We start from the raw sequence: 41,836 nt of genomic DNA on the forward strand, positions 1-41,836 counted from the left end.
CGAAAGTAGTTGGGGGCTTCCCCCTGTGAGGATAGGACGTTGCCAGGCAATTGAAAAGGACCGATCTGCATCTTGCAGGTCGGTCTTTTGTATTTTAAAAACAAGAGGTGTATTTCATGAAAAGTCAGCTTCCAATCATTGAGGCACTTAAGCGACATGTCGAACGTAAGGCAACATCTTGGCACGTTCCTGGTCATAAAAATGGATCAATCGTATTAGGTCTACCTAGTTTTTTGGAATGGGATAAAACAGAACTAGCTGGCTTAGATGATTTTCACCATCCGACAGAAGCGATTCTAGAAGCAAAAGTATTGTTGCGTGAAGTCTATGATTCGGAAGATAGTCATTTTTTAATCAATGGTTCAACAAGTGGTAACTGGGCAATGCTTGCGGCTGTGACTAAACGAGGAGATCGCGTCTACGTTCAGAGAAATTCACATAAGTCGATTTTTAATGCACTCGAATGGTTAGGATTGTCTCCAATCTTCATGAGCCCTGAGTATGATGAAGAAACACAAATCGCCGGCAATGTTTCACGTGAAACATTAAAGGAAGCGTTAACATCTTATCCGGGTGGAGTCGCGGTATTTTTAACTTCACCGAGTTACTATGGAGAAACAGCAGCTATCGAAGAAATCGTAGCAGTGACAGCACGTTATAAAATACCATTATTAGTTGATGAGGCACATGGTGCACATTTTGGAGAAGCAGTTGGAATCCGTTCAGCCTTTGAACAGGGTGCTACAGCTGTCGTCCAATCTGCTCATAAGACGTTACCGGCATTAACGATGGGGGCTTGGATTCATGAGCGATTAACGGACGTACAACGTCGTAAGCTCCACCATGCACTCCAGTCGTTTCAAACATCAAGCCCTTCGTATCTCATCATGGCTTCGCTCGATTATGCTCGATACTATCGACAGCAGTGGACGATTGATGAAATGGAAGAGGTCCGGAACAGTCATCAACTGTTCAAAGACGAACTCGACGGACTAGATGGAATGCATGCTTTTACTTTTGATGATTGGTCACGCGTGATTCTTTCCTATGAGGACTATTCCGGAGAACAGTTACTCGATGCATTAGCCAATGAAAAAATAGATGCAGAGTTTGCTTTAGCTTCATTTGTCGTCTGCATTTTACCTCTTCACAAATTATCGGAAACTGTCCGAACTCAGTGGTTAAGACAGGTAAAAGATGCGATTGAAAAGTTGAAAATGAAAGGAATTCCCTCAAAAAGGTATATCGAGCAATCAATTATGGGTAAAATAAAAGTATCTTCACTCGCTTGCCCACTGGATCAGTTAGAGGAGAGGGAATATCGGATTCTTCCGCTTCGTGAAACGATTGGTCAGATTGCACTTGAAACGATTATTCCATATCCGCCAGGTATTCCAGTCTTGTTGCGAGGAGAGCGTGTGACAAAAGAACAGATAGTATGTATTGAGCATCATATAGCCGCATCCGTCCATCTTCAGGGTGGAGAGTCTTTGCAAGAAGGTACGTTGCGTGTCATAGAGGAAGGGTTTGTTGAATGAAGGGAACGTTTATTACAGTCGAAGGACCAGATGGCGCAGGAAAAACGACACAGCTTCAATTGATGGCAGAAGCATTAAAAAAAGAGGGTTATCAGGTCATCATGACACGAGAGCCAGGCGGCACACGCGTTGGGAATGAAATCCGTTCGTTGATTCTGAATCCAGATTTCACGGAGATGGATGAAATGACAGAAATTTTATTGTATGCGGCGTCACGGGCGCAGCACGTCAATGAATTGATTCGTCCGTCACTTACAGCTGGGACTGTCGTTTTATGTGATCGTTTCGTTGATGCCTCGATTGCGTATCAAGGATATGGACTCGGGTATTCAATTGAACAGATCCGTAACGTCAATCAGCAAGCAACAGGAGGATTAACCCCTGATCGAACGTACTTGTTTGACTTGACGGTCATGGACTCGAAAAGACGAATGATTGAACGAGGGGCGCTTGACCGGATCGAGCAACGTGATGATGCATTCAGAGAGCGTGTCTATCATGGCTTTTTATCATTAGCCGCGTCAGAACCGGAACGCATTCGATTGATTGACGCCAATCAATCGATTGAAGCGGTCCAGTCGCTATTGTTAGAAGATGTGTTAGCCTATTTGAAGAAAAGGGAGAGATTATCATGAAAATGGTCATTACGATTGTTCAAGATAAAGATAGCTTACGTTTAGCAGAAGCGCTTGTTGAAAATGATTTTCGGGCAACCAAACTTGCGACGACGGGCGGCTTTTTAAAAGAAGGTAACACGACATTCATGATTGGGGTTCAAAGTGAACGTGTTGACGATTTGATGCGTTTGATCAAGAAAAATTGTTCGAGCCGCGATCAAATGGTCTCGCCGATCTCACCAATGGGAGGACACGCCGACTCGTATATTCCCTATCCGGTTGAAGTTCAAGTCGGAGGCGCGACAGTCTTTGTCTTGCCGATTGAAGGGTTTCATCAGTTCTGATGCGGACATTTCATGAGCTCGAACAAACACAATCTGTCATCTCGACGATTCTTCAAAATTCTTTACGAGCAAATCGAATCAATCATGCTTATATCTTTACGGGAGACTATGAGCCGCTTCTTTTGGAAGCGGCTCAATTGTTCGCCAAGAGTTTATTTTGTGAGCGGAAAGATCAAGTAGAGCCGTGTAATGAATGCCGAAGCTGTCGACGGATGGATAGCGGAAACCTTGTCGATTACTACCAGATTGAGCCAGATGGGGCAACCATCAAAAAAGAACAAATCCAGCAATTGATGCATGACTTGTCACTTCGGGGGTTAGAAGGGGATCGGCAAATCTATGTCGTGACGCAAGCGCACCGGATGACTCCGCAAGCAGCGAATAGTTTATTGAAGTTCTTCGAAGAACCGGGCGAAGGAAAAGTAGCGATTCTACTAACGAATCAACCGCAACTGTTATTACCGACGATTCGTTCTCGTGGACAACTGTTAAGTTTTCGACCGGCCGATCGTGTGATGATTGGACAAGTTTTATCGGATAAAACGTCCCGAGATGCGGAGTTAACCCAACTTGCAGCTCGCGTCTACTCAAAAATTGATGATGCGGAGCAAGCCTTAATCGAAGACTGGTTTGTAAATGCGCGAGCGTCAGTGTTACAATTGATGGAGGAATTAGCGAATCGTCCGGCAGATTTGCCTTTGTTCGTTCAAGAGAAGTGGATTAATCAATTTAAGAATCGGCAAGACGTCCGGATTGGTCTAGAACTCGTGACATGTTTCTTCGAAGATGCCTTGCATCTGAAGTTGAATCCATCATGGGAGATCATTACGTATACGAATAGCCGACCATTACTTGAGCAGATGGGTGGAAAGAGTCAGGCGACGATCACCCGCTGGTTGCAGGCAGTACTTGCAGCCGTCAAACGGGTCGAAGCGAATGTTAATCCTCAATTAACAGTTGAGCGTCTCATGTTTGACTTACAGAAAGGGTAGAGCGATATGCTAGAAGTAGTAGGCGTTCGCTTTAAAGAAGCGGGCAAAATTTATTATTTTGCACCTGGACAAGAGTCATTATCACGAGGACAAGCCGTCATCGTGGAGACAGTACGGGGCATTGAATATGGCGAAGTGGTAATCGCCGATAAACAAATGGACGAGGAAGATGTGGTCTTACCATTAAAATCAATTCTTCGGATTGCTGATGATAAAGATGCAATGATCGTCCGTGAAAATAAAGTAGCAGCACTTGATGCACATGCAGTGTGTGTCGAAAAGATTCGCGAACATAAGCTCGATATGAAACTCGTGGACGTCGAATATACGTTTGATCGTAATAAAGTCATCTTTTACTTCACAGCGGAAGGTCGCGTCGACTTCCGGGAACTCGTTAAAGATTTAGCAGCAGTCTTCCGGACACGGATTGAGTTGCGCCAAATCGGAGTTCGTGATGAAGCGAAATTGCTCGGTGGAATCGGTCCGTGCGGCCGTGTCCTTTGTTGTTCATCGTTCTTAGGTGAATTTGAGCCGGTCTCAATCAAGATGGCGAAAGATCAAAACTTATCACTGAACCCAACGAAGATTTCCGGGGTCTGTGGCCGTTTAATGTGCTGTTTGAAATACGAGAACGATACGTATGAAGAAATGCGACGTGATCTACCGGATTACGGAAAACGTCTGACTGTACCAGAAGGCGAAGGTCGTGTCGTCGGATTGAACATCCTCGATCAAGTAGTTCAAATTGAACTGAAAGACCGTTCCCGCGTTCTGACTTATTCGATGGAAGAATTGTTATCCGTCGGTGCCGTAAAACAAAAACGACCAAAAGAATGACGGGGTGCATACGCGTGGAGAGAGTCGATAAAAAAGAAATCATTACGCGTGTCGATGCGATCGAGCAACAGATTCATTTGCTGACTGAGCATCTGAGCGTATTAAAAGATCAGCTTGCTTACATGATGGAGGAAAATCAACACCTCTACCTCGAAAATCATCACCTGCGTGAGAAGGTGGAGCGAGACGAACAACAACCGATTACAGAAGAAGCGGAAGCCGAAGCGTTAGTAGGTGCCGGATACGATAACCTCGGTCGCCTCTATCAAGAAGGATTCCACATTTGTAACTTGCACTACGGTCAAGTCCGTAAAGACGGGGATTGCCTGTTCTGCTTGTCCATGTTAACGAAACATTGAGAGGCTGACTTCCTAGGAGTCAGTCTTTTTTTCAGAAAGGAAGACACCTATGCTTGAATTATTACCAGATGAGCGACTCGATCATCTCCTCGGAAGAGACGGTCGCATCATTCAAAGTCCGACCGTCTTTTCGTATTCACTGGATGCCGCGTTACTCGCGCAATTCGTCTGGGTCCCGATCCGCCAAGGTAAGTTGGTCGATTTGTGTGCCGGAAACGGTGCGATTCCGCTCTTTTTATCGTACCGGACGAACGGAACGATCGCGGGACTCGAAATTCAACCGCGCCTCGTCGAGATGGCACGCCGTAGTATCGAGTTGAACGAAAAAGCGGGACAGCTCCAGATGATTGAGGGGGATGTCAAAACGGCCGGGAAACAACTCGGATACGGTGCCTATGATGTCGTGACCTGCAATCCGCCGTATTTTTTAGCACATGAATCATCGAACCGAAATGAGAGTGAACACTATACGATTGCCCGGCATGAAGTGTTATGTACACTTGAAGATTGCATTCGTTCAGCCGCCGACTTACTTAAACAAGGCGGGAAAACGGCATTCGTCCATCGTCCGGAACGTTTACTCGACATCGTGACGCTGATGCGTCAGTACCGGATTGAGCCGAAGCGGATGCAATTGATTTATCCGAAGGCAGGGAAAGAAGCGAATATGCTGTTGATTGAAGGCATCAAGGATGCAAAACCGGGCTTGAAGGTGTTACCCCCGTTCATCGTCTACGAGCAAGATGACACGTATACCTTACAAATGCGGGAACATCTGAATGTCTAAGCATGCGGTGTATATCGTGCGTTGCCGTGATGGGAGTCTGTATACGGGATATGCCGTCGATGTCGAAAAGCGTGTTGCGACGCACAACACGGGGCAGGGTGCTAAGTACACACGGGCACGGCTACCGGTCGTCCTTGCGTACACAGAGACGTTTGAGACAAAATCGGACGCACTGAAACGCGAGTATGCGATCAAGCAATTGACACGTGCGAAAAAAGAACAGCTTATTCAAGGAGGGACGTCATGAAGGCGACCAGCAGTTTTAAGGATCAGACGAACGGCTTATATATCGTACCGACACCAATCGGGAACTTAGAGGATATGACGTATCGAGCCGTCCGCATCTTACAAGAGGCCGATATCATCGCGGCAGAAGACACACGCCAGACGATGAAATTGTGCAATCACTTTGAAATCGACACGAAACTCGTCAGTTATCACGAACACAACAAGCAAGTTAGCGGTGAACGGCTGCTCGAAGACTTATTGTCGGGGAAACAGGTCGCCCTCGTCTCCGACGCTGGAATGCCCGGGATTTCCGATCCGGGGAGCGACTTAATCCGACTCGCGATTGCAGCAGACATTCCGGTCGTCGTCTTACCGGGTGCGAATGCGGCATTGACGGCCCTCGTCGCGTCAGGTCTACCGACGGAACATTTTTTGTATTACGGCTTTTTACCACGCAAGAAAAAAGAGCGGCGTGAAGCACTCGAGACGTTACGTTATGAGCAAGGAACATTGATATTTTATGAAGCACCCCATCGGCTAAAGGAAATGCTTGGAGGTGTCCTCGAAATACTCGGTGATCGCCAACTCACGCTCGCCCGTGAATTGACGAAACGTTATGAAGAATACATTCGTGGATCGGTGACGGAAGCGTTAGACTGGGCGTCAGAAGAGGTCCGGGGCGAATTTGTCGTCATCGTCGAAGGAACGACGGAAGAACGTCCGAGTGAAATCCAGCAAGAGGCAAATCCACTCGATCAAATCGAACGGTATATCGCAGGCGGTGAAAAACCGAATGCGGCGTTAAAGCGTGTTGCGAAGGAACGGGGACTTGACCGACAAGCCTTATACCTGTCTTATCACGAATCGAAATGAAAAAAGGAAGCGTACCGAATCGGCGCGCTTCCTTCTTGGTTTTATTCGTTTCCTGCGTAATGACGATCGAGGAAATCTTTTAACTCAACGAGGACACGTTGTGCGCCGTCTGGAGAGAGAATTAATTTTCCGTCTGCCAATTTGAAGTTATCTTCTGATACTTCACCAGTAACTTGGCAAGTCATGTTTGGTTTGTATTTTTTAAGAATGATTTGCTCGTTATCGACGTAGATTTCGAGTGCATCTTTCTCTGCGATTTGGAGTGTGCGGCGAAGTTCAATTGGAATGACTACCCGGCCGAGCTCGTCTACTTTACGTACAATACCTGTTGATTTCATTTTGTTGTTCCTCCTCTGGATGTCTAAGTCTCTGTATTTTTTTAAAAATCGTCAAAATTCGACATCACTTCTATAGAATGTAGAATACTAAACTTTCCAAAAGTAGTCAACCAATCCGAATAGCTTGAAATCAAAATGTCATTTATTTCTCAAAAAAGCCATAATTGAAACGATTTATTAATAGATTTTCCCTTTTTAAAGGAATTCAAACTATTGAGTGTGTTTTTTTGTAATTTGATGTCTGATGTCAAAAAATGTTTTGATTCGACAAAAAACGAGTTTCGACAGCGGCGATAGAACAGCGTATAATAATGGAATGAACAATAGAACGGAGGAATAACATGTCAAAAACATTTTATATCACGACACCGATTTATTATCCTAGCGCGAAGCTACATATCGGTCATGCGTACACGACGGTCGCAGGAGACGCGATGGCGCGTTATAAACGTCTTCAAGGATTCGATGTACGTTACTTAACAGGAACGGATGAACACGGACAAAAAATTCAGGAAAAAGCAGCTGAAGCAGGTATTTCTGAACAAGCATTCGTCGACGGTGTCGTCGAGCAGATTAAAGTCCTGTGGGATCGTCTCGACATCTCGTATGACGATTACATTCGAACGACAGAACCACGCCACAAGAAAGTCGTCGAACACGTTTTTGAGACATTACTCGAAAAAGGTGATATCTATCTTGGTGAATATGAAGGCTGGTATTCGATTCCGGACGAGACGTATTACACGGAATCGCAGTTAGTGGATGGAAAAAGCCCAGATAGCGGCCATCCCGTCGAACTTGTTCGTGAGGAATGTTATTTCTTCCGAATTAGTAAGTATGCCGATCGTTTAGTCGAATACTTTGAAGCGAACCCATCATTCATCTTACCGGAATCACGGAAGAATGAAATGATCAACAACTTCATTAAACCAGGTCTCCAAGATCTCGCCGTCTCACGGACGACATTTGACTGGGGCGTTAAAGTCCCGTCGAATCCGAAACACGTCGTCTACGTTTGGGTTGATGCCTTGACGAACTACATCTCGTCACTCGGTTACGGAACGGATGATCAAGGGAACTTCGACAAGTACTGGCCAGCAGACGTTCATCTCGTCGGAAAAGAAATCGTTCGTTTCCATACGATCGTTTGGCCGGCACTCTTGATGGCACTCGATCTCCCATTGCCGAAACAAGTTTTCGCGCACGGCTGGTTGTTGATGAAAGATGGGAAGATGTCGAAATCAAAAGGGAATGTTGTTGACCCGATTCCGATGATTGACCGTTATGGTCTTGATGCTCTTCGTTATTATCTCTTACGCGAAGTTCCTTTCGGCTCAGATGGGATGTTCACACCGGAAGCATTCGTTGAGCGGATGAACTTCGATCTCGCGAATGATCTCGGGAACTTACTCAACCGGACGATTGCGATGGTCACGAAATACTTTGATGGGGTCATCCCGACCTATGCGGGAAATGTCACGCCGTTCGATGCGACATTGTCGACGCTTGCGAAAGAAACAGTCGAGAAGGTCGAGGCTTCGATGGAGCATATGGAATTCTCGGTTGCCTTAGCGCACGTCTGGCAATTAATCAGTCGCGCGAATAAATATATCGACGAGACACAACCGTGGGTACTCGCGAAAGACGAAACGAAGACGGATGAACTCGGCTCGGTCATGGTCCACCTCGTCGGAACGCTGCGTCACGTCGCGATCATGTTGCAACCGTTCATGACACAATCTCCGACCGAGATGTTCCGTCAGCTTGGTCTTGCTGGTCAGCCGATGAACTGGGAAGCACTCGCACAGTTCGCGTCGATTGAAGAAGGAACAAAAGTCGGGATTGCTGAACCGATTTTCCCGCGCCGCGACATGAAAGAGGAAGTTGAAGCAATCGTCGAAATGATGCAACAGGCATCTGCTGCCCGAGTTGAGGAAGAAGAAGTCGAAGAAACAGATGAGGATGTTCGTCCGGAAACGACAATTGATGTCTTTGATCAAATTGAGCTGCGTGTCGGCGAAGTCGTCACAGCAGAAAAAATCAAAAAAGCAAAAAAACTGTTAAAGTTAACGGTCGACATGGGGAAAGAAACACGCCAGATCGTTTCAGGCATCGCTGAATGGTACGAGCCGGAAGACCTGGTCGGTCGGAAGGTCATCGTCGTCGCGAACTTGAAGCCGGTCACTCTCCGTGGCGAATTATCGCAAGGTATGGTGCTTGCGGCTGAAAAATCAGGTAAACTTGAACTAGCGACCGTCCCGTCAACGATGGCGAACGGTGCCAGTGTAAAATAATTCGGATGCCTGTGGACTTCACGTCACAGGCATTTTTTTGAAAAAGGAGTTGAGGATATTGTTAATCGATACACACACACATTTAAATTCCGATCAGTTCGACGGAGACGTCGAAGAAACGATTGAACGCGCACGCGCGAACGGAGTCTCACCAATGATCGTCGTCGGATTCGATCATAAGACAATCGACCGGGCGATGGAACTTGTTGAACAGTATGATGATCTGTATGCCGTCATCGGTTGGCATCCCGTCGATTCAATCGATTTCGATGATGCAGCGTACGCGAAAGTCGAGCGCCTCATGGACCATGAGAAAGTCGTCGCCCTCGGTGAGATCGGTCTTGATTATCACTGGGATACGTCACCAAAAGATGTTCAGGAAGCTGCGTTTCGTAAACAGATTCAACTCGCGAAGAAAAAGAATAAGCCAATCGTCATTCACAACCGGGAAGCAACGGAAGATACGTTACGTATTCTCGAAGAAGAAGACGCGAAAGAAGTCGGTGGGATTCTCCATAGCTACAGCATGAGTGCCGAGCTCTTACCCCGTTGCCTAGCGATGAACTTTTATATTTCGCTCGGTGGACCGGTAACGTTTAAAAATGCGAAGATGCCAAAACGTGTCGCTCAAGAAGTTCCGCTTGATCGGTTACTCGTCGAGACAGATTGTCCTTACCTGACACCGACACCATACCGCGGCAAACGGAATGAACCGGCGTACGTCCGGTTCGTGGCGGAAGCAATCGCGCAACTGCGTGGCATGATGTATGCCGATATCGAACAAGCGACAACAGAAAACGCGAAGCGGGTCTTCCGTTTACCATGATGCGTTCGTTCTCTTATATCGCGACAGGGTGTGCCTTATTGTTAATTGCGATTCTAATCTACTTGGCGATGGATCATCCGCGTGACGTCACTATCATGATTGACGGACAAGAACAACACGTCAAGACGATAGAAACATCAGTCTATGGTGTCTTACGTGAAAATGGAATCGAAGTGCGAGCGGAGGATAACATCGAACCTTCGCGCAGTGCGGATTTACCAAAGAATGGTTTGATTGTCATCCAACGTGCAAAAGAAATTACGATGATTGTCGGATACGGGCAAGCACAGACGGTTCGGACACATGCTCGTCTTGTATCGGATTTATTGAAGGAACGTGGCATCGTCCAAGCCGATACCGATGATGTATACCCTTCGATTCATGCCGTCTTGACGACCGGGATGACAGTCCGATTCCGTGAAGCATTTCCGGTTGACATCGTCATCGGAGGACGAGCCAGTCAAGTCTATACGTACCAAACGACCGTCCGTGAGCTCCTTGCGAAACAAGGAGTGACGTTACAAGCAACAGACCGTGTTGCGCCGAGCCTTGATACCGTTGTCTCGGAAGATACGCTCGTCACCGTCAATACGACGCGACGGGCGACCTTAACGGAAGAACAGTTGCTTCCGTTCGATGTCGAGCAAGTAGAAGATCCGACATTACCGAAAGGACAACAACTTGTAACGACGACGGGGCGTCCTGGAATCCGGACCCAAAAGTACGAATTGACGCTCGCTGACGGGCTCAGTAAAGAGAAGAAGTTACTGACCGATGAAGTAACGAGTGAACCGGTGAAACAAATCATTAAAGTCGGAACAAAACCGATTGAACGAGTAGAAACACCGGCACCTGTCTTCAATGAAGAGGAGGCAACGACGCCATTGACGGTCGCACCGGAAGTCACGGCAGACTTGGACTTCAAGAATGCGAAGACGCTGATGGTCGAGGCGACGGCCTATACGAATGACCCGGCATCGAACGGGAGTCAATTGTATGATGGGCGCGCATTGACAGCGACGGGGTACGATGTCACGGATACAATCACCTATCAAGGGTTACCGATCGTCGCCGTCGACCCGAAAATAATTCCGCTCGGGACGAAAGTGTATGTCGAGGGGGTCGGACTGGCGGTCGCGCTCGATACGGGCGGTGCCATTAAAGGCAATAAAATTGATGTCCTCGTCAGTGACGAACAGACGGCGAAGACGTTCGGGCGGAAGACCGTCAAGCTTTGGGTCATTCCGAATGAGTCGGGCACGGAAGCGGGCAGTTGACGCTTCCTTGTTTTTTTCGTGGAAACAGGTACAATTACGGAAGTGTTTGAAGAAGGTGGAGAAGAATTGATGCAAAAACGCTTAAAAGAAGTCATCGTCGTCGAAGGACGTGACGATACGACACGACTACAGGAAGTATTTGATGTCGATACAATTGAAACGAACGGCTCTGCCGTCAATGAGCAAACGTTACAACGAATTGAAAAAGCACTCGAACGCCGAGGCGTCATCGTCTTCACGGATCCAGACTTTCCGGGTGACCGGATTCGCGCACGTATCAATGAACGTGTTCCGGGATGCAAACAAGCCTATCTGCCACGTGCGGACGCAAAAGATAAACGCGGTAAAATCGGTGTCGAGCATGCTTCGCCGCAGGCAATCGAACGTGCACTCGCAGCCGTTTATGAAACAGAAGAAGTCCATGTCGCAGAAGTGACACGGGATATGATACTTGCAGCAGACTTAATCGGTGGTCCATCAGCATCGTCACGCAGACGTCGGCTCGGACAGTTGCTCGCAATCGGTGAACCGAATGCGAAACAACTCGTCAAACGCGTCGCTTCGATTCGGATCACAAAAGAGGAATGGGAAGCTGCACTGAGACAGTTAGAGGAGGAACAAGATTGAAAGACATCGCAACACTACACCGGACGAAGGAAATCCTCGCGCGACACGGATTTTCATTTAAGAAGTCCTTAGGACAAAACTTTTTAATCGATTTGAACGTACTCGCGAACATTGTCGGCGCTGCTTCGTTAACAAAGGAGAGCGGTGTTCTTGAGATCGGACCGGGAATCGGGTCGTTGACGGAACAGTCCGCGAAACAGGCGAAAAAAGTCGTCGCCCTTGAAATCGACCAACGGCTGTTACCGATTTTAGATGATTCGCTCTCACCTTATCCGAACGTCAAAATCATCCATGGAGATGCACTTGAACTGGATCTCGAAACGATTGTCAACGAGGAGTTCACACAAGAAGGAATTACGGATCTTGCGGTCGTCGCAAACTTACCGTACTATGTCACAACACCTATCATCATGCGGATATTAGAGGCGAAAGCACCATTCCGGACACTCATCATGATGATTCAAAAGGAAGTCGCGGAACGGATCGGTGCGAAACCAGGTACAAAAGCGTATGGTTCATTATCGATTGCGATTCAATACTATGCGGAAGCGGAAGTCTGTTTCACGGTGCCGAAGCAAGTCTTCATTCCCGCTCCGAACGTCGATTCGGCTGTCATCCGCTTGAACATCCGAAAAGAACCGGCCGTCCAAACGAAAGATGAAAAATTATTCTTCGAAGTTGCGCGTGCGAGTTTTGCCCAGCGCCGGAAAACGATTTTAAATAATTTGTCGAGCCACTTCGGAAAAGCAGAAAAAGAAGCTGTCGAAGCCGCGTTGCATGAAGCAGGTATCGACCCAAGACGTCGTGGTGAAACGCTCAGCTTGCAGGAATTCGCACAGCTCGCGGACGCACTTTTGCCGATTAAAAAACGTTGACGGTAGCGGGAAGAAAAGATATAATATTTGCCCTTTCTAATATTTAATTAATATGCTATAATAAATATTAGTGAGGTGAAGCGTATGCCAAAGACGTTGAACGAAATCAGACATGTTTTCGAAACACATGTTGGTGAAAGACTGACGCTAAAAGCAAGCGGCGGTCGTAAAAAGGTCGTAACCCGAATCGGAACGCTCGTTGAGACGTATCCTTCGGTGTTTGTAGTCAAGCTAGACGCAGAGCGCCACAATGTCGAGCGAGTTTCTTATAGCTACGCTGACGTGTTAACCGACTCCGTACAAATCGAATTTGCGAATTCGTAAACTTACCTTCCGAAGCGGACAGAAATGTTCGCTTCTTTTTTTGTGGAAAGGTTGATACAATTCGTACAGGATACGTACTAGAGGAGGAACGGCACGATGACGATTATTGTAAAGGCACCAGCGAAAATCAATTTAGTGTTGGATGCGACGGCGAAGCGGACAGATGGTTACCATGATGTACATATGGTGATGACGACAGTGGACTTGGCAGACCGCTTAGAGTTGACGGAACTTCCGTCAGGCGAGATTCGAATGAATGCACAGCACGCCTATGTTCCGAACGATGAGCGGAACTTGGCTTACAAGGCGGCAGCCGTCTTGAAGAAAAAATTTAACATCCAGGCTGGAGTAGAGATTTACCTTGAGAAACAAATTCCGGTCGCAGCGGGTCTCGCGGGTGGATCGAGTGACGCTGCCGCGACATTACGCGGTTTGAATGATTTATGGCAGCTCGGATTGACGCTCGAACAACTCGCAGAAATCGGCGCGGAAGTCGGTTCGGATGTCCCGTTTTGTGTCATGGGTGGGACGGCGATCGCGACAGGACGTGGTGAAAAGCTTGAAAAATTGATTGCTCCGCCTCCGTGCTGGGTCGTGCTTGCGAAACCAACGATTGGTGTGTCGACGGCAGACGTTTATGGCGCACTCGATTTGACGACGGCCAAACGACCGGATGTCGAAGCGATGATTACAGCTGTTAAAGAGCAGGATTTTACGGCGATTTGTCAATCACTCGGAAATGTTCTTGAGTCGGTCACGTTACCGATGCACCCGGAAGTCGAGCAAATCAAGGATTTCATGACGAGTTGCGGGGCGGAAGGTGTCTTGATGAGCGGGAGTGGTCCGACGGTCTTCGCGTTGACGGAACACGAAAACCGGGCCCAACGTCTCTATAATGGCTTAAGAGGTTTTTGTAACGAAGTCTACGTCGTTCGTCTTTTAGGCGAAAACCATTGATAATATCCGTATGAAAATGATATATTCACTAGTGAATATTCGGAATTACGGAGAGGTGGAACAATTTAGATGAAAATTCGGAGAAGTGGTCGGTTAGTCGATATGACACGTTATCTACTCGACCATCCGCATCATCTGATCTCATTGACAATTTTCGCAGAACGCTATAAATCTGCAAAATCGTCAATCAGTGAAGATTTAGATATCGTGAGTGAAATGTTAGAGCATGAAGGAACAGGACGACTCGTCACAGTCCCGGGGGCTGCGGGCGGTGTCATGTTCATTCCGACATGGAGTAGCGAAAAAGCATTACCGTTCATCGATGATTTATGTGAACGCGTCGCACGGCCAGATCGTCTGTTGCCGGGTGGGTATTTGTATCTGACAGATTTACTTGGCAATCCACGGATGGTCAAGCAGATGGGACAAGTTTTTGCATCTGTCTTCAGTCAGAAAAAAGTGGATGTCGTCATGACGATTGCGACAAAAGGAATCCCGCTTGCTTACGCCGTTGCTGAACAACTCGGTGTACCGTTCGTGATCGTTCGTTCGGACAGTCGTGTTACGGAAGGGTCGACCGTCAGCATCAACTACGTATCAGGCTCATCAAAAGCGATTCGGACGATGGCACTGGCGCGACGAAGTCTTCCGCGCGGAGCGAACGTCTTGTTGATTGATGACTTCATGAAAGCTGGGGGAACGATTCGTGGGATGATGAGTTTACTGAGCGAGTTCGAAGCGAAAGTAGCCGGTGTCGGGGTCTTGATTGAAGCAGAAGGTGCCGAGAAGAAGATGGTCAGTGAATACGTCAGCTTAATGAAACTTGCCGACGTCGATGTCGATCTCGGACAGATTCAAGTGAAGCGTGGGAACGTCGACCAGTATTTCACAAGTGATGGGAATACCTGAATTTGACACGTGATTTCTTTGAAACTATACTGTGATTATCAAACTTTTGGAAATTATGCCTAAAAAGATTGGAAAAAGCTAAACCTTTATTTGTTTTGAACCGTAAGTAGAAGTAGACAACGAAGAGTTGTGACATCGGTTACTAAAAGGGGTGCGGACAAAATGAACGTTACGGACGTTAAAATTCGTCGCGTCGTGGCAGAGGGGCGCATGAAAGCACTCGCCTCGATTACGCTCGATCACGAATTCGTAGTACACGATTTACGTGTGATTGAAGGGAACAGTGGTCTCTTCGTCGCGATGCCGAGCAAACGGACGCAAGAAGGCATCTTTCGTGATGTCGCTCATCCAATCAATGCATTAATGCGAAAAAAGGTCGAAGATTCAGTACTAGAAGCATATGTGTTGCGTGAAGAAAATGAAGAGGCGCTCGATTTAGAGCTGACATCAGTCGAATTGACAGATCGCCCTTAATAGAGAAGACCGGTTTCCCGTATTGCGGCGGACCGGTCTTTTTTTTGCTGTTAAAAAGGTTTGCTGCAATCTTCTTACAAAACAACAACGGGTTGCGCCTCTTTCGATGAAAGCAATGAAAAGAAAAGCCCGTCCATCACAAAGGTTGATTTTAAAACGACTTATGAGTCAGCCTCCTCACGTTGTCTACAGTCTGTTTTTAATGGATGTTTCATCAATTTGACTCGGTCCTGTGATTGAATAGTGGCCTCATTTTCGTTATAGTTGGTACGAGTGTACTATTTCTGAACGAAATCAACACTAATTTACGTGGAGGAGCGACAAGGATGAATCATTTCGCGGTAATTCTAGCAGCTGGTAAAGGAACACGCATGAAATCAAAACTCTACAAAGTACTCCACCCAGTAGCTGGGAAACCTATGGTACAACACGTCGTGGACCAACTCGCGACACTTGGCGTCAAGCGTCAAGTCGTAATCGTTGGGCATGGTGCGGAGTCTGTAAAAGAAGTGCTTGGCACATCGGTGGAATATGCGCTTCAAAGTGAGCAGCTTGGCACGGGTCATGCTGTTCAAATGGCAGAACCGGTACTTGGAAACGAAAAAGGATCGACGCTTGTCGTCTGTGGGGATACACCACTCTTAACGAGTGAGACGTTAGCCGCGTTACTCGACCACCATGCAGAAACGGGTGCAAAAGTGACCGTCTTGACGGCTCATGCGGATGATGCGACTGGATATGGTCGGATTATTCGTGGTAAAGAGGGCCATGTTTCAAAAATCGTTGAACATAAAGATGCGACAGAACAAGAACTCGCGATTAAAGAAATCAACACAGGAACGTACGTGTTTGATAATGAGTTGTTGTTCGCTGCGTTAAAACAAGTCAAGAACGATAATGTCCAAGGAGAGTATTACTTGCCGGATGTCATCGAAATCGCGAAAGCCGATGGCGAAACGATTGCTGCCTATGCGGCGCCGACGTTTGAAGAGACAATCGGTGTCAATGACCGTGTCGCACTCGCGCAAGCTGAGACGTCGATGCGTAAGCGGACGAACGAGCATTGGATGCGTCAAGGTGTCACATTCATCGACCCGGCATCGACCTATATCGGACCAGATGTTACGATTGGTTCGGATACCACGCTCTACCCAGGGACACAATTGCTTGGGAAGACGATCATCGGGTCTGAATGTATCATCGGACCGAATAGTGACATCCGTAACAGTGAAGTGGCAGATGCTGCCGTCGTCCGTCAGTCGGTCGTAACCGATAGCCGGATCGGGCAAGCGGCACAAGTCGGTCCATTCGCGCACTTGCGTCAGCAAGCGGTGCTCGGAGCGAACACGCGTGTCGGTAACTTCGTTGAAGTCAAGAAATCGACGTTCGGTGAAGGAAGTAAATCGGCACACTTGAGTTACGTCGGAGACGCAACGATTGGTAAAAACGTCAATTTAGGATGTGGATCAATCACCGTCAACTATGATGGAACAAACAAGTTCGAAACGGTCATCGAGGATGATGCGTTCATCGGTTGTAACGTCAACTTGATTGCCCCCGTCACAGTCGGTAAAAATGCACTCGTCGCAGCAGGTTCGACAGTGACAGATGATGTTCCGGAAAACGGTCTTGCGATCGCCCGTGAGCGTCAAACGACAAAACCTGATTATCGTTAATTCAGCTATACCTTATTCATTACTTGTCGCTCTACTCGTCTAAACCAAACAAATGGAGGCCACCTAAACATGTCTACTGTCTTAGAACATGAAATTCGTATTTTCGCACTCAACTCGAACAAACCACTGGCAGAGGAAATCGCTAAGGTCATCGGAATTCCCGTTAGCGAAAGTTCAGTCAAACACTTCAGTGATGGCGAAATCTCGATGAACATCGAAGAAAGCGTTCGCGGAGATGATATCTACATCATCCAATCGACAAGTCAGCCGGTCAACGAGAACTTGATGGAGCTCCTCATCATGATTGACGCATTAAAACGTGCTTCTGCACGGACGATCAACGTCGTCATGCCGTATTATGGTTATGCACGTCAAGACCGTAAAGCACGTTCGCGTGAGCCGATCACAGCAAAACTTGTTGCGAACTTACTTGAAGTCGCAGGAGCGACACGTGTCGTCACGATGGATCTCCATGCCGCTCAAATCCAAGGTTTCTTCGATATTCCAGTAGATCAGTTAATGGGTGTTCCACTTCTTGCTACTTACTTCGAGAAGAAAAACATCGACCCAAATGAACTCGTCATCGTTTCTCCAGACCATGGCGGTGTTACACGGGCACGTAAATTAGCAGAACAATTAAAAGCACCGATCGCAATCATCGATAAGCGTCGTCCGAAACCGAACGTCGCGGAAGTCATGAACATCGTCGGTCAAGTCGATGGCAAAATCGCCATCATCATCGATGACATCATCGATACGGCAGGAACGATTACACTTGCTGCGAACGCTTTAATCGAAAATGGGGCGAAACAAGTTTATGCTTGTTGTACGCACCCTGTTCTTTCTGGTCCAGCGATGGAACGGATTGAGAACTCAGCGATTGAAGAGCTCGTCGTCTTGAACACGATCGACTTGACGCAACGTGAATGCGCAAGCAAAATCAAACAAATTTCTGTCGCGCGGTTACTTGCAGAAGCAATCATCCGTGTCCATGAACAAAAATCAATCAGCCCGCTCTTTAGCTGATCAACAAACAGATACGAACGATGAGGTCCGGTTTTTTGAAATCGGACCCTTGTTCGTGCTTTTTTTTCATCAAAGGAAATGAACAAAAGGAGGTAGCGATATGAAATGTATCGTCGGTCTAGGGAACCCTGGAGCTAAATATACGAACACACGTCACAACATCGGTTTCCTCGCGATTGATGCGTTGGCGGAGGAACACGGAATAAAATTATCCGAGTCGAAGTTTAAAGCAGTCTTCGGAACGGGAATGATAAATGGGGAACGTGTTGTGCTCGTCAAACCATTGACTTACATGAATCTATCCGGGGAAGCAGTTCGTCCGCTCCTGGATTTTTATAAAATCGCGGTCGAAGACGTCCTCGTCATCTATGATGATCTCGATTTGCCGCTTGAAAAGATGCGTCTTCGCTCAAAAGGAAGCGCCGGTGGGCATAATGGTGTCAAGTCGCTTATTCAGCATTTAGGCACACAAGAAATTAAACGCTTAAAACTCGGTGTCGGTCGTCCGCCTGCTCCGATTCAAGTCATCGATTGGGTCTTGATGCCGTTCTCAAAAGCAGAACAACCTGTCTTGCGGGAAGTATTGGCAGACGCTGTGAAAATCGCGACAGACTTTACCGATACACCATTTTTGGCTTTGATGAATCGCTATAACTGAACGAAACGCTTTGGAATTCCAAAGCGTTTTTGCTGTCGTCTTAGGAGGGGAAACTATGAAACAACTACAAAATCTGTTGCTCGGAATACCAGAAATAAAAACGGTCCGTGAGCGTTTTCGACAAGGGGTCGATGCCCAACTCATCACAGGCTTGATGAATAGCGGGAAAGCGTTGTTCGTCGCAGGCATTTATCAAGAAACAAAAAAAAGGTTCGTCATCGTCACCCACAATATGTTTCAAGCGCAAAAACTGTATGATGATTTGATTGAACTGGTGCCTGAACAGGAAGTGATGCTCTACCCGGTCGACGAGACATTAGCTGCTGAATTATCGTACGGGGCGAGCCCGGAATTACGGGCGACACGGATTGAAACGCGGCACCGGCTCCTGACGACCGATGATGGTATTTTAATCATCCCACTCGTCGGTCTCAGACGGTATGCTCCACCTGCAAGTGATTTCTTAGCACATACGAAACGGATTAAGCCGGGCGATATCTTGGCAATTCCGGACTTCATTCAAGAATTAGTCGACGCTGGATATGAGCGAACGGCGACCGTGACAACACCGGGAGAATTTTCAGTTCGCGGGAGTATCATCGATATTTATCCGTTGACGGTCGACCGTCCCTATCGATTGGATTTATTTGATGAAGAAGTCGACTCGATTTATACATTCGATGCAGAAACGCAACGATCACTCGGTGTGGTCGCAGAAGCGTTGCTTCCACCGGCAGCTGAACACTTTGCGACGACGGAAAATCTCCGTGCCGCGGGTGAACGGTTGCGTGCACTCTATGAAGCGACGAAAGAACGTGTCCAAAGTACGGAAGTCCTTGCAGCACTTGAAGAAGGGATCGCCTATGACGTCGAATTGCTCGAAAGTGGGGAGCGACCGAAACAACTCGCGAAATACGCGCCGTTACTGTATCAGAAGACATTACTGGCTGATATCACAGATGCCGTCTTGATCGTCGATGAAATCGCACGGATCGAAGAAGCGGCGGAAGTTCAGGATGCGGAAGAAGCGGAATGGATGGCTTCGTTGATTGAACGGGGGCAAAGCGTTAGTGATTACATTCTCTCGGTTCCGATGCTCAAAGTCTTCGAACAACGTCAGCTACTCTACTTGTCGCTCCTTCCGACACGCAGAAGCGGCGTCCCTGAAAGTGCAGCGATTCACTTCAACATCAAACCGATCGCTCCGTTTCATGGCCAAATGGAACGTCTGAAACAGGAAATCGATCGGTATGCCCGGGCAGACATGTGGATGGTCTTTCTTGCGAGTAACAAAGAGCGGGCGGAGCGGATGCGGCAGACACTTTCCGACTACGGTGTCGAAGCGTCCTTGCATACGGCAGAAGAAGATATGCGTCGGGGACATCCGTCGATTTTAATCGGTGGCATTCATGGTGGTTTCGAAATGACGAATGCACGACTCGTCGTCGTGACGGAAGAAGAAGTCTTTAAGCAACCGACCCGTCGCCGGAAACAGACGACGAAATTGACGAACGCGGAACGGATCAAAAGTTACCAAGAGTTGAAGACGGGTGATTATATCGTCCATATCCACCATGGAATTGGTCGTTACCACGGCATCAAAACGATTGATGTCGCAGGGAACCATAAAGATTACTTGCACCTTGTCTATGCCGGTGACGACTCCTTGTATGTTCCGGTTGACCAAATCGACTTGATTCAAAAATACGTCGGGGCAGAAGGAAAAGAACCGAAAATCTATAAACTCGGCGGAACGGACTGGAAGAAAGTCAAAGCGAAAGTCCAAAAATCAGTTGAGGAGATCGCAGATGAACTAATCAAATTGTATGCGACACGAGAAGCGGCAGTTGGATTTGCTTTCCCGGAAGATGATGACAGCATGCAGGCATTCGAAGCCTCGTTCCCGTACGAGGAAACGGTCGATCAAGTCCGGTCGATTGAAGAGATTAAGAAAGATATGGAACGGCCGCGTCCGATGGATCGTCTGTTATGTGGAGACGTCGGATACGGGAAAACGGAAGTCGCGATTCGGGCGGCATTTAAAGCAGTTATGGCAGGGAAACAAGTCGCTCTCCTTGTACCGACGACTGTTCTTGCCCAACAACACTATGAAACGATGCTCGAGCGATTCAGCGAATGGCCAATCAATGTTTCAGTCATGAGTCGGTTCCGATCGGCGTCAGAACTGAAAGCAACAAAAAAAGGCTTGAAAGAAGGAACGATCGACGTCGTTGTCGGAACACACCGTGTCTTATCAAAAGATGTTCAGTTCGCTGACATTGGTCTGTTGATCATCGATGAAGAGCAACGCTTCGGTGTTAAACATAAAGAACGATTGAAACAACTCAAAACGAATGTCGATGTCTTGACGTTGACGGCGACACCGATTCCACGGACCTTACACATGTCGATGATCGGGATTCGTGATTTGTCGGTCCTCGAGACACCGCCTGAAAACCGCTATCCTGTCCAAACGTACGTGATGGAGTACGACGGAATCATCATGCGTGAAGCACTTGAACGTGAACTTGGTCGAGGGGGGCAAGCCTTTTTCCTCTACAATCGCGTTGAAGGGATTGAACGGAAGGCGGAGGAAATCCGGGCGCTCGTTCCGGAAGCACGTGTCGTCACGGCACATGGTCGGATGACGGAGACGGAACTTGAAAGTCAATTGATTGCCTTCTTCGAGGGGGATGCCGATGTTCTTGTCAGTACGACAATCATTGAAACGGGGATCGATATTCCGAACGTCAATACATTGATCGTCAATGATGCCGATCAAATGGGTCTATCACAGCTCTACCAACTGCGTGGTCGTGTCGGACGTTCAAGTCGTGTCGCGTATTCCTACTTTACGTACCGTCCGCAAAAACGGTTGACCGAAGTCGCCGAGAGTCGTCTTCAGGCGATCAAGGAATTTACGGAGCTTGGAAGTGGCTTCAAGATTGCCATGCGTGACTTGTCGATTCGCGGTGCCGGGAATCTGCTCGGATCCCAACAATCCGGTTTTATCGATTCAGTCGGGTTCGATTTGTATTCACAAATGTTATCGGAAGCCGTCGAAGAACGGAAGGAACGGATGAAAGGGAAACAACGTGTCCAAAAATTCGTACCAGACTTTACGTTCAGTCTCGATGCGTATATTCCGAGTCATTATATGTCGGATTCTGAACTGAAAATTGAGTTCTATAAACGCTTGAAGTATGTTGATACGACAGAAAGTCTTGATGCACTCGAAGGAGAGATGCTGGAGCGCTTCGGTGAATTCCCGAATGAAGTCGCACGATTGATTCAGTTGACGCGGATGCGGATTTTTGCTGAACGGGCTCGGATTGAGCGGGTCAAACAAACGGACCCGAAAATCGAGATCGTCTTATCCGAACAAACGACTCAGACGCTCGATGTTGCGGATTTCGTCAAGTGGACGGTACCGATTGGTCGCGGACTCGGCATGGGACAACAAGAAGGAAAACTTGTTTTGACGTTGAACCGTGGCAAACAAACCGTTCAACAAACAACGGAACAAGCAGAGCGGTTGCTCGCTGAACTTGACCGCCGGATCTCGATGCGATGAGTCAACGGCGAACGATTGCGCAAGGGGCAGCGCTCCTGGCGATCTCGAGTTACGTCTCAAAGCTGCTGAGCTTTTTTTATAGGATTCCGTATCAAAACATGGCAGGGGATTTTGGATTGTACGTCTATCAGACGGTCTATCCATTATTCGCGATTGCGGCAGCACTGGGGATTTATGCGCTACCCGTCATCGTCGCAAAGTTGACGTTGCATCACCCGGAAGAAAAACGAGAGGTTCTCTGGTCGATTTTCTTTGTCCTTGCGAGTCTTTCGTTAGTGTTCGGTCTGCTCGGCTGGATCATCGCACCAGAACTTGCTTTACTGTTCGGAGATCCGAAGCTCGTCCTTCCGTTACGTGCCGTGACGTTGACGTTTTATTTATTGCCGGTCATTGCCGTGTTACGAGGAATGTTTCAAGCAGACCTTGAGATGCGACCGACCGCCTTTTCACAAATTACGGAAAATGCCGTGCGTGTCTGTCTATTGTTACTCGTGACGTATTATGGTGTCTCGATCGGAGCGAATCCTTATCAAATCGGTGCTGCGGCACACGTGACGGCGCTCGGTGGCAGCGTCGCTTCATTGTTGTTGCTCCTTCGCTTCGCGAAAGGGCGGATTGGTCGCCCGGTCGTCTCGAAGCGTCATTTAAAACGTGTCGGGAAAGTCTTATTGACGAGTGGGATGGCGGTCAGTATCGCGTCGCTTGCTTTACTGTTGATGCAGTTGATTGATGGATTGACGTTCGTCAACTTGCTCGGGGATACGATGGAGACGAAAATCGAGAAGGGGATTTTTGATCGTGGTTATCCATTGTTGCAGTTCGCAATTTTATTTGCGACGTCAATCAGTCTGGCCAGTGTTCCGACGTTGCTGACGGAGTATCGTAAACAAAATGACGCGGCGACACGGTTGCACCTTGAAACACTCCTTCGTTCTGGTCTATTGGTCGCGGCAGCTGCGACGGTCGGATTGTTTAGTGTCATGCGTCCACTCAACATCGCGCTCTATCAAGATGATAAAGGGACGATTGCGCTCAGTTGGCTTGCTGCGACGGCCTTTACGGCATCGCTCTCGATGATTATCATCTCTTGTCTCCAGTCCGTCGATGCTGAAAAATATGCCTTTGCAGGCGTCGTGCTCGGACTGGTCGTCAAGCTGTTATTAAACATCTACTTGTTGCCCCGTTATGGTATGATCGGGGCGGGAATGGCGACATTCGGCGGATTCGCGATGATGGCATCAGCACAACTCATCTTATTGAATCGGAAATTTGGACGTGTAACAGCAGGACGAATTTTCTACGTCCGATTGCTCCAAGCAATCATCCCGATGGCGTTGTTTTTGTACGTGGTCGAACGTCTGTTTCAATGGGCAGGTTTCGAGACGCGGATTGGAGCGATGTTTGAAGTGGGTCTACTCGTCATCGGTGGTGCATTGATCTTTTGTATATTTGCACTGCGCAGGCGGGTCCTGACAGAGCGGGAGTGGTCTTTATTGCCGTTCGGAGACAAACTTTATCGAATTCATCATCGGAGGAAAATCATATGACACACCGTATTACAGTCGTCGGCTTAGGTGTTGGCGAACTAGAGCAATTGCCGTTTGGCGTTTATAAGTTATTGAAAGAAACAACACAACCTGTTTATTTACGGACAGCAGATCATCCCGTCGTTTCAGAACTGGCGACAGAGGGAATGAAATTTACATCGTTTGATTCGATTTATGAGCGGCACGACCGTTTTGAAGCGGTCTATACGGACATCGTCGAAACACTGCTTGATCAGGCGACACAAACGCCAATCATCTATGCGGTACCGGGACACCCGCTTGTAGCAGAAAGTACCGTTCAACAACTACTTGCGCGTGCGACTGACATCGACATCGTCGGTGGACAAAGTTTTCTTGATCCGATGTTCGCAGCGGTCGGGGTAGATCCGATTGAAGGATTTCAATTGCTTGACGCAACGGCCTTCCGTGTTGATGAAGCGCAAATTCGTCAACACGTACTGATCGGACAAGTGTACGATGCGTTTGTCGCAGGTGACTTGAAAGTCATGTTGATGGAACGTTATCCGGATGAACACCCGGTGACGCTCGTCACAGCAGCGGGGACGAGCAAGCAACACGTCATGACAGTTCCGCTCTATGAACTGGATCGTGTGACGATGCTCAGTAATTTGACGACGGTCTATGTGCCGCCGGTGACGGAGGAAAAGGCGCTGAATCGGGATTTTGCGACGCTCAAGGACATCATCGCCCGTTTACGTGGTGAAGGAGGGTGTCCATGGGATCAAGAACAGACGCATGAATCGCTCAAAAAACATTTAATCGAAGAATCTTACGAATTACTGGAAGCAATCGACCTTCAGGACGATAACTTAATGATAGAGGAATTAGGGGATGTCTTACTTCAAGTCATGTTACATGCACAAATCGGTCTCGATGAAGGGTACTTTGATATCCGGGACGTCATCGGCAGTGTCAGCGATAAGATGATTCGTCGTCATCCACACGTCTTTGCAGAGAAGACGGTTGATTCGGCGGCAGACGTCGTTGCGAACTGGCAAACGATCAAGTCGCAGGAGAAACCAGAGCGGAAATATCTGCTCGACGGTGTCACAAAAGGGGCACCTGCCTTGATGCGTGCTGAACAGATTCAGAAAAAAGTCGCAAAAGTCGGCTTTGAGTGGGACACAGTCAGTGGTGCGCTTGAAAAGGTACAAGAAGAAATACGTGAACTACAAGAAGCAGCGCCAAAAGAACAACTTGCTGAATTCGGAGATCTCTTATTTTCGTTAGCACTTGTCGGAAAATATATGGGATTATCGGGAGAAGAAGCGTTGCAGCTGACGAACGATAAGTTCATTCGCCGTTTTACGCGGGTGGAACAACTCGCAAAGCGACCAATTGAAGAGTTGTCGCTCGACGAACAAGATCAGTTATGGAATCAAGCGAAGCAGGAGGAACAGTCATGAGACTCGATAAATTTTTAAAGGTATCCCGTTTGATTAAACGACGGACACTCGCAAAAGAGGTAGCAGACCAAGGTCGGATTACGATTAACGGTCTCGTCGCAAAAGCAAGCAGTACCGTCGCAGTCGGAGATGAGATGACGATTCGATTCGGAAACAAAATCGTCACCGTTCAAATCGACGGCATTAAAGAGCATGCGAAAAAAGAAGAAGCGACGGACATGTATAAGATTATTCGTGAAGAAAAAGTGAATTCTGAAGAATCAATGTAATTTACCTGAAAAAGGAAGTATACTAAAGAGTGTCAGAGATGACCACTCGGATAAGGAGGGATGATATGCCGGCACCGTTAGAATCAGGTCGTCAAACACCACCAAAGATTAAACCGCTCAATGATCGTAAAAAGCAATTAAGCCAAAATGCGATTGAGAACCGATCGCGCTTAAAAAAGCGTTTCTTGATTTGTATGTCAATCTTTCTCATCGTCCTTTCTCTCATGGGGTGGTCATACATCGAAAAGAAACAATTGATTGCTGAACAAAATCAATCGTTCCAGGTCGCTCAACAAGAGCAAACAAAAGCGAAAAAAGAGTCGGCACGCCTGAAAGAGGAAATCGAACGGCTGAACGATAAAGAATATGTTGCGAACTTAGCGAGAAGTGAGTTGTTGTACTCGAAAAAAGGCGAAACAATTTTCTATTTCTCACCTGAAGATTAACCGATGGTTGCCGATTGATTGAAAAAATATGTAATCACTCGTATAATAAGAAATGAATCAACTAAAAAGGAGCAATACAATTTATGTCGATTGAAGTAGGCAGCAAAGTGCAAGGGAAAGTTACAGGCATCACTAATTTCGGAGCGTTCGTAGAATTACCGACTGGGAAAACCGGTCTCGTTCACATCAGCGAAGTGGCAGATTCTTACGTTAAAGATATCAATGATGTCTTGACGGTTGGACAGGAAATCACAGTTAAAGTCTTGAGTGTAGAAAACGATGGTAAAATCGGTCTTTCAATCAAGAAGGCTGTTGACCGCCCTGAAGGCGAACGTCCTCGTCCTGCACGTCAATTCGACCGTGGCCCACGCCCGGCCGGTCAAGATCGCGGACCACGTCCGTTTGATAACAAAGGACCGCGCAGTGGCGGCGGTGGTGGAAATCGTGGAGGATTCAACAAAGGTGGTCGCGGAGCACCTGCTCCACGTAAAGAGCAAACGTTCGATACGTTGATGACGAGTTTCCTCAAAGACAGTGAAGATCGTCTTGCGACACTCAAACGCCAAACGGATTCAAAACGTGGCGGACGCGGTGCTAAACGTCAATAACTTGCTGACCTGTTCTTTATAAGAATAGAGATGGAATGACGCTGTTCATTCCATCTTTTATTTTTTTGAAATTATTTTTATAAAAAGCGTTGACTTTCATTTGACTCCACCGTATTATAGAAAATGTGCTTAAGACGCACAAGTTAAAAATATGGCGGTGTAGCTCAGCTGGCTAGAGCGTACGGTTCATACCCGTGAGGTCGTGGGTTCGACTCCCTCCGCCGCTACCATATTTTTTTGGCCCGTTGGTCAAGCGGTTAAGACACCGCCCTTTCACGGCGGTAACACGGGTTCGATTCCCGTACGGGTCATTCTTTAAAAGCTATCTCTATTATATAGAGGTGGCTTTTTTTAGTATAGTAGATTCGAAAAGGGGATGCGTACATCATGGAAACGATTGCTCCTGTTCCGAATGAACCGCTCATCGTCGGCGTATCCGGAGGCTGCGACTCGATGGTGCTCGCGCATCTGTTGCACGAGGCGAAGTTTGATCTTTTAATTGCCCATGTCCACCATGGTCTTCGTGCAGCATCGGATGAAGAAGCCGCGTTTGTCGAAAACTGGGCTTTTGAACGTAATCTCCCGTTCCGGACGACCCGTTTAGAATGGGGTGGACAACGGGTGAGTCAAGCCCGTTGTCGCGAGAAACGGTATCAGTTTTTTGAAGATTTAATGGAAGAGACGAACCGGAGTCACTTAGTCTTAGCACATCATCGTGATGATCAACTCGAGACGTTATTGATTCAGTTGTTGCGGGGTGAAGCGACAATCGACGGGATTCCGATTCATCGCCCGTTCGGTCCCGGTCAGTTGCATCGTCCGCTGGTGAACTGGACGAAACAGGAACTGACGGCTTATGCGACGCGTCAACAAATCGAGTGGCGTGAGGATGCGACAAATGCGGAAACGAAGTACTTAAGAAATCAAATCCGGCACGATATTTTACCAAGGCTCGCTCAAGTGCGCCCGGGGTTCGAAGAAGCGGCGGTCCGTGCCGCACGACTTCGTCAAACGATACAGGACGAGCACTTAGCGTACGTCGAAGCATTAGTAGCGCGACATACGACGGAGGATGGGATAGTAATCGATGAGATCAACCAGCTGCCGACAGATTTGAGACGACTCGCTTTACAAGTGCTCTTACCGGATGTCCGGTTGACATCAGAGGATTTCGATCGCTTTTTAGCATGGCTCCGAGTAGATATGCCCTCGAGCGAAGTGTATTATGGAAACTGGAGGATTCGCCGCGCGTACGGATACTTGACCTGTATCGAGAAAGATACGACAGATTCTGCACTTGAATCGTTTCAAGTAGGGGCTGATTTGGGAACATACCGTTATGGTGAACGAGATGTGACGTTTTCATACGGGGATGCAGGGATTCCGTTAGCGGAAGTTACTTTCCCGCTGACGGTACGAAGTCAGTTGCCAGGGGACCGGATACAGCTAGAAATCGGAACGAAAAAAGTAAGCCGGATTCTAATTGATGCGAAAGTACCACGTTATCTTCGGGCAGAAGTTCCGGTCGTCGTCGACGCCACGGGTCAAGTTTTAGCGGTCGTCGGACATCGAATTGCAAAATTCGGGTCATTTGAACTCCTCGCACGGTCTTATTTAATGATAGAATGGTAATGTAGTGTTTAAAATGGAGGAGGAATACCTAGCATGACCTTAATGAATGATATGGAGAAAGTACTGATTTCGGAAGAAGAGATCCAACATAAAGTCGGTGAACTCGCGGGTGAACTGACAGCAGATTATGGTGATCGTTTTCCACTGCTCGTCTGTGTCTTAAAAGGCGCAATGCCGTTCATGTCTGATCTCGTCAAAAAGATGGACATGCACCTTGAGATGGATTTCATGGATGTTTCGACATACCACGGTGGAACGACATCGACAGGCGAAGTTAAAATCGAAAAGGATTTGAACACATCTGTAGAAGGACGTGACATCCTGATTGTCGAAGATATCATTGACAGTGGATTGACGCTTGGATACTTGGTTGATCTCTTCAAGTACCGTAAAGCAAAATCTGTCAAAATCGTGACATTGCTCGATAAGCCGTCAGGTCGCAAAAATGATCTTCACGCGGATTATAGTGGATTTGTGATTCCACACGAGTTTGTCGTCGGTTACGGTCTCGACTATGAAGAGAAATATCGTAACCTGCCATATGTTGGTGTGTTGAAGCCGGCAGTCTACGGTGGCTAATTATTTTTAATCTTGACTGTCACATGATAAGATGAAACCAATTACAAAGCGCGCTTTGCCGCGTCAGGATTCGTATCAGTTGATGAAGGTATGTCAGTTGGTGCGGAGAGGAGGCATAAGATGAACCGAGCAGTGAAGAATACCCTCGTGTTTGGGGTCATTTTTCTAGCTTTGATCTTGTTTCTGCAATACTTGCAGAGTCCAGTGAACAAAAGCAAAGAAATCAATTACACACAGTTTGTCGAGTCGGTTGAAAAAGGTGAAATTAAGACGGCTACCTTCCAGTACGAAGGACAGACGTATAATGTGACTGGTGATTTACGTGAAAAGGATTCGACGTATGAAACGGTTGTTCCAGCTGTTGATACGGAGTTAACGGATCTTTATACACAATTGCGCAGTCAAGGTGTCAATATGGACTTTAAAGCAGCAGAGACGAATGGCGGTTGGATCGCGTTACTGACGACGATCGTCCCGTTCATCATCATATTCATTCTCTTCTTCTTCTTAATTAATCAAGCACAAGGTGGCGGCGGCGGTGGCCGCGTGATGAACTTCGGTAAATCAAAAGCGCGCCTCTATGATACGGAGAAAAAGAAAATTACGTTTGAAGATGTCGCTGGTGCAGACGAAGAGAAGCAAGAACTCGTCGAAGTTGTCGAATTCTTGAAAGACCCACGTAAATTTGCACGTCTCGGTGCACGTATCCCTAAAGGGGTCCTTCTTGTCGGTCCTCCAGGTACAGGTAAAACGTTACTTGCACGTGCAGCAGCAGGTGAGGCTGGCGTTCCATTCTTCTCGATTTCAGGTTCTGACTTCGTTGAGATGTTCGTTGGTGTCGGGGCGTCACGTGTACGTGATCTCTTCGAAAATGCAAAGAAAAATGCACCGTGTATCATCTTCATCGATGAAATCGATGCAGTCGGTCGTCAACGTGGCGCAGGTCTCGGTGGCGGACATGATGAGCGTGAACAAACATTGAACCAACTTCTCGTTGAGATGGACGGATTCAGTGAAAATGAAGGCATCATCATGATCGCAGCAACGAACCGCGCTGATATCTTGGACCCAGCCTTGCTTCGTCCAGGTCGTTTTGACCGTCAAATTACGGTTGAGCGTCCAGATGTCGTCGGTCGTGAAGCAGTTCTTAAGGTACATGCACGAAATAAACCACTCGACTCAACAGTCGATTTAAAAGCAATCGCACAGCGGACACCAGGATTCTCTGGTGCTGATCTTGAAAACCTGTTGAACGAAGCAGCACTCGTTGCAGCGCGTACCGACCGGGATAAGATTTCCATTGTCGATCTAGAAGAAGCGATTGACCGCGTTATCGCTGGACCAGCGAAGAAGAGCCGGATCATTTCGCCGAAAGAGAAAAAAATCGTTGCGTGGCATGAAGCAGGTCATACGATCATCGGTGTCACACTTGATGATGCGGATGAAGTGCATAAAGTAACAATCGTTCCTCGTGGGAATGCCGGCGGTTACGTCGTCATGCTTCCGAAAGAAGATCGTTACTTCATGACAAAACCAGAACTTGAAGATAAAATTACCGGATTGCTTGGTGGTCGTGTCGCGGAAGATATCGTCTTTGGTGAAGTATCGACTGGAGCAAGCAACGACTTCCAACGTGCGACAGGACTCGCCCGGAAGATGGTGATGGAGTTCGGGATGAGTGAAAAACTCGGACCGCTTCAGTTCGGTTCAGGTCAAGGCGGAAATGTCTTCTTAGGACGTGACTTCCAAAATGAACAAAACTATTCGGACGCGATTGCGCATGAGATTGATACAGAAATCCAAGCGATCATCAACCGCTGTTACCAAAAAGCGAAAACGATCTTAACGGAAAAACGTGATCAGCTTGATTTGATTGCGACAACGTTACTTGAAGTTGAAACGCTGGATCAAAAACAAATTCACCACCTCATTGAGACAGGTGAATACAAAAAGAACGAGCCAGAAGTGGTAGCTGAACAAACAGAAGACGAGAAAAACCCGGAATCGACGACTCCTGTCATCGATGAACCGACAGAATCTCCGACACAACGTGGTTCAGTCATCGACGAAGGTCAAAATGTGGATGTAGAAAAGCCTGATCAACCACGCCGTGATGATCAAATTTAATCGCTGACACAACGAGACAGGACCAGTACCCGCTATGCGGGTGCTGGTCCTGTTTTTATATGCCGTGATGCTTGCGCACTTCGGTAGGTGAAGCTTAGCCGACGTGGTATAATCACAACGTATATTGCAGGTATCGTATAGAAAAGTGGGGAATCAGTCAAATGATCTTAGTAATTGATGTTGGAAATACGAATATCGTACTGGGTGTCTATGCTGGCGAGACATTGGTCGAGCACTGGCGGATCGCAACCGATCGGACACGGACGACCGATGAGTACGGGATGCTCGTCAAAGCCTTGTTCCGGGATGCAGAGTTAAACGTGGAAGAAATCGAGGGAATCGTGTTATCATCTGTCGTACCCCCCGTCGTGTTTCCACTGGAGAACATGTGCGTCCGTTATTTCAATCGACGCCCGTTCGTGATTGGACCAGGTATTAAAACCGGACTCGACTTAAAAGTCGATAACCCAAGGGAAGTCGGGGCGGATCGAATCGTCAATGCGGTCGCCGCGACGGTCAAATATGATGGTCCATTGATCATCGTCGACTTTGGGACAGCAACGACCTATTGTTATATCGATTCACAAAAACGCTATTACGGTGGAATCATTTCACCGGGTGTCATGGTGTCGACTGAGGCACTCTATAACAAAGCAGCAAAACTGCCGCGCATTGAGATTGCGAAACCACAATCCGCGATTGGGCGGAATACGATTCATGCGATGCAGTCAGGGACGTATTTTGGATATGTCGCGCAAGTGGACGGTCTTGTCCACCGGATGAAAGAAGAAATGGGTGAAGCAAAAGTCATCGCGACTGGTGGGCTTGCCCGATTAATCAGCGAGGAATCCGCAACGATTGAAATCGTCGATCCATTTTTGACGCTTGACGGGTTGCGTATTATCTACGAACGAAATAAGTGAGGGAATAAATAATGAAACGTGAAGAATTATTAGCACAACTAAAAGATGATTATTTAGTACGGGCGCTCGGTTTTAACGGCGAAGTCCGTGCATTTGCAATCCGTTCGACAAAGTCGGTGTATGAAGCACAGCTCCGGCACCAAACGACTCCGGTCGTCACGGCGGCGCTTGGCCGGACGCTGACAATCGGTGCGATGATGGGAACGATGCAAAAAGGCGACACACGTGTGACCCTGAAAGTTGAAGGGGACGGTCCGATCGGAAAAATCATCGTCGATGCCGATGCAAAAGGAACGGTCCGTGGATACGTCAGCCATCCACGTGTCGAAATGGATACGTACGTCAATGCAGACGGTCTGACGAAATTAAAAGTCGGCGATGCAGTCGGTCGCGGAAATATTTCCGTTATCAAAGACTTAGGTCTTCGTGACTTCGTCGGAGGGCAATCACCGATCCAAACCGGTGAAATCAGTGAAGACTTTACGTATTACTTCGCAGTCTCAGAACAAAGTCCATCTGTCGTCGGTGCAGGTGTGCTCGTTTATCCGGAAGATGAGTCGGTCATCGCAGCAGGTGGGTTAATCGTGCAATTGATGCCAGGCGCATCGGAAGAAACGATTGCCGCACTCGAAGCACGAGTGGCCGCATTAAAACCAATCTCGATTCTTGTCGGAGAAGAAAAAACACCGGAAGAAATGCTTGAACTCGTCCTCGGTGAATCATACGAAGTCCTCGATACAGTGCCGGTTACGTTTGGTTGCACATGTGATCGCGAAAAGCTCGCGACAGCCATCGTGGCGCTCGGACCTGACGAGATTCAATCGATGATTGATGAAGATGGTGGAGCAGAGGCAGTTTGTCATTTCTGTTCAGAACACTATCAGTATGGCGTCGAAGAATTACAATCACTTCGTGAAAAATCGCTCGAACGAGCATAAGAGGGTCTGAAAATGGGAAATGTAAACTCTAAGTACTTGTGGATGTTGATTTTCATCTTACTGTTGACGAACTTTTTAACGGGAGCATATGCCTTCATGGGAGAACTACCGAAAGTCGATTCTCCGAAGATCGTCCAAGAAAGTATCGGTGGACCGCTTGAAGACGTCGTCGCGACAGTCGGAGACGAAGACATCACACGAGCGGATGTCTATCAAGTAATGCGTAAAGAACACGAACAAGATACACTCGATCGTTTGATTCAAGAAGCGATAGAACGTCAATCCAAAAATGGAACGAAACCTACCGTGGAGCGCTTTGATTGACAGATTTCATCCAGTCCATTGATAATTGATTTATCGGATTACTTGGAATTAAAGGTTTTTCATTATGAGGAGGAATGGTCATGCGTATTGCAAATTCAGTACTAGATTTAGTCGGCCGCACGCCGATCGTCAAATTGAACCATCTGACAGGACCAGAGGATGCAGATGTCTACTTGAAACTGGAGTACATGAATCCCGGGTCAAGTGTCAAAGACCGGATTGCGCTGTCGATGATTGAAGCGGCAGAGGATGCTGGGAAACTGAAAGCGGGCGATACGATCATCGAACCAACGAGTGGCAACACCGGGATTGGTCTAGCGATGGTCGCAGCAGCGAAAGGATACCGGGCCATTCTCGTCATGCCAGAAACAATGAGCATGGAACGTCGAACTCTTCTTCGTGCGTACGGCGCGGAGTTGATTTTAACACCTGGTCCGGAAGGAATGAAGGGTGCAATCGCGCGAGCGACGGCGGAAGCAGAGGAACATGGTCATTTCATGCCGCAACAATTCAACAACGGAGCGAACCCCGTCGTCCACGAACAGACGACAGGACCTGAAATCGTTGAAGCGTTCGAAGGACTATCACTGGATGCCTTCATCGCCGGAATCGGAACAGGTGGGACGATCACGGGTGCTGGTAAAGTATTACGCGACGCCTTCCCGGGAATCGAAATCATCGCTGTCGAACCAACGGATTCACCTGTTCTTTCGGGTGGTAAACCGGGTCCGCACAAGCTCCAAGGAATTGGTGCTGGATTCGTACCCTCGATTCTCGATACACACATCTATGACGGTGTCGAACAAATCACGACGGAAGAAGCATTTGATCATGCGCGCCGTGCCGCGAAATCAAACGGAGTTCTCGGTGGGATTTCTTCAGGTGCTGCAATCGCTGCAGCTCTTAAAACGGCCAAACGTCTTGGAAAAGGCAAAAATGTGTTAGCGATCATTCCTTCGAATGGAGAACGTTACCTCAGTACGCCACTCTATCAAGTCGAGGAAGAAGAAGGTTCGAAACTATAATTTTTTTCAGGCACACGGAAGTCATTCGACTCCCGCGTGCCTTTTTTTTGCGTATAATGAGGACAGAATACGTACAGAGGTGGGGGACGCAAGTGCGACAGACGAGATATGTAGCATTTACATGGACGAAGGAACAATTTTATAACCGTTATGTGGAGCGGACAAAAGAACAAACCGGTCATATCTGGCTCGAAAGTGGTCGTATCGGTTCCTATACGATGGCTGGTGTGCACCCGGTCGGGCAGTTACGCACGAAATCCGGACAAACGACGATTACAACACGTGATGGTGTCGAAGAACGAACAGATTCTCCGTTTTCATTAATTGAAGAAGTACGCGCACGTCATGCATCGGCTCGTCCGGACGGGATGCCTGCATTTTTCGGTGGACTGGCAGGCTACGTCAGTTATGAAGCTGTCCGGTATTTAGAGCGATTACCGGACGAAGCGGAGGACGATTTAGAAACAGCAGATATTTCGTTGTATTGGTACGATGAAGTCGCCGTGTATGACGAACAGGCAGGTCAGTTATTCGTTGCCGTGACGCGTGATACGGTCGAGGCAGCGGAAGCAGCACTTGAAACTGAAGTACTTGCTTGGAAAGTGGAGAGTCCTGCGCCAGTCTTTCGCCCGGTTTCGAATGAACGGTTAGAGCGGGGTCGGTCGTTCGAACAAGCCGACTTTGTCGAGGCGGCAGACCGCGTCAAACGTTATATTGAAGCGGGTGACGTCTTTCAAGTCAATCTTGCGGTTCGTCAACATGAACGTCTCTTAACATCGCCGGCTCATGTCTATGACGTGTTGCGGCAGGTGAACCCGTCGCCGTACATGGGCTACTTCGTCGATGAAGAGTTGACGCTCGTCTCAGCGTCACCCGAGTTGCTCGTCGAAAAAATTGGAGACGATCTCGCGACGCGTCCGATTGCTGGGACACGTCCGCGCGGGAAGGATGAAGCGGAAGACTTAGCGCTTGCGAAGACGCTGCTCGATAATGAAAAAGAGCGGGCGGAACACGTCATGCTCGTTGATTTAGAACGCAACGATTTAGGACGGGTCAGCCGGTATGGGTCCGTTCATGTCGATGAATTGATGGTGATCGAAAAATATTCTCATGTCCAACATATCGTCTCGAATGTCCGTGGGAAAGTAGCGGAACACCAAGGTGCGAGCGATGTTCTCGCAGCGATGTTCCCCGGTGGGACGATCACCGGTGCACCAAAAATCCGGACGATGGAGATCATCGAGGAGTTAGAACCGGTCCGGCGTGGTATTTATACAGGGTCACTCGGATTTATCAGTTGGGCGGACGATGCGATCTTCAACATCTTGATTCGGACGCTCGTCGCCAAAGATGGCGTCGCTTATATTCAGGCGGGAGCAGGAATCGTCACCGATTCTAGTTCAGTGAGCGAATATGAAGAATCACTCAGTAAGGCAAAGGCACTTTGGGTCGCAAAAGAAATGGCGGAGGGAACGACATGATTGTATTGATTGATAACTATGACTCATTTACGTACAACTTAGTCCAATACTTTGGGGAGCTCGGGCAAGAGATCCAGGTGTTTCGGAATGATGCGATTACACTCGAGGAGATTGAACAACTCAAACCCGATCACCTAGTGATTTCGCCAGGACCTTGTACTCCGAACGAGGCGGGCATCAGCCTTGCTGCGATCGAATACTTCGCAGGCAAGTTGCCTATCCTTGGTGTCTGCCTCGGTCATCAAGCAATCGGACAAGTCTTCGGCGGACAAGTCGTCCGGGCACAAGACTTAATGCACGGAAAAGTTTCGTTATTGTCTCACGACGCGACCGGGATGTTTGAAGGCATCGCTCAAGATACACCAGTGACACGGTACCATTCGCTTGTCGTCGAGCGGGAGACCTTTCCGGATGCCCTGGAAGTGACAGCGGAAGCAGGGGGAGAAATCATGGCCCTGCGACATCGCGAGTTACCGATCGTCGGTGTCCAGTTTCATCCGGAAGCAATCTTGACCCGAGACGGGAAACGGATGTTAAAAAACTTTTTGGAGTTGAATCGATATGTATCTTTGGCATGATGGACAGGTAGTAAAAGAAGAAGACGTTCGGATTTCACCATTTGACCATGGTTATTTATATGGAATGGGGATTTTTGAGACATTTCGTACGTATGCAGGACATCCATTTTTATTTGATGATCATATTAAACGGCTACAGATGAGTTGTGCCGCGATTGGAATCGTCATCCCCTATACGCGGGATGAACTGTTAGTTGCGATTGAGACCTTATACCGTGCCCATGCGACGACTGATTTATACATCCGCTTAAATGTCTCGGCTGGTCCCCGTGATATCGGACTCTCCGTTGAGCGGTATGACACGCCGACGGTCGTGATTTATGCGAGACCGATTGGTGCGCGACAAGCGACGGAGCGGGCGCTTGAAACGGTCCGGTTGCCACGCAGTACACCGGAAACGGCGTATCGCTTAAAGTCGCATCACTACATGAACAATCTAGTTGCGAAACGCCAACTGTTTAATCCGGAAGCGGAAGGGCTCTTCTTGACGAAGGAAGGATTCATTTGTGAAGGCATCACTTCGAACATTTTTTGGCGTTATGGGGAGAAGTGGTATACACCGTCGCTTGAGACGGGTGCCTTGAATGGGATCACCCGCCAGTTCTTGATGGAGCAACTTATGGTCGAAGAACGCCTTGCTTTATTGCCACAGTTGATGGAGGCAGACGAAATTCTCTACACGAATTCCGTTCAAGAAGCAGTCGCCGTTTCATCACTTGACGGACGAACGTTCCCGGGTCAATCGGGAAGCGGCTATCAACGTGTGCGTCAGCTATTCGATGAGGCCGTCGAGACGCGGTGGTCGAGGAGGGAAAAACGTTGACAAAAATCATGGGAATTTTAAATGTGACGCCGGATTCGTTTTCAGATGGTGGACAATACGTTGATGTCGAACTCGCTGTTCGTCATGCTAGGCAACTTGTTGCGGACGGGGCAGATGCAATCGATGTTGGTGGAGAATCGACGCGACCGGGTGCGGCATTTGTTTCAGCAGCAGATGAAATCGACCGCGTTGTTCCAGTGATTCGTCGCTTGAAGCGTGAGCTCGATGTCTTGATTTCGATTGATACGTATAAACCGGAAGTCGCTGAAGCCGCTGTCCGTGCCGGTGCAGATCTCATCAATGACGTTTGGGGTTCGAAATGGGGGGATCGTTCAATGGTAACGGTCGCCGCCCGGCACGAAGTCCCAATCATCCTGATGCATAATCGGACGGAACCACACGGAACAGACGTCTTAGCTGAAGTCCGCGCCGACCTTGAAGAATCAATCCGATTAGCGAAACAGGCGGGTGTCTCGGAAAATCGGATTTGGCTTGATCCAGGGATTGGTTTCATGAAAACGTATGAAGAGAATTTATTTTTGATGCGTCACCTCGCGATTGCGACAGATTTTGGATACCCGGTTTTACTTGGGACGTCACGCAAGTCACTGATCGGATTGACGCTCGGGCTCCCGGCGGCGGAACGGGTGGAAGGGACGATTGCGACCGTCTGTTACGGAATCCAACAAGGTTGCGAGTGGATGCGTGTCCATGACGTGAAAGAAATCAAGCGGGCCGCTCTGATGATGGACGCGATGCTTGCAGCAGAATTACCGAAGGGGGAATGAAGATGGATCGCATACACGTTTCAGGGATGCGTTTTTATGGTTATCATGGAGTGTTCGCAGAAGAAACGAAGTTAGGACAGCGCTTTAATGTGGATTTATCCATCGGACTTGATTTATCACGCGCCGGCGAGACGGACGATTTACGGGAAAGTGTCAATTATGCGGAACTCTATGAAGCGACGAAACATGTCGTCGAAGGGGAGGCCGTTCAGTTGGTCGAGGCGCTCGCGGACCGAATCGTCCGACACGTCTTTTTGCTCGATCCACGAATTTTGGAAGCGACCGTCAAAGTCATCAAACCTGATCCACCGATCGCAGGGCACTATGAGCATGTCGCGGTAGAAATCAATCGGGTTCGGGGGGATTATGCATGAACCGTGCTTACATCGCCCTTGGGTCGAACATCGGGGATAAGGCCGGGCACTTACATGCTGCAATTGAAGCGATGACGGCGTACCCGGAGATTCAAGCGATTCGCCCGTCCTCGATTTATGAGACCGTTCCTGTCGGTTACCTCGATCAAGATTTATTCTACAACATGGTCGTCGAACTTGAGACGAGTTGGTCCGCGGAGGTGTTGCTCGAGCACTTGCAGGGCATCGAACGCCAAGAAGGACGGAAGCGATTGTTCGAGAATGGACCGAGAACGTTAGACCTTGACATCATCCTTTATAATACAGATGATATACATTCAGAAGGATTAACGGTGCCGCATCCACGGATGCAAGAGCGGGCATTTGTCCTCGCGCCGTTGCAGGAATTGAATCCGCAATATGAGGTACCGCATTTAAAGAGGACGGTCGAGGAACTCTACGCGCAACTACCGGAAACGGAACGAGCGGGCGTCAGACGAATCGTGAAGGAATAGAGGGTATTGAAGAAGAGAGGAAGAGCGCTACATGTCAGGTTTTAAGATTGGTGACGTCGAACTGAACAATCGTGTCATCCTCGCACCGATGGCGGGCGTCTGCAATCCTGCGTTTCGTTTGATTGCAAAAGAATTCGGGGCAGGACTCGTCTGTGCGGAAATGGTCAGCGATAAAGGGATTTTGTATGAAAATGAACGGACGTTAGAGATGCTGTATGTCGACGAACGCGAAAAGCCGCTCAGTCTGCAGATTTACGGCGGATCGAAGGAGACACTCGTAAAGGCGGCACAGTATGTCGATGCCAACACGAATGCGGATATCATTGACATCAACATGGGATGCCCGGTTCCAAAAGTCACGAAATGTGATGCCGGTGCAAAATGGTTGCTTGATCCCGATAAAGTATATGAAATGGTTCATGCTGTATCGCAAGCGGTCGAGAAGCCCGTCACGGTGAAGATGCGGACAGGGTGGGACAGTCATCATATTTATTGTGTCGATAATGTCCGGGCAGCGGAAGCGGGTGGAGCAAAGGCGGTTGCTATTCACGGGCGGACCCGTTCGCAAAAGTATGAGGGCGTTGCGGACTGGAACATCATCGGGGAAGCAAAACGGGCAGTGCAGATTCCGATCATCGGAAACGGTGATGTGCAAACGCCGCAAGACGCGCAACGGATGATTGATGAAATCGGTGTAGATGGTGTGATGATTGGTCGGGCGGCGCTCGGCAATCCATGGATGCTCTATCAGACGATCCAGTATCTCGAATCCGGGACGTTACCAGCCGAGCCGACACCACGTGAAAAGATTGATATTTGCTTGTTGCATGCGGCACGACTCGTTGCACTGAAAGGTGAGAAACTAGCCGTTCGTGAAATGCGTACCCACGTCGCGTGGTATCTCAAAGGATTAAGTGGGAACGGGCAAGTCCGAAAAGCCTTATTCGATATTGATACCCATGCCGGTCTTCAAGAGTTGTTACGTCAGTATGTCGAAACCTTGGAAACAACCGCAGTACATGCGTGACAGGTAAAGTATAGTCGGCATTACCCGTTTTATGGTACGCTAATTGCATTAAAGATGAGCGAATCGGTTTTTTCAAGGTGCTGTCGGTCATGCCGGCAGCTTTTTGATGCAGAATGATGAAGACCGTCGTGAACAATTTTTAGAAGGAGTGAATACAGTGAGTCAGGACATGGAAATGAATGATCAAATGCAGGTGCGTCTCGGTAAGATGAACGCGATGCGTGAGCAAGGACTCGACCCGTTCGGTGCTCGTTTTGAACGGTCAACGGATACAGCAAGCATTCGTTCAGCTTACGGCGAGAACGAAAAAGAGGAATTAGCTGAATTAAAACCGGAAGTAACGATTGCGGGACGTGTCATGACAACACGCCGTAAAGGGAAAGTTGGATTTACGAACGTTCAGGATGTGACAGGTCAAATTCAGTTATATGTCCGGAAAGACGATGTCGGAGAAGCAGCATATGAAATTTACAAGACATGCGATTTAGGTGATATCATCGGAATCAGTGGTTATGTCTTTAAAACGAACGTCGGCGAGTTATCAGTCCATGTCACGTCGTTTACATTGTTGACGAAAGCACTTCGTCCGCTTCCAGATAAATATCATGGATTAAAAGATGTGGAACAACGGTACCGTCAACGTTATCTCGATCTCATTACGAACACGGAATCACGGGAGACATTCATCGCCCGAAGCAAAGTAATTCGAGGCATCCGTCAATACCTCGATAGTCTCGGCTACTTGGAAGTCGAAACACCGATGTTACACACAATCGCAGGTGGAGCATCTGCCCGTCCGTTCATCACGCACCACAATGCTCTTGATATGACGCTTTACATGCGAATCGCGATTGAGTTGCACCTAAAACGTCTTATCGTCGGTGGACTCGAAAAAGTATATGAAATTGGTCGTGTCTTCCGAAATGAAGGAATTTCAACACGCCATAACCCAGAGTTCACGATGATTGAGTTGTATGAGGCATATGCGGACTATGAAGATATCATGGATTTAACAGAAAACCTGATTGCTCACGTCGCTCAAGAAGTACTTGGGACAACAAAAGTTACGTATGGCGAAGACGTCATCGATTTAACGGTTGGTTGGAAACGTGCCCATATGGCAGATCTCGTTAAAGAAGCGACAGGAATCAATTTCTTTGATGATATTTCGAAAGAGCGGGCCCATGAACTTGCCCATGAACACGGAATCGAAGTTCAGTCACATATGTCGACGGGGCATATCTTAAACGAATTCTTCGAACAAAAAATCGAGGAGACACTCGTTCAACCGACTTTCGTTTATGGTCACCCAGTTGAAATTTCACCACTCGCGAAGAAAAACCCAGAAGATCCACGCTTTACGGATCGTTTCGAATTATTCATCGTGCGTCGTGAACATGCGAATGCCTTCACGGAGTTAAACGATCCAATCGACCAACGTGAACGTTTCGAAGCACAGCTTGTTGAAAAGGAAGCTGGGAACGACGAAGCACACGAGATGGATAATGATTTCATCGAAGCATTGGAATACGGAATGCCGCCAACGGGTGGACTTGGAATCGGAATCGATCGCCTTGTCATGTTGCTAACAAATGCACCATCGATTCGGGACGTTCTCTTATTCCCAACGATGCGCCACCAACAAAACTAACAAACACGTTTGCTCCCTTTCTTCTATATATAGTAGAGAGGGAGCTTTATTATGAAAAATGAAGGCTCGAAAAGACATGATGGATTGGAATCAATCAGCAATAAAACGGGTAAATAATCTTTTTAAATGTTTTTCTAATAAAATGCTTGTACAATCGAAAAAGCCGTGGTATATTATTTCTTGTGCCGCAAATGGTTGTGACACACCGAAAAAAATATCAAAAAAAGTTGTTGACAATTGTGTTGATAACTTGGTAAGATATTAAAGTCGCTGAAAACGACACGACGAACTTTGAAAACTGAACGATGAGGCAAAAAACGTATCTTCGGATACAAACAATGAATGAAGCGCAAGCTTCGTCAACG

Annotated in this window: 43 protein-coding genes and 2 tRNA genes; 44 read left to right on the top strand and 1 reads right to left on the bottom strand. The window is 47.9% G+C overall.

What is annotated here, in order from left to right:
* Positions 1-116: 116 nt before the first annotated feature.
* The 9 genes from KNQ02_RS14940 to rsmI are packed head-to-tail and all read left to right on the top strand — an operon-like array spanning position 117 to position 6,575.
* A complete protein-coding gene (locus KNQ02_RS14940) occupies positions 117-1,538 on the top strand; it encodes an aminotransferase class I/II-fold pyridoxal phosphate-dependent enzyme (protein WP_214767928.1) in 1,422 nt (473 codons plus the stop codon).
* Positions 1,535-2,173 carry a dTMP kinase gene (gene tmk / locus KNQ02_RS14945; RefSeq protein ID WP_088835962.1) on the top strand — a complete coding sequence of 213 codons (639 nt, stop codon included), beginning with the start codon at positions 1,535-1,537 and terminating at the stop codon, positions 2,171-2,173. Before KNQ02_RS14940 ends, tmk begins: the two co-directional genes overlap by 4 nt.
* Positions 2,170-2,499, top strand: coding sequence for a cyclic-di-AMP receptor (locus KNQ02_RS14950; RefSeq protein WP_029332194.1), 330 nt, complete (start codon positions 2,170-2,172; stop codon positions 2,497-2,499). The genes tmk and KNQ02_RS14950 overlap by 4 nt, the downstream gene beginning before the upstream one ends.
* Positions 2,499-3,491: a DNA polymerase III subunit delta' gene (locus KNQ02_RS14955; RefSeq protein ID WP_088835963.1), complete on the top strand. Its 993-nt coding sequence runs from the start codon at positions 2,499-2,501 to the stop codon at positions 3,489-3,491. The genes KNQ02_RS14950 and KNQ02_RS14955 overlap by 1 nt, the downstream gene beginning before the upstream one ends.
* Positions 3,492-3,497: 6 nt before the next feature.
* Positions 3,498-4,328, top strand: a complete 831-nt coding sequence (locus tag KNQ02_RS14960; RefSeq protein ID WP_029332196.1) for a PSP1 domain-containing protein — start codon at positions 3,498-3,500, stop codon at positions 4,326-4,328.
* On the top strand, positions 4,325-4,687 hold the full coding sequence (gene yabA / locus KNQ02_RS14965; RefSeq protein ID WP_029332197.1) for a DNA replication initiation control protein YabA: 363 nt from the start codon (positions 4,325-4,327) through the stop codon (positions 4,685-4,687). Before KNQ02_RS14960 ends, yabA begins: the two co-directional genes overlap by 4 nt.
* Before the next feature lie 49 nt (positions 4,688-4,736).
* Positions 4,737-5,474 (top strand): tRNA1(Val) (adenine(37)-N6)-methyltransferase, encoded by a 738-nt coding sequence (locus KNQ02_RS14970; RefSeq protein WP_214809031.1) that lies wholly within the window; start codon positions 4,737-4,739, stop codon positions 5,472-5,474.
* A complete protein-coding gene (locus KNQ02_RS14975) occupies positions 5,467-5,721 on the top strand; it encodes a GIY-YIG nuclease family protein (RefSeq protein WP_214803546.1) in 255 nt (84 codons plus the stop codon). Before KNQ02_RS14970 ends, KNQ02_RS14975 begins: the two co-directional genes overlap by 8 nt.
* Complete coding sequence (rsmI, locus tag KNQ02_RS14980; protein ID WP_214809034.1) at positions 5,718-6,575, top strand: 16S rRNA (cytidine(1402)-2'-O)-methyltransferase; 858 nt, start codon at positions 5,718-5,720, stop codon at positions 6,573-6,575. The genes KNQ02_RS14975 and rsmI overlap by 4 nt, the downstream gene beginning before the upstream one ends.
* 41 nt (positions 6,576-6,616) lie before the next feature.
* Here the strand turns inward: rsmI and KNQ02_RS14985 are convergent, their stop codons facing one another.
* Positions 6,617-6,913, bottom strand: a complete 297-nt coding sequence (locus KNQ02_RS14985) for a transition state genes transcriptional regulator AbrB (protein ID WP_012368944.1) — start codon at positions 6,911-6,913, stop codon at positions 6,617-6,619.
* 341 nt (positions 6,914-7,254) lie between these two features.
* Between KNQ02_RS14985 and metG the strand changes: the two genes are divergently transcribed.
* The 35 genes from metG to lysS all read left to right on the top strand — a co-directional run bounded on the left by metG (position 7,255) and on the right by lysS (position 41,471).
* Positions 7,255-9,207 carry a methionine--tRNA ligase gene (gene metG, locus KNQ02_RS14990; protein WP_214767919.1) on the top strand — a complete coding sequence of 651 codons (1,953 nt, stop codon included), beginning with the start codon at positions 7,255-7,257 and terminating at the stop codon, positions 9,205-9,207.
* Positions 9,208-9,265: 58 nt separating this feature from the next.
* On the top strand, positions 9,266-10,033 hold the full coding sequence (locus KNQ02_RS14995) for a TatD family hydrolase (protein WP_214809037.1): 768 nt from the start codon (positions 9,266-9,268) through the stop codon (positions 10,031-10,033).
* Entirely contained in the window at positions 10,030-11,310 is a 1,281-nt protein-coding gene (locus KNQ02_RS15765; RefSeq protein ID WP_214809040.1) for a 3D domain-containing protein, read from the top strand. Before KNQ02_RS14995 ends, KNQ02_RS15765 begins: the two co-directional genes overlap by 4 nt.
* Before the next feature lie 69 nt (positions 11,311-11,379).
* On the top strand, positions 11,380-11,937 hold the full coding sequence (gene rnmV / locus KNQ02_RS15005; RefSeq protein ID WP_214803549.1) for a ribonuclease M5: 558 nt from the start codon (positions 11,380-11,382) through the stop codon (positions 11,935-11,937).
* The gene (gene rsmA, locus KNQ02_RS15010) at positions 11,934-12,812 is read left to right on the top strand and encodes a 16S rRNA (adenine(1518)-N(6)/adenine(1519)-N(6))-dimethyltransferase RsmA (protein ID WP_029332205.1); all 879 of its coding nucleotides are present in this window, start codon (positions 11,934-11,936) and stop codon (positions 12,810-12,812) included. Before rnmV ends, rsmA begins: the two co-directional genes overlap by 4 nt.
* Before the next feature lie 84 nt (positions 12,813-12,896).
* On the top strand, positions 12,897-13,136 hold the full coding sequence (locus KNQ02_RS15015) for a Veg family protein (RefSeq protein WP_012368950.1): 240 nt from the start codon (positions 12,897-12,899) through the stop codon (positions 13,134-13,136).
* Between the two features lie 96 nt (positions 13,137-13,232).
* Positions 13,233-14,093 carry a 4-(cytidine 5'-diphospho)-2-C-methyl-D-erythritol kinase gene (ispE, locus tag KNQ02_RS15020; protein ID WP_029332206.1) on the top strand — a complete coding sequence of 287 codons (861 nt, stop codon included), beginning with the start codon at positions 13,233-13,235 and terminating at the stop codon, positions 14,091-14,093.
* A 69-nt stretch (positions 14,094-14,162) separates the two neighbouring features.
* A complete protein-coding gene (gene purR / locus KNQ02_RS15025; RefSeq protein ID WP_029332207.1) occupies positions 14,163-15,002 on the top strand; it encodes a pur operon repressor in 840 nt (279 codons plus the stop codon).
* Positions 15,003-15,164: 162 nt separating this feature from the next.
* Positions 15,165-15,476, top strand: coding sequence for a septation regulator SpoVG (spoVG, locus tag KNQ02_RS15030; RefSeq protein ID WP_088835971.1), 312 nt, complete (start codon positions 15,165-15,167; stop codon positions 15,474-15,476).
* Between the two features lie 326 nt (positions 15,477-15,802).
* On the top strand, positions 15,803-17,152 hold the full coding sequence (gene glmU / locus KNQ02_RS15035; protein ID WP_214809043.1) for a bifunctional UDP-N-acetylglucosamine diphosphorylase/glucosamine-1-phosphate N-acetyltransferase GlmU: 1,350 nt from the start codon (positions 15,803-15,805) through the stop codon (positions 17,150-17,152).
* A 69-nt stretch (positions 17,153-17,221) separates the two neighbouring features.
* On the top strand, positions 17,222-18,178 hold the full coding sequence (locus KNQ02_RS15040) for a ribose-phosphate diphosphokinase (RefSeq protein WP_029332210.1): 957 nt from the start codon (positions 17,222-17,224) through the stop codon (positions 18,176-18,178).
* Between the two features lie 100 nt (positions 18,179-18,278).
* Complete coding sequence (gene pth / locus KNQ02_RS15045) at positions 18,279-18,836, top strand: aminoacyl-tRNA hydrolase (RefSeq protein ID WP_088835973.1); 558 nt, start codon at positions 18,279-18,281, stop codon at positions 18,834-18,836.
* 55 nt (positions 18,837-18,891) lie between these two features.
* Positions 18,892-22,410, top strand: coding sequence for a transcription-repair coupling factor (mfd, locus tag KNQ02_RS15050; RefSeq protein ID WP_214809045.1), 3,519 nt, complete (start codon positions 18,892-18,894; stop codon positions 22,408-22,410).
* On the top strand, positions 22,407-23,957 hold the full coding sequence (locus tag KNQ02_RS15055; protein WP_088835975.1) for a polysaccharide biosynthesis protein: 1,551 nt from the start codon (positions 22,407-22,409) through the stop codon (positions 23,955-23,957). Before mfd ends, KNQ02_RS15055 begins: the two co-directional genes overlap by 4 nt.
* Positions 23,954-25,384 carry a bifunctional methyltransferase/pyrophosphohydrolase YabN gene (gene yabN, locus KNQ02_RS15060; RefSeq protein WP_088835976.1) on the top strand — a complete coding sequence of 477 codons (1,431 nt, stop codon included), beginning with the start codon at positions 23,954-23,956 and terminating at the stop codon, positions 25,382-25,384. Before KNQ02_RS15055 ends, yabN begins: the two co-directional genes overlap by 4 nt.
* Positions 25,381-25,653: an RNA-binding S4 domain-containing protein gene (locus tag KNQ02_RS15065; protein ID WP_088835977.1), complete on the top strand. Its 273-nt coding sequence runs from the start codon at positions 25,381-25,383 to the stop codon at positions 25,651-25,653. Before yabN ends, KNQ02_RS15065 begins: the two co-directional genes overlap by 4 nt.
* A gap of 65 nt (positions 25,654-25,718) precedes the next feature.
* Positions 25,719-26,099 (top strand): FtsB family cell division protein, encoded by a 381-nt coding sequence (locus KNQ02_RS15070; RefSeq protein ID WP_088835978.1) that lies wholly within the window; start codon positions 25,719-25,721, stop codon positions 26,097-26,099.
* Between the two features lie 83 nt (positions 26,100-26,182).
* Positions 26,183-26,707 carry a S1 domain-containing RNA-binding protein gene (locus KNQ02_RS15075; RefSeq protein WP_088835979.1) on the top strand — a complete coding sequence of 175 codons (525 nt, stop codon included), beginning with the start codon at positions 26,183-26,185 and terminating at the stop codon, positions 26,705-26,707.
* Between the two features lie 153 nt (positions 26,708-26,860).
* A tRNA-Met gene (locus KNQ02_RS15080) sits at positions 26,861-26,937 on the top strand.
* A 9-nt stretch (positions 26,938-26,946) separates the two neighbouring features.
* Positions 26,947-27,018, top strand: a tRNA-Glu gene (locus tag KNQ02_RS15085).
* 76 nt (positions 27,019-27,094) lie between these two features.
* On the top strand, positions 27,095-28,339 hold the full coding sequence (gene tilS, locus KNQ02_RS15090; protein WP_088835980.1) for a tRNA lysidine(34) synthetase TilS: 1,245 nt from the start codon (positions 27,095-27,097) through the stop codon (positions 28,337-28,339).
* A 33-nt stretch (positions 28,340-28,372) separates the two neighbouring features.
* Positions 28,373-28,918, top strand: coding sequence for a hypoxanthine phosphoribosyltransferase (hpt, locus tag KNQ02_RS15095; protein WP_012368964.1), 546 nt, complete (start codon positions 28,373-28,375; stop codon positions 28,916-28,918).
* Between the two features lie 120 nt (positions 28,919-29,038).
* Positions 29,039-31,045, top strand: coding sequence for an ATP-dependent zinc metalloprotease FtsH (gene ftsH / locus KNQ02_RS15100; RefSeq protein WP_214809049.1), 2,007 nt, complete (start codon positions 29,039-29,041; stop codon positions 31,043-31,045).
* A gap of 161 nt (positions 31,046-31,206) precedes the next feature.
* Positions 31,207-31,968, top strand: coding sequence for a type III pantothenate kinase (locus KNQ02_RS15105; protein ID WP_088835982.1), 762 nt, complete (start codon positions 31,207-31,209; stop codon positions 31,966-31,968).
* Positions 31,969-31,979: 11 nt separating this feature from the next.
* The gene (hslO, locus tag KNQ02_RS15110; protein ID WP_029332221.1) at positions 31,980-32,906 is read left to right on the top strand and encodes an Hsp33 family molecular chaperone HslO; all 927 of its coding nucleotides are present in this window, start codon (positions 31,980-31,982) and stop codon (positions 32,904-32,906) included.
* Positions 32,907-32,918: 12 nt separating this feature from the next.
* Complete coding sequence (locus tag KNQ02_RS15115; RefSeq protein ID WP_214803562.1) at positions 32,919-33,230, top strand: SurA N-terminal domain-containing protein; 312 nt, start codon at positions 32,919-32,921, stop codon at positions 33,228-33,230.
* Between the two features lie 80 nt (positions 33,231-33,310).
* Positions 33,311-34,255 (top strand): cysteine synthase A, encoded by a 945-nt coding sequence (gene cysK, locus KNQ02_RS15120; RefSeq protein ID WP_088835983.1) that lies wholly within the window; start codon positions 33,311-33,313, stop codon positions 34,253-34,255.
* Positions 34,256-34,347: 92 nt separating this feature from the next.
* On the top strand, positions 34,348-35,736 hold the full coding sequence (locus KNQ02_RS15125) for an anthranilate synthase component I family protein (RefSeq protein ID WP_371816433.1): 1,389 nt from the start codon (positions 34,348-34,350) through the stop codon (positions 35,734-35,736).
* Positions 35,733-36,314, top strand: coding sequence for an anthranilate synthase component II (locus tag KNQ02_RS15130; RefSeq protein WP_214771754.1), 582 nt, complete (start codon positions 35,733-35,735; stop codon positions 36,312-36,314). Before KNQ02_RS15125 ends, KNQ02_RS15130 begins: the two co-directional genes overlap by 4 nt.
* Positions 36,298-37,137 (top strand): aminodeoxychorismate lyase, encoded by an 840-nt coding sequence (gene pabC, locus KNQ02_RS15135; protein WP_088835986.1) that lies wholly within the window; start codon positions 36,298-36,300, stop codon positions 37,135-37,137. The genes KNQ02_RS15130 and pabC overlap by 17 nt, the downstream gene beginning before the upstream one ends.
* Positions 37,134-37,925 (top strand): dihydropteroate synthase, encoded by a 792-nt coding sequence (folP, locus tag KNQ02_RS15140; RefSeq protein WP_159172872.1) that lies wholly within the window; start codon positions 37,134-37,136, stop codon positions 37,923-37,925. The genes pabC and folP overlap by 4 nt, the downstream gene beginning before the upstream one ends.
* A 2-nt stretch (positions 37,926-37,927) precedes the next feature.
* Positions 37,928-38,299: a dihydroneopterin aldolase gene (gene folB / locus KNQ02_RS15145; protein ID WP_088835988.1), complete on the top strand. Its 372-nt coding sequence runs from the start codon at positions 37,928-37,930 to the stop codon at positions 38,297-38,299.
* Complete coding sequence (gene folK, locus KNQ02_RS15150; protein ID WP_214806010.1) at positions 38,296-38,793, top strand: 2-amino-4-hydroxy-6-hydroxymethyldihydropteridine diphosphokinase; 498 nt, start codon at positions 38,296-38,298, stop codon at positions 38,791-38,793. The genes folB and folK overlap by 4 nt, the downstream gene beginning before the upstream one ends.
* A 31-nt stretch (positions 38,794-38,824) precedes the next feature.
* Complete coding sequence (dusB, locus tag KNQ02_RS15155) at positions 38,825-39,820, top strand: tRNA dihydrouridine synthase DusB (RefSeq protein ID WP_214771757.1); 996 nt, start codon at positions 38,825-38,827, stop codon at positions 39,818-39,820.
* Positions 39,821-39,989: 169 nt separating this feature from the next.
* A complete protein-coding gene (gene lysS, locus KNQ02_RS15160; RefSeq protein ID WP_157898521.1) occupies positions 39,990-41,471 on the top strand; it encodes a lysine--tRNA ligase in 1,482 nt (493 codons plus the stop codon).
* The last annotated feature ends 365 nt before the right edge of the window (positions 41,472-41,836 follow it).

Source organism: Exiguobacterium sp. s102, assembly GCF_018618635.1.
Classification (GTDB): Bacteria; Bacillota; Bacilli; order Exiguobacteriales; family Exiguobacteriaceae; genus Exiguobacterium_A; species Exiguobacterium_A oxidotolerans.

Bases quoted from the DNA above. Each gene is read 5' to 3' on its own strand.
- tilS (WP_088835980.1), top strand. From the start codon at position 27,095: ATGGAAACGATTGCTCCTGTTCCGAATGAACCGCTCATCGTCGGCGTA.
- KNQ02_RS14955 (WP_088835963.1), top strand. From the start codon at position 2,499: ATGCGGACATTTCATGAGCTCGAACAAACACAATCTGTCATCTCGACG.
- KNQ02_RS14975 (WP_214803546.1), top strand. From the start codon at position 5,467: ATGTCTAAGCATGCGGTGTATATCGTGCGTTGCCGTGATGGGAGTCTG.
- KNQ02_RS15130 (WP_214771754.1), top strand. From the start codon at position 35,733: ATGATTGTATTGATTGATAACTATGACTCATTTACGTACAACTTAGTC.
- dusB (WP_214771757.1), top strand. From the start codon at position 38,825: ATGTCAGGTTTTAAGATTGGTGACGTCGAACTGAACAATCGTGTCATC.
- purR (WP_029332207.1), top strand. From the start codon at position 14,163: ATGAAAATTCGGAGAAGTGGTCGGTTAGTCGATATGACACGTTATCTA.
- KNQ02_RS15115 (WP_214803562.1), top strand. From the start codon at position 32,919: ATGGGAAATGTAAACTCTAAGTACTTGTGGATGTTGATTTTCATCTTA.
- KNQ02_RS15075 (WP_088835979.1), top strand. From the start codon at position 26,183: ATGTCGATTGAAGTAGGCAGCAAAGTGCAAGGGAAAGTTACAGGCATC.
- mfd (WP_214809045.1), top strand. From the start codon at position 18,892: ATGAAACAACTACAAAATCTGTTGCTCGGAATACCAGAAATAAAAACG.
- KNQ02_RS14960 (WP_029332196.1), top strand. From the start codon at position 3,498: ATGCTAGAAGTAGTAGGCGTTCGCTTTAAAGAAGCGGGCAAAATTTAT.
- KNQ02_RS14985 (WP_012368944.1), bottom strand. From the start codon at position 6,913: ATGAAATCAACAGGTATTGTACGTAAAGTAGACGAGCTCGGCCGGGTA.
- tmk (WP_088835962.1), top strand. From the start codon at position 1,535: ATGAAGGGAACGTTTATTACAGTCGAAGGACCAGATGGCGCAGGAAAA.
- spoVG (WP_088835971.1), top strand. From the start codon at position 15,165: ATGAACGTTACGGACGTTAAAATTCGTCGCGTCGTGGCAGAGGGGCGC.
- KNQ02_RS14970 (WP_214809031.1), top strand. From the start codon at position 4,737: ATGCTTGAATTATTACCAGATGAGCGACTCGATCATCTCCTCGGAAGA.
- rsmI (WP_214809034.1), top strand. From the start codon at position 5,718: ATGAAGGCGACCAGCAGTTTTAAGGATCAGACGAACGGCTTATATATC.
- KNQ02_RS14950 (WP_029332194.1), top strand. From the start codon at position 2,170: ATGAAAATGGTCATTACGATTGTTCAAGATAAAGATAGCTTACGTTTA.
- KNQ02_RS15105 (WP_088835982.1), top strand. From the start codon at position 31,207: ATGATCTTAGTAATTGATGTTGGAAATACGAATATCGTACTGGGTGTC.
- cysK (WP_088835983.1), top strand. From the start codon at position 33,311: ATGCGTATTGCAAATTCAGTACTAGATTTAGTCGGCCGCACGCCGATC.
- KNQ02_RS14940 (WP_214767928.1), top strand. From the start codon at position 117: ATGAAAAGTCAGCTTCCAATCATTGAGGCACTTAAGCGACATGTCGAA.
- rnmV (WP_214803549.1), top strand. From the start codon at position 11,380: ATGCAAAAACGCTTAAAAGAAGTCATCGTCGTCGAAGGACGTGACGAT.
- yabN (WP_088835976.1), top strand. From the start codon at position 23,954: ATGACACACCGTATTACAGTCGTCGGCTTAGGTGTTGGCGAACTAGAG.
- hpt (WP_012368964.1), top strand. From the start codon at position 28,373: ATGACCTTAATGAATGATATGGAGAAAGTACTGATTTCGGAAGAAGAG.
- pth (WP_088835973.1), top strand. From the start codon at position 18,279: ATGAAATGTATCGTCGGTCTAGGGAACCCTGGAGCTAAATATACGAAC.
- KNQ02_RS15070 (WP_088835978.1), top strand. From the start codon at position 25,719: ATGCCGGCACCGTTAGAATCAGGTCGTCAAACACCACCAAAGATTAAA.
- KNQ02_RS15765 (WP_214809040.1), top strand. From the start codon at position 10,030: ATGATGCGTTCGTTCTCTTATATCGCGACAGGGTGTGCCTTATTGTTA.
- pabC (WP_088835986.1), top strand. From the start codon at position 36,298: ATGTATCTTTGGCATGATGGACAGGTAGTAAAAGAAGAAGACGTTCGG.
- KNQ02_RS15055 (WP_088835975.1), top strand. From the start codon at position 22,407: ATGAGTCAACGGCGAACGATTGCGCAAGGGGCAGCGCTCCTGGCGATC.
- ispE (WP_029332206.1), top strand. From the start codon at position 13,233: ATGACGATTATTGTAAAGGCACCAGCGAAAATCAATTTAGTGTTGGAT.
- KNQ02_RS15065 (WP_088835977.1), top strand. From the start codon at position 25,381: ATGAGACTCGATAAATTTTTAAAGGTATCCCGTTTGATTAAACGACGG.
- folB (WP_088835988.1), top strand. From the start codon at position 37,928: ATGGATCGCATACACGTTTCAGGGATGCGTTTTTATGGTTATCATGGA.
- metG (WP_214767919.1), top strand. From the start codon at position 7,255: ATGTCAAAAACATTTTATATCACGACACCGATTTATTATCCTAGCGCG.
- hslO (WP_029332221.1), top strand. From the start codon at position 31,980: ATGAAACGTGAAGAATTATTAGCACAACTAAAAGATGATTATTTAGTA.
- yabA (WP_029332197.1), top strand. From the start codon at position 4,325: ATGACGGGGTGCATACGCGTGGAGAGAGTCGATAAAAAAGAAATCATT.
- KNQ02_RS15040 (WP_029332210.1), top strand. From the start codon at position 17,222: ATGTCTACTGTCTTAGAACATGAAATTCGTATTTTCGCACTCAACTCG.
- KNQ02_RS15015 (WP_012368950.1), top strand. From the start codon at position 12,897: ATGCCAAAGACGTTGAACGAAATCAGACATGTTTTCGAAACACATGTT.
- lysS (WP_157898521.1), top strand. From the start codon at position 39,990: ATGGAAATGAATGATCAAATGCAGGTGCGTCTCGGTAAGATGAACGCG.
- ftsH (WP_214809049.1), top strand. From the start codon at position 29,039: ATGAACCGAGCAGTGAAGAATACCCTCGTGTTTGGGGTCATTTTTCTA.
- glmU (WP_214809043.1), top strand. From the start codon at position 15,803: ATGAATCATTTCGCGGTAATTCTAGCAGCTGGTAAAGGAACACGCATG.
- folK (WP_214806010.1), top strand. From the start codon at position 38,296: ATGAACCGTGCTTACATCGCCCTTGGGTCGAACATCGGGGATAAGGCC.